Here is a 57,671-nt window from a genome sequence, read left to right as displayed (position 1 = left end):
CCCGCCCCCCGGCGATCGATCCCGGCTTTTCCGCACGGCCCCTGGCGCGGACGCCCGTGGCGACCAGCCCTGCCACCCCCGCGCAGAACGGTGTGCCCCGCGTCGCCATCACGGGCGCGGGCGAGCCGGCGACGAGCACCGCCGAGCCGGTCCGTCGTCCGGTGACGGTCGCCGCGGCCCCGGCGCGGTCGATGGTGACGCCCACCTATTCCAACCTGTCACCTCAGATGTTCCGCCAGGATTCCAATCAGACAGCCGAGTCTGTCCCCGCTTCTCCCACAGCTGCGCCAGAGCCGGTCGCCGATCGGGGCGGACCGTCGGCGGAAGGGCGCGGCGGAGCGCAGGACAGCGTCGAACCGCGCGGCGAGCGCGCCCCCACGATGCGGGAAATGGCCCCGCGCGCCGGCGAACCGTCGTCGGCCGTCATCGCGGCCGCGGAGCGCCAGCGCGAGCTCATTCGGGCCCGCCCGACCCCCACGATGACGCCCAGGCCGCCCGCCGAGTCGCCGACACCCGGAGCGGACAGCGCTGAAAGGGCGAAGACCGAGTCCCGGCGGCCGGAGCCCACCGACGCGCCGGCCGCGGTCGGCGAGCGCCCCCCGGCCCCGGCCGAAGCGTCCCCGGATAGGAAGCCGCTGGAAGTGCGAAGCTTCGCCGCCGCCATTCAGGCAGGCCCGCGCGCGATGCCGGCGCCGTCCCCCGACCGGTCCGCGAAGGCGCCTGCCCCGCCCAGCCCGGTCGAGCCCAACCGCGCGACCGTCATCGCCCCGATCGCTCCGATGGCTCCGATGACGGTGCAGGAACCCGAGAAGGCGGCCGCCCCGGCCGAGGACGCCTTTGCCGGTCTCGACGACTTCCTGTCGGCCGAACTCGATTTCGGCCTCGACGACGTCCACTGGAACGACGAGCCCGCCAACGCGGCCCCGGAAGTGCGGGTCGACGAGCCCAAGGCGGCGGAGCCGGCACCGGCACCGGCACCGGCACCGGACAAGGCGCCCCGTGTCCTGTCTCTGGAGGAAGAGATGGAACGCCTGCTCGGCGACTTTAACTTCGAGACCTCGGACCGCAGTCGGCGCTGAGCACGGCCGCCGGCCGCGCCCCGCCCTAGCGCGGCGTCGCCCGGCCCGTCCGTCGGAATGCCGGCGGACGCGGATAAAGCCGGAGCGGCATAGCCGGGTCATCGCCTGGGCGCCCGCCACTGAGCATCCTGAGCGAGGCCGGCCTGTCTGGTCGATGAACCTGACGTTGGCCGCGGACGGCCGACCGCCGGCCCGGGGGCATCAACGCCCTGAGAAGCCGATCACGATCTGGGAAATTGGGAGAGGGGCGAGGCTGGCCTCGCTTTGAGGATCATGCCCTCGGGTCGATGCCGCGTGAGGGCTGCTGCTGGCCGCGGTCGGGCCTAGCGATGTGCCGTCTCGTGAAAGAGAGGCGGTCTCCGGCGGATCCATCGTCGGCTGCCGTTTGGCAAGACGGCGTCGCCGAGGGTCGAAACGGGCATGGGTATTCACCGGGTGGAACACGCAGGGCACGCGTGTCGGCCCGTCATTCGTCGCGGTAGACTTTCTCGCGGCGCTCGTGGCGCTCCTGCGCTTCCAGCGACATCGTCGCGATCGGGCGGGCATCGAGCCGCTTCAGGCTGATGGGCTCGCCGGTCTCCTCGCAATAGCCGTAGGTACCCTCGTCGAGGCGTTCGAGCGCCGAGTCGATCTTGGAGATCAGCTTGCGCTGGCGGTCGCGGGCCCTCAGTTCGATGGCGCGATCGGTTTCCGAGGAAGCCCTGTCGGCGACGTCGGCAAGGTTGGCGTTTTCGTTGGCGAGGGTTTCCAGCGTCTCGCGCGACTCGCGGAGGATATCGGCCTTCCAGGCCAGCAACTTCTTGCGGAAATAGTCCCGCTGCCGCTCGTTCATGAACGGGCCCTCTTCGGAGAGACCTGCATCGAAAGATAGAGTTTCGCTCATACCGTCTCCTTCAAGCCGCCACGGCGGTGCTTATAACGAGGGTTCAAGCGAGGGACAAGCGCTTTTGCCTAAGTCCTTATGATGATCCCTATGCTTTAACGCGAGGGTTTCATTTGGCTTTTCGATTCGGGCAGAAGCCGCGAACATCGCTGTGAGTTGTCACTCCTACGATAGGCTGAGAAACTGGTGTCGAGCTTGCATAAGCATTGTCCGACCCTGGGTCCCTGGCGGTTTCGTTTGCCTGTCCGCCCGGTTTCGGCCTAGCTGATGGCATGGCGACTGAACTCCTCACCACGCTCCACCTCCTGCGGCATGCGCATGCCGCCGTTGCCCTGCCGGGACAGCGCGATCATCAGCGTCCGCTGGATCCGCGCGGGCTGCGCGATGCGCCGCGGATCGCCGCGGTGATCGCCGCCGAGGCCGCCGCCGTCGACGTCGTTCTCTGCTCCACCTCCGCCCGCACGCGGCAGACGCTCGACGCTCTCCAGCCGCATCTCGGCGCGCATGCCCGGATCGTCTTTTGCGACTCCCTCTACGAACAGGGCGCGGAGGCCTATCGCCAGGAGGTCATAAACTGCGGCGCGGCGCGCGTGGCGCTCGTCATCGGGCACAACCCGTCGATCGAGGAGTTCGCGCTGGACCTTGCCGGCGACGGCGATCCGGCATCCCTGGCGCTTCTGCGCGAAGGCATGCCGACGGCGGCGCTCGCGACGCTGTCCTTCGCGACCGGCCTCGATGCGATCAAGCCCGGTTCCGCTTTCCTGCACCGGCTGCTGCGCCCGCGCGACCTGGAAGCGTAAGCCCGCCTGCCGTACCGGCCTGGCGAGCGCGGCCTGCCCTACCCCCGGCGCCTCGCCCTGCCTATATCGCCGGGACCCGCCTCCAGACCGAGTGCCCCGTCTCCATGACATCCCTGACCGACGAAGCCCGCATCGTTCTCGACAATCTGGGCGACCGGACCGCGTCGCTGTTTCATCCGACCCTGCGCCTCGGCGTCGCCGGCCTGTCGCGCGCCGGCAAGACGGTCTTCATCACCTCGCTCGTCCACAATCTCCTGCACGGCGGCAGGCTGCCGCTGTTCACGGCACAGTCCGGCGGACGCATCGCCCGCAGCTTCCTCGAAGAGCAGCCGGACGCGGCGATCCCGCGCTTCCAGTATGAAGACCACATCCGCACCATCCTGGAAGAGCGGCAATGGCCGCAGTCGACGCGCGCCATCTCCGAGCTGCGGCTGACGATCGAATACGAATCCGCGTCCGGCTGGTCGCGCATGTTCTCGGCCGGAAAACTGTCGCTCGACATCGTCGACTATCCCGGCGAATGGCTGCTCGACCTGCCGCTGCTCGACAAGGATTTTGCCACTTTCTCCACCGAGGCGATCGCGCGGGCGCAGCTGCCGGCGCGGGCCGCCATGGCGGGCGAATACCTGGCGCTGCTGGCCGAGACCGATCTGTCCGCTCCCTCGGATGAGGCCACGGCCTCGCGTCTCGCCGCCGCCTTCACCCGCTATCTGCGGGAATGCCGCGCCGACACGACCGCCCTGTCGACCTTGCCGCCCGGACGTTTCCTGATGCCGGGCGACCTGGAAGGATCGCCGGCGCTCACCTTCGCGCCGCTGCCCGTGGACAGGAGCGTCACCTATCCCAAGGGCTCGATCGCCGCCCTCTTCGCGCGGCGCTACGCCGCCTACAAGTCGGTGGTGGTGAAGCCGTTCTTCCGTGAGCATTTCGCGAGGCTCGACCGGCAGATCCTGCTCATCGACGTGATGCAGGCCATCAATGCCGGGCCGGAGGCGATCCGGGACCTGGAGACGGCGCTGACGGATATCCTCGTCTGCTTCCGGCCGGGCAAGACGAGCTGGCTTTCCTCCTTCATGACGCGGCGCATCGATCGCATCCTGATCGCCGCGACGAAAGCCGACCATCTGCACCGCGAAAGCCATCCGCGGCTCGAATCCATCGTCCGCCGCCTGGTCGACGACGCCATCGCGCGGGCGAAATTTTCGGGCGCGACGACCGAGGTGCTGGCGCTCGCCTCGATCCGCGCCACGCACGAGGCCAACGTCACCCAGGACGGCCAGCGCCTGCCGATGATCGTCGGCACGCCCATGGCCGGCGAGACCATCGACGGCCAGACCTTCGACGGTTCGAGCGAGACCGCGATCTTTCCCGGTGACCTGCCGGCCAATCCGGCGCGCCTCTTCGAGACGGGCGGGCCTTGGAACAATGCCGCCCTCGATCCCGTCACCTTCGTGCGCTTCAAGCCGCCGCGGCTGGAACAGACGGCCGAAGGCTTCACGCTGTCGCTGCCGCATATCCGGCTCGACCGCGCCTTGCAGTATCTCATCGGGGACAAACTGGCATGAGCGACAGGAAGGATCCGCCCGGCCGCCGTCCCACCGCCGTCCGCCTGGACGGGCAGACGCCGGAGCGGCGGCAGACCGTCGAGGCGGAGGCGGTGCGCACGCCGCGCGCGCTGTCCGACCTCAGCCAGCTGACGCTCGAGCCGGACGAGGCGATCGAGCAGGATACGGCGCTCGCAGCGGCCGGGCTGGAGCAAAAGCCGGCGCGGCGCTTCTCCTTCGCCAAGCTGTTCATCGCCGCGCTGGGCGCCCTCCTCTCTCTGGCCGTCGGCCTTGCGGTCGACGCGCTGGTCCGCGACCTCTTCGCGCGCGACGACTGGCTCGGATGGCTCGGCGTGGCGCTGGCCGCGCTGCTGGCCTTGGGCGCCCTCGGCATCGCCGCGCGCGAAACCATCGGCATGCTGCGCCTCGCCGCGGTCGACCGCGAACGCCGCGCGGCGCTCGCCGCCTACGAGGCGGACTCCACCGCCGAGGCGAAGACCGTCGTCACCGGCCTCGTCTCGCTCCTGTCCGGCCGGGCCGAGACCGCCGAGGGACGCCGCCGGCTGGCGGCCCTCGCCGACGACGTGATCGACGGCCGCGACATGATCGCGGTGGCCGAACGCGAACTGCTGGGGCCCCTCGACGTGAAGGCCCGCGCTCTGGTTCTGGACGCCGCCAAGCGTGTCTCGGTGGTTACGGCGGTCAGCCCGAAAGCGATCGTCGACGTCGCCTTCGTGCTTTTCCAGACGGTCCGGCTGATCCGCCAGATGTCGGAACTCTACGGCGCCCGGCCGGGCACGCTCGGCCTGATCAAGCTGACGCGCAACGTCGTCGGGCACCTGGCGGTCACCGGGTCGATCTCGATCGGCGACAACATCCTCGGCCAGGTCGTCGGCCACGGCCTGGCCGCCCGCCTGTCGGCGCGTCTCGGCGAAGGCGTGGTGAACGGCTTGCTGACCGCCCGCATCGGCCTCGCCGCCATGGACCTCTGCCGCCCGCTGCCGTTCCTGCAGGCCAGGCGGCCGAGGATCGGCGATTTCGCCAGCGATCTGGCGACCTTGGGCGGTGATGCAAAACCGGCGCAGCGCCCCGCGACGACGACAACGTTACCGTGAACAAAGCCCCATCGAAACATGTCGTTAACCGTTCCGAGCGATAAAGGGACGGTCAAAGCGACGTCCCGTTTCGCCTGGAAAGATTGTCCATGTCCCCTGCATCCACCATCGGCCTCGCCCTTGCCGCCGCCCTGTCGATGCTGGTCGTCGCGCCCGCCAGCGCCGGCGGCGACACCGCCTTCTTCGACCGGGTCGTCGGCCAGTGGTCGGGTCCGGGCGAGATCGTCGCGGGCAAGTACAAGGGCACGAAGTTCAACTGCACCTTGACCGGCGAGCCCCACGGCAACGAAGTCGGCATGGCGCTCGAAGGCACCTGCCGCGTCGGCATCTTCTCGCAGAAGATGCGCGCCGACGTCACCAAGCAGGGCGTGACCTACAAGGGCGCCTTTCTCGATGGCGCCAAGGGCAAGGGTCTCGACATCATCTCCGGCAATGTCGACGGCAACCAGATGGTCGTCGGCCTCGACCGCAAGCAGCTGAAGGGCGCGATGATCGCCAAGCTCGACGGCCGCGACAAGATGAACATCTCGATCTCGGTGCGCGTCGCCGACGACCTCGTCCCGGTGCTCGGCATGAGGCTCGCCCGCGGCGAAGCGACGATCAAGCAGACGGCGCTGGAGCAGTAGGGGCCGCTTCGTCCGGCTCGCGCCACCAGGCGCCGTCCGCGTTCGCCGGCTCGATGCCGGCGCGGTCGAGCCCGACCAGCCGTTCCGTGACGGTCATGCCGTCGACGACCGTCTCGGGCGCGATGTCGGCGAGCGGCACCAGGACGAAAGCCCGTGCCCCGATCCGCGGATGCGGCAGCGTCAGGGCCTCGTCTTCGTAGGTCTGGCCGGCATAGTCGAGAACATCGAGATCGATGGTGCGCGGCCCCCAGCGCTCGCGCCGCTCGCGCTTCAGCCCGCGCTCCGTCGCCAGGCAGAGCTCCAGAAGGTCGCGCGGCGACAACGTCGTCTCGACGGCGGCGCAGGCGTTGAAGAAAAAGGGCTGGTCGGTGACGCCCCAGGGCGGCGTCCGGTAGAGCCGGGAGACGGCGACGACGCGTGTCCCCGGCGTCCCGTCGATCGTCGTCAGCGCCCGGCGCATATTGGCCTCGACGTCGCCGATATTGCCGCCGATGCCCAAAAGCGCACGCGCGCTCACCAGCGTGCTCCCTGCGCGGCGGCCCGCATGGCATCGGCGATCGCCAGGGCGTCGCGGTTGACCGCAACGTTGTGCACGCGAAAAATGTCGGCGCCGCGCTCGCGCATCAAGACGCTCGTCGCCGCGGTCGCGACGTCCGGCTCGGGATCGTTGCGGCCGATAATGCCGCGCACGAAGCGCTTGCGCGAGGTGCCGACGAGCAGCGGGAAGCCGAGATCCATGATCTCGCCGAAGCGCGCGAGCAGCAGCATGTTTTCCGGTCCGTCCTTCTCGAAGCCGAAACCGGGGTCGAGCACGATCGCCTCCGGCGCGATGCCCGCGGCGGCGGCGATCCTGAGGGACTCCGTCAGAAACAGCCGCTGGTCGTCGATCACGTCCGGCAGCTTGGCGCGCTCGCGGCCGGTATGCATGAGGCAGATGCCGGCGCCGGTTTCCGCCGCGACACGCGCGATGCCCGGCTCCTTCTGGGCGCCCCAGACATCGTTGACGATGTGCGCGCCGGCTTCCACCGCCAGCCGCGCGGTCTCTTCGCGGTAGGTGTCGACTGAGATCAGGCAGTCCGACTGCACTGCCAGCGCCTCAATCACCGGCAGGACGCGGCGCTGCTCCTCCAGCGGGGCGACCGGCGTCGCACCGGGCCTCGTCGACTCGCCGCCGATGTCGATGATCTCGGCCCCTTCGGCGACCATGGCGAGGGCCGCGGCGACCGCCGCCTCCACGCCGGCATAGCGCCCGCCGTCGGAAAAGCTGTCCGGCGTGACGTTGAGGATGCCCATGATGGTTGCCCTCGGCCCGAGGACGAGACGGCGCCCCTGCCCGACGCTCCAGGTTCCGCCGCGCGGTGCTATCGGCTGCATTGTGACCTCTTTGCCATCTGGCGCGAAAACCGCGCGCTCCTGCCATGGTGATCGACGGAGGCGCTTGTATCAGAAGCGCTTTCCGTTAGCGTGGGATTTCGCCCGCTCTGCCCGCCCCGGAGGCCTCGATGCTGCGCCCCCTGCCGATCTTCGTGCTGATCCTGGCGGTCGTCCTTCCGGCGAGCGCCGCCGACATCCGGCAGAAGACGACCTATTTCACCGTCCGCGGCGCGACGCTCGAGGAGCTGGACCGGGATCTCGACCGCAAGGGCCCGTTGATGTCCGCGACCGGATCCCGCCATCCCGGCGCCACCACGGTGAAGTTCGGCGGCAAGGTGACGTACAAGCCCGAGGACGGTTCGTGCCATGTCGACTCGACGGCGCTCACCTTGCACGTGACCGAGACCGTGCCGAAATGGGCGCGGCCGAAGGCGGCCACGGCGACCACGGCGATCATCTGGAAGACGCTGTCGGACGACATCGCCCGGCACGAGGCGCAGCATGCCAATATCGCCCGCGGCTATGTGAAAAAGATGGAATCGGCCCTGCGCAATCTCGCGCCGGAGCCCGACTGCGACGCCATGCAGGCCCGCGTCGATGCCGTCAGCGCGCGCTATCTGGCCTGGCACCAGCAGGCGCAGGCGCAGTTCGACGTCATGGAGGGCCGCGAGATGAACATGCGGTTGCGCCGGCTGTTGAAGGCCAATGTCGCGGACGCCGCGCTGGAACGCTGAGCCGGCACGCGCCGCCGGCAGGCTTCTTCCGATCGGCGCCGGTCTCAGGACTGCCGCTCTGGCACCGTCAGAACCAGACCGTCGAGTTCGTCCCGGACCCTGATCTGGCAGGAAAGCCGCGAGTTGGGCCGCATGTCGACGGCGAAATCGAGCATGTCCTCCTCCATCGACTCGGGCTCGCCGACGACCGCCCGCCAGGCCTCGTCGACATAGACGTGGCAGGTGGCGCAGGCGCAGGCGCCGCCGCATTCCGCGTCGATGCCGGGCACCGAGTTGCGGATCGCGCTTTCCATCGCCGAACTGCCGTTCGCTGCCTCGACGACGTAACGGGCGCCGTCATGGGTGACGAAGGTGATCTGGGTCATGAAGAACGCTCGGCTGTGATGGTTCGCGCGGAATTCCGCGAGGGTCTTTTGGTTAGCGGTTCGCCTTCGGCCAAGTCAACCGGGGCCGGTGCGGCGACCGGTGGTGCCGTCAGCCGCCGAGGGAGCGGATGAACACCGAGGCCCGCCGCATCTCCGCCTTCAGCGCACCACAGGCCGGCAGGCTGCCGGGCACGGTCTCCAGCGCTTCGGCCGCGGCCGACAGGGCGAAGGCGCCGACATTGCGGGCGGTGCCCTTCAGCGCGTGGGCAATCTGGCGCCGCTCGGCCTCCGTCGCCAGATCCAGCCGGTCGGCAACGGCCAGGATCTGCCGTTGCATCAGGCCGAGCACCTCGCGTTCGAGCGCCAGATCGCCGAGCGTCTGGCGCGTCAGATGGACGAGGTCGATCGGGCGACCGCGCGACGGGCATAAGTGAGCGGCGCCCTCTTTCGCGGGGGTGGCGTCGAGGACGTGCGGTGCGATGGCGGCCATGCGCGATTTTTTCCCGGGACAGCTGGATGGCGGGGTCGAACGTCTCCCTAAACTCTGCGCTTTCGGTGTAGGATCGGTTAAGTCAGCCGGCCGCCCGAGCGGCAGCGAAGCTGCCCTCGCGGGCCGGCACGGCGACGGCAATGCCACGGGGCGCGCTCGCCCTCGCGTATCGTCAGGATGACGAACGGAGCGTGTCTCCCGCGCCCGAATTTTTGCAAATCCGCCCGTATCGTTAACCCTATGTTTAAAGTTGTAGGGATCACCCGGATTTACGGTTTCTTTCGAAAAGGGCCATAACTACGATACAGCTGAAGAGACCAACGCCCGAAAGCCGTCCGGCTGACGGGCGATCGTTCCCGAGACATGCCCCGGCTTGCCGGGCGGCTTTTGGGGAAGCGGCCCGCTGTGTTCCACGGGCCCTGCGTAACGAGTAGTGAGGCGCGACGGCACATGGCAAACATCAAGACATCCGACTCGCTCCCCGAAGCAGCCCTCGACGAACTGGAGGCTGCGCTCAACGCCGATATGCTGGAAGAACAGGCGGCTGGCACCGCCGGGTCGGCGGAGGGCCATGTCGAGGCGGAGACGCTGACGCCCAACACGGTCGACATCGACTTCGCCTTCAGCGAATTCGATCGCCAGATCCAGGAGGCGACCGGCGCCCTTGATGAGGAGGTGCCGGCCCTCGTCGCTCAGGCCGGGGTTTCCGCCGCCGCGGCGACGCGCCCCGCAGAGCGGCTGGTCGCCTCGGCGTCGGCCGCTCCCGCCGGCCCCGCATCCGGATGGCCGCGCAGCCTGTCCCCCTCGGCCGGCACCGGTGCCGGCATGGCCGCTGGCGCTGCTGCCGCAAACGCTGCCGCCGCGGCGTCTCCCGTGCCGCGCAGCCCGGAGCCGGCCCCGTCCTTCGGCCCCGAGCCCCAGCGCACCGCCCGCAAGGTCCCTGCCAACGACGAAGAGCGCCGGACGTCGGTGATCGCGCAGGCGCTTCTGAGCCGCCGCGCCTCGACCGCCCCGCTGTGGATCGCCGCCGCCGTCTCCGCGCTATGGGTCGGTGCGACGCTGTTCTTCGGTTACGGCATCTATGGGCCCCAGTTGCTGGCCCTCCCCGATTCCGCCGCCGCGGTCACGCGGGCGACCGGCACTCTGACCGTCGCAGCCGTGGCTTTCGTGCCGGTGCTGCTGATCTTCGCCTTCGCCGTGATGGTGCGCCGCTCGCAGGAACTGCGGATGATGAGCCGCTCGATGGCCGAGGTCGCGCTGAAGCTGTCCGAGCCCGAGAGCGTCGCGACCGAACGCGTGATGAGCGTCGGCCAGGCGATCCGCCGCGAAGTGACGGCGCTTGGTGAGGGCGTCGAGCGGGCGCTGGCGCGCACCTCGGAGCTCGAGACCCTCGTTCACTCCGAAGTCACCGCGCTCGAGCGCTCCTATGCCGACAACGAAGTGCGCATCCGCTCGCTCGTCCAGGACCTGGCGGCCGAGCGCGAAGCCATGCTGTCGCATGCCGAAAAGCTGCGCTCCTCCGTCGTCGGTTCACACCAGCGCCTCGTCGAGGACGTCGACACGGCCTCGCACGAAATGCTGCGCCGGATCGAGCAGGCCTCGACCCGTTTCGAGACGCTTCTCAGCGAGCGCGGCGACGAGCTGTCGAAGAGCTATGCCGATCGCAGCCAGGACCTCGTCGCGCTGTTCGATGACAAGAGCCGCATCGTGAGCGAGCGGCTGACCGCCAGCAGCGACGGCTTCGTCGCGCGTATCAACGAAAGCGCCGAGGCCGCGACCGAGCGGCTGCAGGTCACCGGCGAGACCGTCACCCAGCTGATCGAGGCCCGGTCGACCGAGCTGCAGTCGCGCTCCGCCGAGCTCGTCAGCCGGATCGGCCAGATGGGCGAGGAACTCGGCCTGCGCCTGCAGACCTCGGGCGACGCGGTCGCCGGACTGCTGACCTCCCGCACCGAGCGCCTCGACAGCGACGGCCGCACCTTCATGGATGCGCTGAGCGAGACGCTTGACCAGCGTTCGCGCAGCCTCAACGACGACAGCGCCCGCTTCCTCGACCTCCTGACCCGGGGCCTCGAAGAGCGGGCCGAGCGCGCGGCGCAGCTGATCACCGACAAGAACGGCGAGACCATCGGCGGCATCGACGAGCGGCTGGACCGGCTGGAAGCCACGCTGACCGAGCGCGGCGGGGCGCTGCTCGGCGCCATCGAGACGCGCACGTCGACCATCGTCGACACCAGCGAGCGCATCGCCGAGGCGCTGCAGCACCGCTCGACGGAGTTTGCCCGGGCGCTCGCCGAGCGCAGCCGCGAGATCAGCGCCGCCTTCGCCGCCGGACAGAGCGAACTGGCCGCGACCACCGGCGACGCCCTGGCGCGCGCCGGCACGACGCTCGACGGCCGCACGACCGAGATCCGCGCTTTGCTCGACGACCGCCTGCAGGTGCTCAGCAACGTCATGAGCCAGGGCGCCCATGGCCTCGACGAGTCGATCGGCGCGAAGATCGCCGATCTCCAGGCAGCCCTGCAGGGCCGGGCCGACGACATCGAGACCAGCCTCGCCTTCGCCCACCAGAACCTCGTCGGCAATCTCGAAGAGCGCACCGGCGACATCACCGCCGCCCTCGGCAGCAATGTCGACCGGCTGCAGACCGTCCTGCGCGACGGCGAAGCCGCTCTGGCCGCCGGCGGCGAGGATCGCACCCGCGCCTTGCAGGAAGCCCTGGAGACGCGTCGCCAGGCGATCGAGACGCTGCTGCGCGAGAAGAGCGACATTCTCGTCGGCGCCCTCGACGAACGCCAGAGCCGCTTCATCGGCGAGTTCGACACCCGCGCCGAGACCTTCCGCGACCACCTCGCCGAACGCCTCGACGGCGCGGATGCGGCGCTGCGCAATACCCAGACCGAATTGCTCTCCTCGCTGGACGAGCGCCACAGCAACCTGCGCAACGCCCTGGGCGAACGCAGCGAAGTGTTGCGCGCCATCGGCAGTGACATGCAGGCCGGCCTCGTCGCCGCCCTCGAAGACCGCGTCCAAGTCATTCGCGACTCCTTCGATGCCGTCGTCGACCGTGTCGCCGATGAACTGGCCCGCCGGGTCGAGGTTCTGCGCACGACGGTCGAAGGCTCGGGCAAAGAGATCAATCTGGGCCTCGACGATCGCTCGATGCGCCTGTCGAGCGATCTCGAAGAGCGCACCCGTTTCCTGACCGAAGGTCTCGACGCCCGCGCCGCCAATCTGCGCGACATCGTCGAATCGGCCCGCGGCATGCTGCTCGATGGCCTCGACGAGCGGATGCAGGTCATCCACCAGCTCGTCGACGGCTCGGAGGGCTCCCTGCTCGCCGGCCTCGACGCGCGCGCCGAACGCCTGTCCGGCGAGCTGGAGCGCAGCGGCGAGTCCCTCACCGGCAAGATCGACCTGCACAGCCGCATCCTCACCGAGGCGCTGGCCGAGGCCGGGACCCGCCTCAACAGCGCGCTCGAAGACAAGCGCGAGGGGCTTCGCAGCATCCTCGACGACGTCGCCCAGTCGGCGGCCGCCGTCCTCGGCGAACGGGCCGAGGATGTCCGGCGCGCCATCGACCTCAGCGTCGGCGACATCGCCCGCTCGCTCGAACTGCGCCGCGACGACCTGATCGCCGCCCTCGACAACGGCACCGTCACCATGACGGGCGCCCTGGAGCAGCGCACCGACGCGATCTCCACCGCGCTCGAGCGCGGCCTCGGCAATGTCGAGCGGACGCTGAACAACCGCACGACCCTCATCGCCGATTCGCTGCGGACCGCCATTGCCGGCGCCACGGCCGCCATGACGGACGAGGCCGAGCGCGCCCGCGCCGGGCTGGAAGACGGCACACAGGCGCTGACGGCGACCTTCTCCGGCGTCGAGAACGCCTTCCAGGCCTCCGCCGAGGAAGCCCGCGGCAACATCGCCGCCGAGGCCGACCGGATGGCGCAACGCCTGGCATCGGTTGCCGACGACCTGCGCATCAAGGCCGAGGCGGCCCGCGGCGAGCTCGCCGAGGAAGGCGGACGCATTGCCGAGACCATCGGCGGCGCCGCGGAGATCGTTCGCCGGCTCTCGGAAGAGGCCAGCAAGCGCTTCGCCAGCGAGGCCGAGACGCTGGCCGGCTCCGTTGCCACCGTCTCCGAGCGCATGCGCATCGATGCCATGGACGTGCGCGCCACACTGTCGGACCAGGGCGCCATGTTCGCCGCGCAGATCGGCGGCGCCACGCTCGCCATGCGCGCCGAGGCACAGGCAGCGCGTGAGCGTCTTGCCGCCGTGTCCGAAGAATTCGTCGGCGGCCTGTCCGACATGACCGAGCGGCTGCAGGGCGATGCCGCGGCTGCGCGCCGCGATGTCGCACGCCAGTCCGAGCTCTTGGCCGGCGAGTTCGTCGGCGCCTCACAGCGCCTGCGCCATGCCGGCGACGAGTCGCGCCTTCTCTTCAAGCAGGACGCCGCGCAGATCGCCGACGAGATCGCCGCCGCGGCCGCGATCATTCGCGAGCACAGCGACACGGCCCGGCGCGACATTGCCGAGAACGCCGCCAGCATTGCCGGACAGTTCGGCGGCGCGACCGAGGAACTGCGCGCCGTCGGGGCGCAGACGAGCGAGCAGCTGCGCAGCGACGCGACCTCGATCGCCGAAGCCGTCCGCAGCGGTGCGGCCGTCATCGACGACCGGGCCGAGCAGGTCCGTCAGGACATCGGCGCCCATGCCGCGGCACTGTCGGACGATCTGGCTGGGGCAGCGGAGCGTCTGCGCCAGGTCGGCACCCAGTCGCGCGATCTGCTGCGCCAGGATGCAGCGCTCGTCGCCGAGGACGTCGCCGCGGTTGCGGCCGTGGTCCGCACCGGCAGCGAGGAAGCCCGTCGCGACATCGCCGAGAACGCCGCCAGCTTCGCCCTGCGCTTTGCCGACGCCACCGAGCGCCTGCGCGCCGTCGGCGCGGAGACCGGCCAGATCCTGCGCGGCGATGCCGCCGCGATCGCCGAGGCCGTCGAGAATGCCGCCGCCGTCATCGGGGACCGTGCCGAACAGGCTCGCCGCGATATCGAGATCCAGGCCGGCGCGCTGACGACCGACCTCGGCCAGGCGACCCTGCGGCTGCGCGAGGTCAGTGACCAGTCGCGCGACCAGCTGCGTCAGGACGCGGCGCTGGTCGCCGACGACGTCGCCGCGGTCGCCGCCGCTGTCCGCAGCGGCAGCGAGGAAGCCCGGCGCGAGATCGCCGAGCACGCCGCGCGGTTTGCCGGACAGTTCGCCGATGCCGCCGAGCAGCTGCGCGCTGCCGGCGCCGAGACGGGCCATGTGCTGCGCAGCGATGCCGGCACTATCGCCGAGGCCGTGACGGCGGCCGCCGCCGTCATCGGCGACCGCGCCGAACAGGCGCGCCGCGATATCGAGGCCCATGCGGGTGGCCTGACGGGCGATTTGGCGCTGGCGGCCGAACGCCTGCGCGAGGTCGGCAGCGAGTCGCGCGCCCTGCTGCGCCAGGACGCGGCGATCGTCGCCGAGGACGTCGGATCGGTCGCCACGACAATCCGCTCCAGTGCCGATCAGGCCCGTCGCGAGATCGGCGAGCACGCTACGCGGCTGGCCGGCGAGATGCTGGGCGCCTCGCAGCAGGTGCGGTCCGCGGGCGAAGAAACCCGCGGCTTCTTCCAGCAGGATGCCGCGGCGATCACCGACGCCGTGCATGCCGCAGCGAACCTCATCTACGAGCGGGCGGAAGAGGCCCGTCGCGCTCTGGCCGACAATGCGGAACTGTTCGCCAGCCGGATCGGCGGCGTCTCGCAGAGCATCCGGGCGGAAGCCGACGAGATGGCAGGGTCCCTCGACGAGCGCCGCCGTGCGTTCGTCGCCGACCTCGAGGGCTTCTCGCGCCAGCTGGCCGAGAGCCTCGGCGGGTCGTCCGCTGCCATGCGCGGCGATCTCGATACCGCGACCGGCATGATCCGCAGCGAGATCGAAGGCGCGTCGGGCACGCTCGTGTCCGAGATGCTCTCCATCGCCAACCGCCTGCGCGATAACGTCTCCGGCGTGTCGACCGTGCTGTTGCGCGATGCGGACCAGGCCCGCGAGACGATCATCACCCAGAGCGCGGAGATCGCCGCGCAGCTCGCCGGCGCCTCGATCGCCATCCGCACCGAGGCCGACGGCGCCCGCGAGCAGCTGATCGAAAGCGCCAGCGCCTTCAGCGAAGAGCTGAGCAACCGCCTCGCCACCTCCGAGCGCTCGCTCAGCACCAGGGCCCGGATGATCACCGCGGACCTTGAGGAGAAGACGCGGTCGCTGAGCGAGATGCTTGCCGGACGCGGCACCGAGATCGCCCGTCTGATCGACGAGGAGGCGCGCCCGATGATCGAGCGCTTCGCCGAGAGCGGTGCCGAAACGGTCCGTCTGATCGACGAATCTTCGCAGCAGGCTTCCGATCGGCTGCAGAAGGAAAATGCCGCGCTGATCGGCGCCCTGAGCCGCCGCGCCCGGGAGACGGTCGAGTCGCTCAACCAGTCCTCGTCCGAGATCCTCGCCGGCTTCGACAGCCGAACCAACGAGGCCGTCGCAGCGGTCGCCGACATGCGCGACCAGCTCTCCAACGACATCGGCGCGCTCATCGGCCGCCTGTCGCAGACGAACGGCTCCCTGCGCGGTCTCGTCAACGAGGCGGCCGCCAATCTCGGGGCGATCGACACTGCCCTGCAGGAAGCCGGCGACCGGTTCAGCGACGGTGCCGACAAGGCGGCGGGTCAGATCGCCTCCTCCTCGCAGGTCCTCGACGGCAACATCGCGCGCCTCGACAAGCTGTCGACGTCGACCTACGCCAAGGTCGCCGCCATCGCCGAGCAGTTCGAGGATCACGGCCGGATCCTGCAGGACGCGGCCGGCCTGCTCGACTCCGCGCAGGGGAACCTGCGCACGACCCTCGAGGACCGCCGCGAAGGGCTGGAGGAACTGTCCACCGGTCTGGTCGCCCGGTCGGAAGAGATCGGCCAGCTGATGCGGTCCTTCGAGGAGGTCGTCGACGGCCTGTTCGACCGCACCGAACAGCGGTCGCGCCTTCTGTCGACGCGCCTGACCAGCGAGGTCGGAACGTCGCTGGACGAGGCCGGCCAGAAGATCGACGCGACCGAGAGCCGCTCGCGGGCGGCCGCGGCGGAAATCCGCAATGCGGTCCAGTCGGTCGTCGAGGACGCCACCACCCGCTTTGCCGGCGCGACGGAGGAAATGCGCCGCTCCGCGGCTCAGATCCGCGAGGAACTCGCCGCCGCCCGCGAGGAGATCAAGCGTGGCGTGTTCGAGCTTCCCGAAGAGACGCGGGAAAACGCCGAAGCCATGCGCCGCGCCGTCGCAGACCAGATCCGCGCCCTGCGCGATCTCGGCGAGGTCGTGTCGCAGTCGGGCCGCGCCTTCGACGTCGGCGTCCGCCGTCAGCCGGCTTCGCCCGCGGTGCGCACCGAACTGCGGCCGGCATCGCAGGTGAGTCAGCCGGTGGCCCGCGCCGCCGAGCCCGCGCCCGAGCCGGAGCGCCGCGTCGCGCGGCCCGCCACAGCCGAGCGCATCGTCGAGGAAGCCCCCGTCGAGGCACGGGCGCCCGAGGCGCGGCTGAACGTCATGCCGTCCACCGACGGCAATCTCGCCCGCGTCCTCCGCGGCACGCTCGACGTCGAGCGCTCGGCGCCCGTGACGCCGCCGCCCGCCCCGGTGCTGACGCCGAGCGCCGTGCCGGCGCGGGAAGAGACCGCCAAGGCCGGGGGCTGGGTCTCCGACCTTCTGCGCCGCGCCTCGCGAGAGGAAGAAGAGGACGAGGCCACAGCCGAGTCTGCCGAGCCCGTGGCGGCACGGTCGGCAGAGCATGTCGTGGAATCCTTGAACTCGCTCTCGGTCGATATCGCCCGGGCGATCGACCACAACGCCTCGGTCGATCTGTGGGAGCGCTATCGCAAGGGGGAGCGCAACGTCTTCACGCGCCGCCTCTACACCATGAAGGGTCAGCAGACCTTCGACGAGATCCGACGGAAGTATCAGCGCGATGCGGAATTCCGCTCGGCCGTCGATCGCTACATCGCCGACTTCGAGACGCTGCTCGGCGACGTCACCCGGCCGGACACGGACAATGCCATGACCCGGACCTATCTGATGTCCGACACCGGCAAGGTCTACACCATGCTGGCCCATGCCTCGGGCCGCTTCGACAGCTGACCGGTACAGCCAGACATCGCAAAAAGGCGGCCTTCGGGTCGCCTTTTTTTTAGTAGGCGAAAAGGAGAGTTCGTGGGGGCTGTTGCCGGAAGGGTCCGTGCGTGACAGCTTTCGACGATCGAAACCGGAGCCGAACCGCATGCCCCGTCTATGGCTGATACTGCCGTTTCTCGTGCTGGACCCCTTCCCAGCAGCCGCCGCGGAGCCGGGTTCGGCCGACGTCGCCGCGATCAAGGCCTGCATCGCCAGCGCCGGGTCCGACCCGCAGAGCTGCGTCGGACAGATTTCGGACGAGTGCCAGGGCCAGCCGGAGGGTCAGACCACCCAGGGCGTCGACGAATGCCTCGGCCGCGAAGCGGCCGCCTGGGACACGATCCTCAACGAGAACTACAAGTCGGCCACCGCCGCCGCCAAGGAGCAGGACGCCTCCTATGCCGAACAGGCGATCGAGCCCGGCGCGGCGGCAGGGCTCGTCAAAGCGCAGCGCGCCTGGGTGGCCTTCCGCGATGCCGAGTGCGATCGCCGCTTCGAGCTCTACAAGGACGGCACGATCCGGACCAATATCGCCTCGAGCTGCCTGCTCCAGCTGACGGCAGACCGCGCCCTGGATTTCCAGTCGGCCCCGTAAGCCTGGGGATCAGCGCCGTTCATGCGGGGTCTGCGTGTCGTGGCCTCTTCAGCCAGGCCGCCGCCGCCGAGAGTGCAGCCGCGCCGGACTGCGCCCGGCCGTCGCCCGAAGGCGGCTGCGAAACTGATGCCGGGTGGAGACGCCCGACTACTTCCGCCGGCCAAGACAGGGCTTGGCCGGACTTTGCGAGCCGCCGGCCATAGTGAGTCGCGGAGGCCGGTCTCGGCGACCGGCCCCGGCGGTGTTTGCGCTCAGACCAGGCCGAGCGTCCACTTGACGATGTCGGCGGTCACCCGGTCGAAGGCGACGTTCAGCGCGGCGACATAGCCGGGATTGCCAGCCCCCGTCACGGGGATGGTCTCGGAGAAGACGCGGGTGGCCCGGACCGTGCCGTTGCGGTCGTTCAGCGCCTTCACGGCGATCTCGACGACGGCGGCGTTGCCGCCGCTGGCATCGATCTCGAACTTCCGGATTTCCATCACGACCTGGTAGTCGATGGCGAGGCCCTGCCCCGGCACGCCGACGGCGGCGACGCGGCCGGTGTTCTCGAAGGCCTGGACAAAACGCAGCTGCAGCATGTGCGGCAGGCGGTCGCTCCACTGGCTCTGGGCGAGATATTCGACCGTATAGGGCGTCGGCTTGACGACGATCTGGTTGCTGTCGAGAGTCTTGATCGCCGTCGGCTCCGGGATCAGGAGCTGCGCCCGTGTCGCGCCCGCCATTTTCACGACCTTCGGCGGCGCGATCTCGTAGGTGTCGGGCGGCGTCGCGGCGCCGATCGAGGCGCAGCCGCCGAGACCGACCACCAGGATCGCCATCATGGCCGTGCGGGGGAAGGCGTGCATGGTCGTGGATCCTCTACGCATTACTTTTTGTCCGCTGTGCGGGCCCGTGACGCGGCGGTTCATCGCCGCGTCCGTCCGTCGAATTGCTTGACCTCGTCGCCGCCGAAGATGATCCGGCTCGGATTGGCCTGGAAATCGGTCACCGCGCCCTCGATCCGGTTGACCGAGCGGGTGACGTCGCGCACCAGCGTCCGCACTTCCGACAGGCCATTGCCCGAGAAGGCCTGGATATTGTCGGCGATCGGACCGATCCGGGCGTTGATGCTGGCCGCGGTCTGGCGGATGGCGGCCAGCGTCGCGCTCGCCTCGGCCGCCAGCCCTTCCGTCGAGTCGGCGTTCAGCAGCCGGTCGAGGGAGGCCAGCACCGTGTCGAGGCGCGTCGAGGCCGTGTTGACCTTGGCGCTGGTCTGCTGGGCATTGGTGATGATCGAGTTGATGTCGTCCTTGCGAGCGCCGATGTCGTTGGCGACCCTGGCGATCGAGTCGGCCGCCTTGGCGACGTTGTCGGTCGCCGAGGAGACGTTCGTCATCGCCCGGTTGACGGTCGCCGGGTCGACGCCTTCAAGGATCGCGTCGACGCGCTGACGCGTGCCGTCGAAGCCGGTCAGGGTGGTGTCGACAGTGCGGATGGTCTTGTCGACCCCGTCGATGACGGACTGGATGACCGTCGTCTTGGAACGGATGCCAGCCACGATATCCGCGACATTGTCGACGGTCTCGGTGATCCGCCGCTGGTCGATGCCGGAGATGAGGGAGTCGGCCTTGTTCATCGTGTCGTTGAACGTCGCGCTGGCGGTCGCGGCATTGTCGCCGATCGGGCCGAGATTGGCGATGAAGCGATCGATGGCTTCCTTGTTGGTCCCGAGCGAGTCGGTGACGCCCTTGATGTTGCGGCTGATGCCGGTGACGTTGGCGACAGTCTCCTTGATCGCCTCGCCCTGCTCGCCCACCATCGTGGCGACGCTGGAGATGTTCTTCGCCGCGCCGGAAATGTCGGTGATCGCGCTGGAGACCTGCGCCGGGTCGACGGCCGCCAGAATCTGGTCGGCCGAGCTGAGGGTCGAATCGAGCTTGGTGGCGACGCTCTGTGCCGTGTCCGAGATCGGCCCGAGATTGGTCAGAAGCTTGTCGATGCTGGGCGTGTTGCGCTGCAGCGTCTCGCCGAAGGCACCGACGCTCGCCGCCGCCGACTTCACGGAATCGACGATGCCGCCGATGTTCTCCGACTGGGTGCGCAGCGTGGCCGACATCGCCGCGACATTGTCGACGACCTGCGAGACCGCCTTCGGATCGACCGCCTCGATGACGTCCTGGGCGGACTTGATCGCGCCCGGCAGCGCTTCCGCAACGGTATTGGCAGAACTGGCGAGGCGGCCGACGCTCTTCAGGAAGTCGTCGATCTGGCCTGAATTGGCGGCAAGGCTATCGGTGAAGACCTTGACGTTCTCAGATGTCGCCGCGATGTTGCCCGCCGTCGTGTGCACGGCCGGTCCGACATCCTTCACCATGCCCTCGAACTGCGAGAGGATGTTGTCGGCGCGCTCGGCGATGTCCTTGGCGGTGGCGAGGATGTCCGTCACATCGGACGGGTCGGCCTTGATCACCGGCACGGCACCCTGTTCGCGGGCGTAGGTGATGATGTTGCGTTCCGTCACATCGCCGCCCTTGAGCTCGATGAAGGCCTGGCCAGTCAGGCCGGCGAAGCCGATCGTCGCCCGCGTCGAGGTGGTGATCGGCGTCGTCGCCTCGACCTGGGTGGTCGCGATCACCACGCGCGGATTGTTCGGGTCGATCCGGAGATTGCGCACGTCGCCGACCTTCAGGCCGTTGAACAGCACCTGGCTGCCGACGCTGAGGCCGGTGACCGAGCCTTCGATGCGCACCAGCATGGGCACCTGGGTGTCCTGGCTGGAGACGTTGGCCGACCACCAGACGAAGCCGAAGCCGAGTACCAGGACGAGGACGCTGAAGATGCCGACGAGCACATAATTCGCTCTGGTTTCCATCACTTGGCCTCTTTGCTGGCTGCGGCAGATGCTGCCCGCGGCGTGATCGTGCGGGCGCGCTTGCCGTGGAAATAGGATTTCACCCAGGGCTCATCGGAAGCGAGCATGGTCTCGACGGTCCCCTCGATGAGGACCTTCTTGTTGCCGAGCACGGCGATCCGGTCGCAGGCCTGGTACAGGCTGTCGAGATCGTGGGTGACCATGTAGACGGTCAGGCCCAGCGTATCGCGCAGCGTCATGATGAGTTCGTCGAACTCGGCCGCGCCGATCGGGTCGAGACCCGAGGTCGGCTCGTCGAGGAAGACGATGTCGGGGTCGAGCGCGAGCGCCCGCGCCAGGGCAGCGCGCTTGATCATGCCGCCCGACAGTTCGGAGGGGAACTTGTCGGCCGCGTCCGGCGCCAGGCCGACGAGATCGATCTTCAGCCGGGCGAGCTCGTTCATCAGCCCCGGCGAGAGGTCGAGATATTCGCGCATCGGCACCTGGATGTTCTCCAGGACCGACAGCGAGGAGAACAGCGCGCCGTGCTGGAACAGAACGCCCCAGCGCTGCTCCACCGCGAGGCGCTCCTCGTCATTGGCCTTCTCGTAGTCGGTGCCGAAGATCTCGATCGTGCCGCCCTGCTTCTGGTTGAGGCCGAGCACGGTGCGCAGGAGCACCGACTTCCCCATTCCCGAACCGCCGACGAAGCCGAGGATCTCGCCGCGGCGCACGTCGAGGTCGAGCTTGTCGAGCACGGTCTTGGTGCCGAAGGAGACCGTGACGTCGCGAACCTTGATGATGATGTCGTGCCCGGCGTCGTCCAGGGCAGCGCCGGCCGCAGGCCCGCCCGCCGCGGCGGGGCCGTCGATGTCGCCTGGGAGGATCGTGTCAGAAGTTGATGGAGGCATAGAAAATCGCAAAAAAGCCGTCGACGAGAATGACGAGGAAGATGGATTTGACGACCGAGGCGGTGACGTGCAGGCCGAGGCTCTCGGCGCTGCCGCCGACCTTCATGCCTTCCGCCGAGGCGACGACGCCGATGATGATCGCCATGAAAGGCGCCTTGATCAGGCCGGCGGCGATGGTGCCGAAATCGACGGCCTCGCGCAGGCGCTGCAGGAAGGCGGCCGGCGGGATGCCGGAATAGAGCCAGGTCACGGTGATCGCGCCGGCCAGACCCATGATGTCGGCGATGAAGGCGAGCAGCGGCAGCACCAGGGTCAGCGCCACGAGGCGCGGAAACACCAGGACGCCGATCGGGTTGAGGCCGATCACCTGCAGCGCGTCGACCTCCTCGCGCATCTTCATCGAGCCGATCTCGGCGGTGATGGCGCTGCCGGAGCGGCCGGCGATCATGATGGCGGTGAGCAGCACGCCGATCTCGCGCAGCTGCAGGATGCCGACGAGATCGACGACGAAGATCTCGGCGCCGAAATTGCGCAGCTGGAAAGCGCCCTGCTGGGCGATGATCGCGCCGATCAGGAAACTCATCAGGGCGATGATGGGCACGGCCCGCACGCCCATGCGGTCCATCTGGGTGATGATCGCCGGCAGGCGCACGCGCGTCTTGCCGGTCGCCCGCCGGCTCGCGCCGATGATCGACGCGCCGATGATGTTGAGGCCGATCACGACCTCGTCGCGCATCGCGAAGACACCGGCACCGACCGTGGCCAGAGCCCGGGTGACGGCGGAGCCTTCGGGCCGCGACGGCGCCGGCCGTTCGCGGTCCATCGACGACCGGACCGCGTCGAACAGCGCATTGTCCTTGTCGCTGATGCCGGACACTTCGACCGCGGCGCCTCGGTCACCCAGATGCCGCGACAGCTGCTCGACGAGGAAGGCGCCGGCGGTGTCGATCCGGCCGACGCCGCCGCAATCCAGCGTCACGGCACGCCCGAGGTCAGCCGCGCCGGTTTCGGCGACGGTCTTCTCGATCGATCCGATGGTACGGGCCAGCCAGTCGCCGGACAAGGCAAGGACCACGCCGCCATCGGCCTTGTCGGCGACGAGGGCTGGCGCGATCGTCTTGCGCCCGTCTGCCACGACGCGCGATGCCGCGTCCGAACTCTCCACCATACGCGCCGCTCGACTTTCCCTCGCTGACTTGCAGCGTCGGCGCTCGCGCGCCAAAATTTCCCTGTGCGAGCCTGCCACTTCCCCGATCGGGGGCGGCCGGCCCGCTTCTGCCAGCGTTAACGGTCCTTACACGCTTTGTAACCGCTATCCGCGACGCTTGCGGGCAATGAAAGGGTTTTTTGATGGCGCGTCGTCTTTCAGTAACAGTCGAGTGTTTCGAGCTTGCCGCGGCCTTCACCATCGCCCGCGGGTCGAAGCGCGAAGCGATCGTCGTCGTCGCCACGATCGAGGACGGTTCGGCCGCCGGCCGGGGCGAATGCGTGCCCTATGCGCGCTACGACGAAAGCGTCGACAGCGTCTCTCGGGCGATCGAGACGGCGCGCGCGGCGATCGAGGCTGGCGCTTCACGCGAAGCGCTGCAGGCCCTGCTTCCCGCCGGCGCGGCGCGCAATGCGCTCGATTGCGCGCTGTGGGATCTCGAGGCCAAGCTGTCCGGAACGAGCGTCGCATCGAGGATCGGCATCACGGCGCCACGCCCGCTGGAGACCGCTTACACGATCTCGCTCGGCACGCCGGAGGCGATGGCGGCGGCGACGCGCGCGGCGGCCGGACGGACGCTTCTGAAGATCAAGGTCGGGGGCGGCGACGGCGACGTCGAGCGCATCCGCGCCGTGCATGCGGCCGCCGGCGGGGCCCGGCTGATCCTCGATGCCAACGAGGGCTGGAACGAGACGAACTTTCGCCAGAACATGCTGGCGGCCGCGGCGGCCGGCGCCATTCTCGTCGAGCAGCCGCTGCCGGTCGGCCGGGACGCGCTTCTGGCCGCGGTCCCGCATCCGGTCCCCGTCTGCGCCGACGAATCCCTGCACCAGACCGGCGATCTCGCCGGGCTCGCCGGCCGCTACGACTTCGTCAACGTCAAGCTCGACAAGACCGGCGGCCTGACCGAGGCGCTGGCTCTGGTCGAGGAGGCGCGAAACCTCGGCTTCGGCGTCATGGTCGGCTGCATGGTCGCCTCGTCGCTGGCCATGGCGCCCGCCGTGCTGCTCGGCCAGCACGCCGATATCATCGATCTCGATGGCCCGCTTCTGATGAAGGCCGACCGGCCCGCCGGGCTCGTCTATGCCGGGTCGACGGTTTCCGCGCCGACGGCCGCGCTCTGGGGCGGCTGACCGCTTCCGTCTCTCCGCCTGGGTGTTTTCCGTTCGGGGCGCGGCCCGCCCCCGTGTGAGGCTGGGACCGGCTCAGCTGGCGAAGGCCAGGGCGCCGCTCGGCGCGCGGCTGTCGATGGCGCCGAGAAAGATGTCGGCGCAGGCCGACCAAGAGAAGGCCCTCGACCGCGCGAGCGCCGCCTGCCGGTCGAGCGTCAACGCCGAGAGGCAAGCCGCGCGCAGATCGTCCGCCATGCAGCCCGCCGCGGTACCGGCGATGACGTCGAGGGGACCCGGCTCGCGGTACGACGCGACCGGCGCGCCACAGGCCAGGGCCTCAATGAGCACGATGCCGAACGTGTCGGTCTTGGACGGAAAGACGAAGACGTCGGCGCTGGAATAGTGCCGTGCCAGCGCCTCGCCGCTCTGCGCGCCGGTGAAGTGGACGGCCGGATAGCGCCGCCGCATCTCGGCCAGCCCCGGCCCGTCGCCGACGACCACCTTCGAGCCGGGCAGGTCGAGGTCGAGAAACGCCTCGATGTTCTTTTCCGGCGCGATCCGCGACACGGTGAGGAAGATCGGTCCCGGCAGGCCGAAATCGATCGGCGCCGAGGGCTTGAAGACCGCCCGGTCGACGCCGCGCGTCCAGGTGGCGAGATGACCGAAGCCGCGGCCGGAAAGCTCGCGCCGGACCGCTTCCGTCGGGACGAGGCAGGTCGTGGCGGGCGCGTGGAACCAGCGCAGGAAGGCGTAGCTCAGCCTCTCTGGAACGGGCAGGCGTTGGCGCAGATATTCCGGGAAACGGGTGTGGAAGCTCGTGGTGAAACTGCGCCCGGCCCGCAGTGCCGCGCGACGCGTCGCCATGCCGACGGGACCTTCCGTGGCAATGTGGATCGAGTGCGGATCGAAACCGGCGATGATCCGGCCGAGCTGCCGCGGACCGGCCAGGGCCAGCCGGATTTCCGGATAGGTCGGCATCGGCACTGTGCGAAAATCCTGCGGCGAGACGATCAGCACCTCGTGACCACGCCGGCGCAGTTCCGTCGCCAGGCTCGACAGGGTCCGGACCACGCCGTTGACCTGCGGCATCCAGGCGTCGGTCGCGATGAGGATGCGCATCAGGCGGCCTCCACCGCCGGCGTCTCGGCGCGCTCTTCCGCCGCGGCGGAGCCGGTCGCGCGGCCTTCCTGCGGCAGGGCCGTCCAGTGGATGAGTTCGAGCGAGCCGTCGTGCCGCTCGGCCACGGCCGTGCAGCTCTCCACCCAGTCGCCGGTGTTGACGTATTCGATGCCGGCGCGGTGGGCGATCTGCGCGTGGTGGATATGGCCGCAGATGACGCCGTCGCAGCCATGCCGTGCCGCCTCCTCGGCGAGCGCCGCCTCGAAGGTGCCGATGAAGCTGACGGCGTTCTTGACCTTGAGCTTGGCCCAGGACGAGAGCGACCAGTAGGGAAAGCCGAGAACGCGGCGGACCTTGTTGAACACGACGTTGATCGCGATCGCCGTATCGTAGGCCCAGTCGCCGAGATAGGCGATGAGACGGGCATTGCGCACCACGACGTCGAACTCGTCGCCATGCATGACCAGAAAACGCCGCCCATCGGCCGTGACGTGGACGTCGTTCTGCTTGACCTCGATGCCGCCGAAATGCTGGCCGGGGAAGCTGCGCAGGAACTCGTCGTGATTGCCGGGGATGTAGACGATCTCTGTGCCCTTGCGGGCCTTGCGCAGGAGCTTCTGCACCACGTCGTTATGGCTTTGCGGCCAGTGCCAGCTGCGCTTCAGGCGCCAGCCGTCGACGATGTCGCCGACGAGGTAGATCTTCTCGGCATCGTGCAGCCGCAGGAATTCGATCAAAAGTTCCGCCTGCGCCGCCTTCGAGCCGAGATGCACGTCGGAGATAAAGAGCGTCCGCAAGTGCCGGGTGGTCTTCAGCTGCTGCATCGTCACCGTCCTCATCGCCCCTTTCCACTGGCAATGGCTGATTCTCATTGCACGCGTGTGACGTGTCCGAGGTGAGCCCGCGCAGGGAGGACGGCAAAGACCAGTGCGATCGGCCAATCTTTAGCGGCAAAATATCGACGGTCATTTCCCGATCGCGGCTTTATCGGTTATGCACCGGTCGCGACGGCAAGAGCATGAAAGGGATGTGGCATGTCCGAAGACCACAAGGGACCGGAACGCCCGACGACGGGGGATCTCGACGAGCAGGCGCTGTTCTACCACCGCTACCCCCGGCCGGGTAAGGTCGCGATCCAGCCGACGAAGCCGCTGGGCAACCAGCGCGACCTCGCGCTCGCCTACACGCCGGGCGTCGCGGCCCCCTGCCGCGCCATCGCCGCCGACCCGTCGCTCGCCGCCGTCTACACCAGCCGCGCCAACCTCGTCGCCGTCCTGTCGAACGGCACCGCGGTGCTCGGCCTCGGCGACATCGGCCCCCTCGCCTCCAAGCCGGTGATGGAAGGCAAGGCGGTCCTGTTCAAGAAATTCGCCGACATCGACGTCTTCGACATCGAGATCGAGGCGCGCGAGATCGACCACATCGTCGAGGTCGTCGCGGCGCTCGAGCCGACCTTCGGCGGCATCAACCTCGAAGACATCAAGGCGCCCGAGTGCTTCGAGGTCGAGGAGCGCCTGCGGGCGCGGATGAAGATCCCGGTCTTCCACGACGACCAGCACGGCACCGCCATCATCGTCGCCGCCGCCGTGCGCAATGCGCTGGCGCTGAACGGCAAGAAGATCGAGGACATCCGCATCGTCTCCTCGGGCGCGGGCGCGGCGGCGCTCGCCTGCCTGAACCTCCTCGTCTCGCTCGGCGCCAAGGTCGAGAACATCACCTGCACCGACATCGACGGCGTCGTCTACGAGGGCCGCGAGGCGCGGATGGACCGCTGGATGGCGGTCTATGCCAAGAAGACCGAGCTGCGCACACTGTCGGAGGCGATCGAGGGCGCCGACGTCTTCCTCGGCCTCTCCGCCGGCGGCGTTCTGAAACCGCATCTCCTGGAGAAGATGGCCGAGCGGCCGCTGATCATGGCGCTCGCCAACCCGACGCCGGAGATCATGCCGGACCTCGCCCGCGCCGTTCGCCCGGACGCGATGATCTGCACCGGCCGCTCGGATTTTCCGAATCAGGTCAACAACGTTCTCTGCTTCCCCTACATCTTCCGCGGCGCGCTCGATTGCGGCGCCACCTCGATCAACGAGGAAATGAAGATCGCCGCCGTCGACGCCATCGCGGCGCTCGCGCGGGAGGAAGTCTCCGAGGTCGCCGCCAAGGCCTATGGCGCGGACACGCCGGTGTTCGGGCCGGAATACCTCATCCCCTCGCCCTTCGACCCGCGGCTGATCCTGAAGATCGCCCCGGCCGTCGCCCGCGCGGCGGAAGCCACCGGCGTCGCCTCGCGGCCGATCGAGGATTTCGGCGCCTATCTCGACCTGCTCAACCGCTTCGTGTTCCGCACCGGGCTGATCATGAAGCCGATCTTCCAGATCGCCCGGGATTCAGGCAAGCGCGTGATCTTCGCCGACGGCGAGGACGAGCGCGTGCTGCGCGCCGCGCAGGTCATGCTGGAGGACAAGGTCGGCGTGCCGATCCTCGTCGGCCGTCCGGCCGTCATCGTCTCGCGGCTCGAGCGCTACGGGCTGCGCATTCGGCCCGGCAAGGACTTCGAGGTCGTCAATCCCGAGGACGATCCGCGCTACCGCGATTATGTCGACCACTACTTCGGCAAGGTCGGCCGCAAGGGCGTCAATCCCGACACGGCGCGCACCGTGGTGCGCACCAACACCACCGTCATCGCCGGCGTCGCCGTGTCGCGCGGCGATGCCGACATCCTGATCTGCGGCCTCGAGGGCAATTTCGTCCGGCATCTGCGCGACATCAGGCAGATCATCGGCGTCGCCGAGGGCACGACGAAGATGGCGGCGATGAGCCTCCTCATCGGCCAGCAGGGCACGAAGTTCTTCCTCGACACTTATGTCCAGCGCGATCCGAGCGCCGAGGATCTCGCCGAGATGGTAATGCTGGCGGCGACCGAGATCCGCCGCTTCGGCATCGAGCCGAAGGGCGCCTTCGTCTCGCACTCCAACTTCGGCACCGACGAGACGCCGCAGACCAAGAAGCTGCGCCAGGCGCTGGCCCTCGTGCGGGCGCAGGCGCCCGACTTCGAGATCGACGGCGAGATGCATGGCGACAGCGCGCTGAACGAGGCGATCCGCCGCCGCGTGATGCCGACCTCGACGCTGTCGGGCGAGGCGAACCTTCTGATCTTCCCCAATCTCGACGCCGCCAACATCACCATGAACGTCGTCAAGGCGATGACCGAATCGCTGCATGTCGGCCCCATTCTGCTGGGTGCCGCCGTCCCGGCGCATGTGCTGACCCCGTCTGTGACCTCGCGCGGTGTCGTCAACATCGCCGCCATCGCTGTGGCCGAAGCAGTGCAGCGCGGCTGACGGGAGGCACGCCAGCGACCGCCGACGCCCGGCCCGTCAGGACCGGGCGCCGCCCGCCCACCGGAGAGACGGCGGTCGCCAGAGCGCGTCCCGCGTGTTCGCCGACTACTCGGCGGCGGCCACGGCCGGCAGCGAGCCGCCATCGGCATCGCCCCTCGGCCGCACCGTGACGGTCGCGGTCAGCCCGGCGACGAGGCGGATGCCCTCCGGCACGGCGTCCAGCGCCACGCGCACGGGAATGCGCTGCGCGAGGCGAACCCAGGAAAAGGTCGGCGTGACATTGGCCAAAAGGTTCGAGCCGTCGCTGCGCTCGCGGTCCTCGATGCCCGCGGCAATGCTCTCGACACGCCCGGTGAGTTTGGCCGTGCCGGCCATCAGGTCGATCTCGACGGGATCGCCGACGGCGATCCCGGTCAGCTGGCTCTCCTCGAAATAGCCTTCGACGCGCAGCGTCTCGGTGTCCACCAGCGCCATCACGGCCTTGCCGGCCGTGACGTAGTCGCCGGGATTGAGCGACAGATTGCTGACGATCCCGGCCGAGGGCGCGCGCACCACAGCGCGCTCGAGGTTGAGCTCGGCGACGCCGCGATTGCTCAGCGCCTCCTGATAGGCGGCCTCGGCCTGCACGGCGGCCAGTTGCGCCTCCTCGATCGTCTGCTGCGACACGGCGGCCCCCTTGCCGAGCTTGCGGTAGCGCCCGGCATTGCGTTCGGCCTGCTGCAGCGCCGCTTGCTTGTCGGCCAGCGCCGCCTTGGCGAGGTCGAGGGCGAGCTGGAACCGGGCCCCGTCGATCTCGATCAGGACATCGCCCTTGGCGACCGTCTGATTGTCCCGAACGAGAACCGCGCCGACCGGGCCGGAAACGTCCGGGGTGATGCCGATGACGTCGGCGCGCACATGCCCGTCGCGCGTCCAGGGCGTGTTCATGTAGTCGTGCCAGACGTTCCAGCCGACGCCCGCGGCGATCGCGACGACGACGAGGGTGACGGCAAGACGGAGGGTGCGGAGAAGGAAGGCTTTCATGGCGAGACCTGTTGAGCGGCGATGGCGAGGCCCGACAGGACCAGGACGAAAAGAGCGAGATCGAACAGCGCGGGATGCCAGACGAGGCGGTAGAAGCCGGTGCTGGCGAGGACGCGTTTGAGGACGAGATTGAGGCCATAGGCGACGAGCGCCAGAACCAGGATCTTGGGCACGAACACCCCGAAAAGACTGAAGTCTCCGGTCATCGGCGTCTCCTTATTCGGCGGCGAGAGGAAAGGACGAGGCCGGCAGCGCCAGCGGAGCGGGATCCGGTGCCTCGGCGAACAGGGCCAGGCGCAGGCCGACCAGCGCCTGCAGCACGCCGGTTCTGACGTCGCCGGCGGGGGCGGCAAGGCCTTCCGCCAGCGCCGCGTCGATCCGGGGCAGGAGCTCGGTCGCCGCGGGCTGACGGCGACCGGCGAGCGCCTGCGCGCCGAAATTCTCCGCGACGCCGGCGAGTACCGTGCCCAGCGCCGCCTGCAGGGAACGCGGCGCCTCGGGCAGGAGCCGCCTGAGGTCGACGACATTCAGCCCGACGCGCATTTCCACGAGCACGTCCGCCGCGGTGACCTCGCCGCCGGCGCCTTGCGCCAGGCGCGGCAGCAGCTGGCCCAGCCGGTCGAAGACGCGGCCGGCATAGGCCTCCGGCGCGGCGCCGCGTCGTCCCCCGGCGATCGCCGCGATCTCGGCCCAGCCGGCGCGCACGAGACGCCGCGCGGCATAGGCGGCGCCGAAGGGACGCGTCGCGGTCATCCAGACCAAAGCGAACAGGCCGCCGCCGACAGAGGCGATGGACGAGTTGACGAAGCTGGTGAAGTCGGCCGCGTAGATCTCCTGAAGCGACACCAGCGAGGCCGTGTTCACCGCCAGAAGCATGGCGATGAAGAAGAATTGCGGGCGCGTGATCAGCGTCCCGAGAACGAGGAAGGTCGGGGCGAAGGCCAGGACGAGGCCGAGGTAAGTGTGGACGTTCGGCAGGATCGCGAAGAGGTAGATGCCGGCGACGCCGGCGCTGACCGCGGTGAGGATGGTCAGCATCCGGATCTGGGGCACGGGATTGTCGGAGGTGGCGAAGAAGGAGCAGGACACCGCGGCGATGATGACGAAGCCTGCCCCCTGGTCCCAGGCGGAGGTGATCCACACCACGCAGGCGACGAAGGTCGCGAGCACCGCAGACCCGGCCGAGAACGCCATCAGGCCGAGATCGAAATGCGGCACGGGCGAGGCCACCGTCGACAGCCGCAGGGGCTGGCGACGGCCGGCATCGCGGCCGGCGAGGATCTGGGCGCGCAAGACGTTGGCGTCCTGCCAGAGATCGACGATCTCCCGGAGCCGCGCGCCCGCACTGGCCAGGATCAGCGCCTGCCAGTCGCTCCGCTCCCCCTGGTCACCGAACAGAGGCACGAGCCGGCCGCGCAGCACTTCGGCCAGAGCGGCATCCTCCGAGGCGCGGTTCCCGGCAGGCGTCGCGCCGACCCAGGCGGCGATGTCGGCGAGCAGGGTCTTGCGCTCGTCCGTCATCAGGCCGAGGCGGCGGACGGTGCGGAGCCGGTCGGCCAGCGACGACAACAACGGCGGCAGCACGGCCAGCCGGGCGCGAAGGTCGCGGGCGTGGCGCACCACCGCCCGCATCTCCGGATCGTACTGGAGCTGGCTGATCAGGGCGTCGAGGGCGCGGACGTCGGTGGCGAGGCGGGCGCTTTCCTGCAGCCGCTTCGCATCGTCGGTGGCGGCGAGCACGGCGGCGATCCAGCCGCCGGCATCCTTCTGCCAGCCGCTGACCATGGTGCCGATCAGCGGCCCGATCTTGCCCGGCAAGACGAGCGCGTTGACGAGACTGGCGCAGACGATGCCGAGCCCGATCTCCTGCGACCGGGCGAGAGCGATGTCGAAGACGGTCGCGGGATCGCCGACGGCGGGCAGCGCGATCAGCGGCAGACTGTAGCCCGCCAGCATGAAGGCATAAGCGCGCGGCGTCCGGTCGAGGAAGGAGAGAAACAGCAGCCCGCCGGTCCACATCGCCACGACGGCGCTGAGGACGAGCGGCGCATTGACGAAGAGGGGCACGAAGAACACGGCAGCGGCAGCGCCGGCCAGCGTGCCGGCAAGACGGTAGACTGCCTTCGAGCGGGTGGCGCCCGACAGCGGATGGGCGACGATGAACACGGTCGCCATCGCCCAGTAGGGCCGCGGCAGGCCAGCGGCGAGCGCGATATAGAGGGCGAGCATCGAGGCGGCGAAGGTTTTCGCCGAGAACAGCCATTCGCGTGCGGTCGGCGGAGCGATGCCGAAGATCACGCGCCCGGCTCCCTTTTCCCGGCGACCGGGGTCGCGGCACGGCCGTCGAAGGTTTCGAAGGCGGAGAAGACCCGCAGCGTCGCCTCGAGATCCTCCCGCGAGATCCCGTTCAAGACCTCGGCCCGCAGGCCGATGAGATCCTGGCCGATGCGCTCGACGGCGGCCCTGCCCTTGTCGGTCAGCCACAGCGTTTTCGCCCGCCGGTCGACAGGATCGTCGCGGCGCTCGACCAGGCCGCAGCTGCAGAGCTGGTCGAGAAGGCGCACGAGCGAGGGTCCCTCCATGCCGACCTCCTCGGCCAGCGCGCCCTGACGCAGGCCGTCGCCGAGCCGGCCGATGGTCGCCAGTGGGTGGGCGCAGGCTTCGGAGATCCCGTGCTGCACGGCGATGTCGCGCACCAGTCGGCGCCAGTGGCGCCCGACCCGGTGGATCGCCGTCGTCAGGTTGAAGCGGAGGTCGTCATCCCTTGTCATGACAAACTAGATAGGATGCTACTAGATAGGATGCAATCTTCAAAGAGAATGATCTCGCTTTCGTGAGAGAGCCGGGTGTCCGCCAGGCGCGTCGGTGCCGCCGCGCCGCGTCGGGCGGGAGCCGCCTCCGCGACCCGCCACGGATTTCAATGACAGACCGGCCCACTTAGTTTAGAACTCTTCTAAACTGGTATGAAGGACACGAACGTCATGATCTGGTTCTCCAATGGTCGCAAGCGCTTCTCCGAGCTGACGGAGCAGCAGGTGCTGGCGCTGGCCATCTCCTCCGAGGAGGACGACGCCCGCATCTATGCCAGCTATGCCGAGCGGCTCGGCGAATTCCCGGCCTCGGCCGCGGTCTTCCGGGCGATGGAGGCGGAGGAGAACGAGCACCGGCGGGCGCTGATCGCCGAGCACGAGCGGCGATTTGGCGGCGCGATCCCGCTGATCCGGCGCGAGCATGTGGCCGAGTATTTCTCCCGCAGCCCGGTCTGGCTCGTCGCCAATCTCGGCCTCGACCGCATCCGGGAGGAAGCCGAGCGGATGGAAGAGGCCGCCTGCCGGTTCTACGACGCGGCGGTCAAGCGGGCGACCGACCCGTCGACGCGGCGGCTGTTCGGCGATCTCGCCGAGGCCGAGCGCCAGCACAAGGGCAAGGCGCACGACCTGACCGAGACCCTGCTAGACCCGCAATCGCGCGAGGGCGAGGACAAGACGGCGCGGCGGCAGATGATCTTGACGCTCGTCCAGCCCGGCCTCGCCGGCCTAATGGACGGCTCGGTGTCGACGCTCGCACCGATCTTCGCCACCGCCTTCGCCACGCAGGATCCGTGGACGACGTTTCTCGTCGGCATCGCGGCCTCGGTCGGCGCCGGCATTTCCATGGGGTTCACCGAGGCGGCGCACGACGATGGCGTGCTGTCGGGGCGCGGCTCGCCGGTGAAGCGCGGCTTTGCCTCCGGCATCATGACGGCGGCGGGCGGCCTCGGCCACGCCCTGCCCTATCTCATCCCCGATTTCTGGACGGCGACGATGATCGCCTTCGCCGTGGTCTTCGTCGAGCTCTGGGCGATCGTCTGGATCCAGCACCGCTTCATGGAGACCCCGATCGCCCGGGCCACCGTGCAGGTCGTGGTCGGCGGCGCGCTGGTGCTCGCCGCCGGCATCCTCATCGGCGGCGGCTGAGCGTCAGTCGGCGGGGCGGCGCGCCATGGCCCGCTCACGGCCGATCAGCGGCAGCAGGTCGGCCAGTTCCGGCCCATGCTCGAGGCCGGTGAGGGCCAGCCGCAGCGGCATGAACAGCGCCTTGCCCTTGCGCCCGGTGGCGGCCTTCATCGCGCCGGTCCATTCCTTCCAGGTGTCGCGCGACCAGGGCTCGGGCGGCAGGAGGTCGAAGGCGGTGTCGAGGAAACCGTGATCCTCCTCGGCGAAGACGGCCGGCGCCGGCAGCGCGCCGAAGACGACGTCGCGCCAGGCCGCCGCGTCGCCGACGCGGGCGCAATTGGCCCGGACCGCCAGCCAGAACGCTTCTGCCTGCTCTCCCGGCACGTCCATCGCGGCCAGCCGGTCGGCCACGGCGGCATAGTCGAAGCCGTGCACGAGTTCCGCATTCAGCCGCTCGACCTCGGCCGGATCGAATTTCGAGGCCGACGCCGAGATGTCGGAAAGCTTCACCCGCTCGCCCAGCGCCTCGAGGCTCTCCACCGCCTCGATCGAGCCGGACAGGCCGACGAGGGTCGCCAGCGAGGCGACCGCCATCGGCTCGATGCCGTCGGCGCGCAGCGAGCGCAGCGACAGCGCGCCGGAGCGCTTCGACAGCCCCTCGCCGTCCAGAGTCGTCAGGAGGTTGTGGTGGCCGAAAGCCGGCGCCTGATGGCCGAGCGCCTCGAACAGCGCGATCTGCACGCCGGTATTGGTGACGTGGTCGTCGCCGCGGATGATGTGGGTGACGGCCATCTCGGCGTCGTCGACGACCGAGCAGGGCGTGTAGAGATAGCTGCCGTCCTCGCGCACCAGCACCGGATCCGACAGCGAGGCGAGATCGACGGCTTGCGGGCCGCGCACAAGGTCGTCCCAGGTAACCTCGGTGCGCACCGGCTTCTGCGGATCACCGGCGAAGTTCGGCAGGAGGAAGCGCCAGTGCGGCGTCCGCCCCTCGGCCTCCAGGGCCGCCCGCTCGGCGTCGCCCAGCGTCAGCGCGGTGCGGGCGTAGACCGGCGGCAGGCCGCGCGCCATCAGCCGCTTGCGCTGGCGATCGAGCTCGTCGGAGGTCTCGTAGCAGGGATAGAGCAGCCCCTTCGCCTTCAGCGACGCCATGGCCGCGTCATAGGCGGAAAGACGCTCCGACTGGCGGTGCACCGCGTCCGGCACGATGCCGATCCAGGCAAGATCCTCCAGGATCGACTCGGCATATTCGGCGCGCGAGCGCAGCGTATCGGTATCGTCGAAGCGCAGGATGAAGGTCCCGCCCTCGCTTTGGGCGAACAGCCAGTTCAGCAGCGCGGTGCGCAGATTGCCGATGTGGATGTAGCCCGTGGGCGACGGGGCGAAGCGGACGGTCGGGCTCATCGGAATGCTTTCATGGTCGAGGTGGCAGCTGAGAAGCGTGGCGGATGGCCTGCCCCCCTCTGTCCTGCCGGACATCTCCCCCTCAAGGGGGGAGATCGGTCAGATTTTGAAACGGCATCGAAAAGGCCGGAGAAAACCGTAAGAACGATCGATCTCCCCCCTTGAGGGGGAGATGCCGGCAGGCAGAGGGGGGTGTGCGACCCGCCTCCCGCCGAAAGCCTCGCCGAGAAACTCACCCGGCCATGCCGACCGGCGCGCCCGTCACCAGCAGCCAGATCAACAGCACCGCGCCCGTGCCGAAACAGATCGCCGCCTGGAAATACTGCCGCGCCGCATAGCGCCGGCTCGGCTCCATCTCGCCGCCATAGGCCTCCGCCTTGGGCGCCTTGAGATAGTCGGCGGCGACGAAGCCGGCCGGCTTACCCACTTCCTGAAAGATGCGGCGCATGGCGAGGAGATAGCGGACGGCGAACAGCACGCCGAAGACGAGGAGGATGTAGGCGATCGATCCCGCCGTCATCGTTTCCATCAGCTTCCCTCGCGATAGCGGTTGGTAATGGGATAGCGGCGGTCGCGGCCGAAATTCTTGCTCGTTACCTTCACCCCCGGCGCCGACTGCCGGCGCTTGTATTCGGCGAGATACAGGAGGCGCTCGATGTGCCGCACCGTGTCGCGGTCGAACCCTCGGGCGACGAGATTCTCGACGCCGCCGTCATGCTCGACGAGATGCTCCAGAATGGCGTCGAGAACGGCGTAGGGCGGCAGCGAATCCTCGTCCTTCTGGTCCGGGCGCAGCTCCGCCGAGGGCGGCTTGGTGATGATCCGCTCGGGGATGACCATGCCGCCGGTACCGCGCGAGCCTTCGGGCACATTGGCGTTGCGCCAGTGCGCGAGGCGAAAAACCTCGGTCTTGTAGAGGTCCTTGATCGGGTTGAAGCCGCCGTTCATGTCGCCGTAGAGCGTGGCGTAGCCGACGCTCATCTCGCTCTTGTTGCCGGTGGTGGCGACCATCGCCCCGGTCTTGTTGGAGATCGCCATCAGGATGACGCCGCGCGTGCGGCTCTGGATGTTCTCCTCGGTGACGTCGGGCTTGAGCCCCTCGAACAGCCCGGCCAGCGAGGCCGTGAAGCCTTCCACCGGCTTTTCGATCTCGACGATGTCGTAGCGCACGCCGAGCGCGCGGGCGCAGGCCTCGGCGTCCTCGAGGCTGGTGGCGGCGGTGTAGCGGTAGGGCATCATCACGCAGTGCACCTGCTCGCGCCCCAGCGCGTCGACCGCCATCGCCGCCACGACGGCCGAATCGATGCCGCCGGACAGGCCGAGCACGACGCCCTTGAAGCCGTTCTTCTCGACATAGTCCTTGAAGCCGAGAACGCAGGCGCGCCAGAGCGCCTCATCGGCCTCCGGAATTCTCGCCGTCGGTCCGTTCTCGCAGACCCAGCCCTCCGCGCCGCGCCGCCATTCGATGACGGCGACCACCGCATCGAACTCCGGCAGCTGGAAGGCGAGCGTGCGATCGGCCTGGAAGGCAAAGGAAGCGCCATCGAACAGAAGCTCGTCCTGGCCGCCGATCATGTTGGCATAGACGAGCGGCAGGCCGGTCTCGATCACCTGGCGCAGCGCGACCTGGTGCCGGACGTCGAGCTTCTCCTTGTAGAAGGGCGAGCCGTTCGGCACGAGCAGGATTTCCGCCCCCGATTCGGCCAGCGTCTCGCAAACGCCGAGATCGCCCCAGATGTCCTCGCAGACCGGGATGCCGAGGCGCAGGCCGCGAAAGTTCACCGGGCCCGGCATCTCGCCGGCCTGGAAAACCCGCTTTTCGTCGAACTCGCCATAGTTCGGCAGGTCGACCTTCGAGCGCCAGCCGAGGATCTTGCCGCCGTCGGCGATGGCGACGGCGTTGAACAGGCCGGACTCGCTGCGCAGCGGGCAGCCGATGATGACGCCCGGGCCGCCGTCCGCCGTGTCGGCGGCCAGCTCCTCGACGGCAGCCATGCAGGCGGCGACGAAGGCCGGCTTCAGAACCAGATCTTCCGGCGGGTAGCCGGAGATGAACAGTTCGGTGAACAGCACCAGCTCGGCGCCCTTGCGGGCCGCTTCTTCCCGGCCCTTGCGCGCCAGCGCCAGATTGCCGGCGATGTCGCCCAGCACCGGGTTGAGCTGGGCGATTGCCAGTTTCAGTGAATTCACGCCTGCCGCTCCTTGTCAGATGGCTCGAGAGTGTCGGCCGGAATGCGCGTTCCACAATCCTGCCACCGCCTCATATCAACACCGACCCCGCGGCGCGAGGCCATGCTATCGATCCATCCGCCCCATGGGCGCCCAGCACCGACAGACCGGAGACGACCCGTGACCCATCGCCCTGCCGCCGAGACCGTTTTGCGCTGGCTCGGACGGCCGCACGACATGCTGGAGCCGGGCGAGCAGCGCGTCCTGCACAGCGCGCTGTCCGGCGAAATCCTCGCCCACGACGTGAATGCCGCGGTCTCGGCACAGGCCTCGTTCGGCGACCGGCTGGCCGATGCCATCGCGCGGGTGGGCGGATCCTGGGGCTTCATCATCGGGTTCTTTGCCTTCCTCGCCTTCTGGGTGGTGACGAACACGGTGATCCTCATGGCCCGGCCTTTCGACCCCTATCCCTTCATCTTCCTGAACCTCGTTCTGTCGATGATCGCCGCGGTGCAGGCGCCGATCATCATGATGTCGCAGAACCGGGCGGCGACGCGCGACCGGCTCGATGCCAGCCATGACTACGAGATCAACCTCAAGGCCGAGATCGAGATCCTGGCCTTGCATGAAAAGCTCGACGCGATGCGGCACGAGGACCAGCGGCGGATCGAGGACCTTCTGGTGCGGATCGGCGAACGGCTGGCCGTGGTGGAGTCACGCCTCACCGACGGCGCTTCGCAGCGCGAAAACCACTGACGCCGCCGATCTCGGCACGAGCGGATGGCCAGATCTGCCTCGGCATCGCATGCGTGCCGCTCAAGTCGCATGATCATTCCCGAAAGCCGGAAGGCCACCTTTCGGGATCATGCTCTAGCCACGGCGCGTTGCCCGAAATAGAACGCATCACTGCGCGACACAGGCCCGCGGCGGCCTTGCGGTTCGCCGCGCGGCCGGCCACTTACCGCCGGTGATCGGACGGGTCACCGGCGCGACCTTAGGGCTGTCAGACAGCACCGCCCCGCGGCGATGCGAGTGGAGTTGACGTGTACGAAATCCTCAACCTGATCAGCCATTACGGCCTCGTGATCGTGCTTGTCGGCACCTTCTTCGAAGGCGAGGTCTTCGCGATCATCGGCGGCTTCCTCGCCTATCGCGGCTCCTATCCGCTCGAGCTCATCGCGGCCCTGGCCTTCATCGGCTCGTTCACCGGCGATCTCTCGGTCTTCCTGTTCTCCCGCTTCTGGTCCGGCCACCGCTGGGTGGCGCGCTGGAAGGCGCGGCCGAAATTCGCCAAGGCCTTAAGGCTCGTCGATCGCTACCAGGCCTTCTTCGTCATCGTGAACCGCTACATCTATGGCCTGCGCATGCCGGGCCTGATCGCGCTTGGCCTCTCCTCCATCAGCATTCCGCGGTTTCTCGTCCTCAACTTGATCGGCGCGGCGCTCTGGGCCGGGCTGTTCACGACCATCGGCTATGCCTTCGGCTACTCCATCGGATCGGTCTTTGCGCGGCTGGAAATGATGGAGCGCGGCGTCGGCATCACGCTGGTCGTCATCGCGGTCGCGCTCGCAGCGTGGTTCGCCTGGAGACAGTGGGGCCCGATCCTCGCCGATCGCTGGCGCGAACGCCGCCAGGGGACGAGCGACATCGAGAATGCCGACCTCGCGCCGGTCAGATCCCGATCGCCGCTTCCCCGCGATCGAGGATCAGAGGAATGATCAGGTCCTCCTCGTCCGCAAGGTGCCGGATCAGCCGGCGCAGCAGCCGCTCGCTCGCATCGGCATAGGCGTCCGCCGCCCATCGCACGCCGTCTCTCGGACTGCCCGCCGCATCCTCTTCCGCGGCGAGGAACCGATTGGCGGTCTCGGCCGTGGCGAGAAGGTCGTCGTGGATGACGCCGTGGTCGTTTTCCAGAAGGTCGAAGCCGTGCGCCAGCGACCGCTCCGCCGCCTGGAAGGCCGGAAAGTAGTGCTGGTCCTCGATCTGGTGATGGCCTTCGAGGTTCTGCAGGAAGAAGCCGAGTCGCGGCGCGAACCAGCGGCGGAAGGCGGGAATATCCACCCGCCCCTCGCGGTGGTCGGCAAGGCCCGCCGACAGGGCGCTGCCGAGCTCGCGGAACATGTCGTGCCGCTCCAGCCAGAAGCGCGCGGTCGCACCGAGATTGGCGTGCCCCATCCAGACGTCGCGCGGATAGCGTGTTAGCAGCGCCCTGAGGTCCGGTGGGAGACCGGGGCGGGCGTCGAGATCGACGGTCTGCATCGGAAGAATGCTTTCCATGAGGGCAGGCTCAGGCGAAGGCGAAGGCATCCATGGCCAGAACCCCGAAATCCTGGCTGGTGTGGAGCCGGCGCGCCGTCGCGCCCACGCCCGCGGCCCCGAGCGCGACATACAGCGGCATCAGGTGTTCGTCGGTCGGGTGGTTCTCGGCGGCATACGGTGCCTGGCGGCGGTAGTCGACCAGCGCCGCAGTATCGCCCGCCAGAATCCTGTCGCTCATCCAGGCCGAGAAAGCCGAGACCCATGCCGGCGTCTCCGCCGTGCGATCGCCGACGCGCAAGCGCGCAAAAGCCTCGCGCAGATTGTGGGTGAAGGAGCCCGAGCCGACGACGAGGATATCCTGCGCCCGCAACCCCGCGAGCGCCCGGCCGAGCGCCAGATGATGGCGCGCGTCCAGTGCCGGGTCGATCGACACCTGCACCACGGGAATGTCGGCCTCCGGGTAGATCAGCGACAGCGGCACCCAGGTCCCGTGGTCGTAGCCTCTCCCGGTCGCCACAAAGGCGTCGAATCCGGCCTTGCGCAGATCGCCGGCGATCTCGGCGGCGAGCGAGGGATGGCCGGGCGCGGGATAGCGGATCTGGTAGAGCTTTTCGTCGAAACCGCCGAAATCGTAGACCGTCTCCGGCGCCGCGTCGCCGCTGACGAGCACCTTGTCGCTCTCGAAATGCGCCGAGGCGACGACGATGGCCTTGGGCCTCGGCAGACCGGCCGCCAGTTCGCGCAGGAAGGCGGTAGCCTTCGTCTGCGCGAGCGCAATGTCGGGAGAACCATGGGAGAGAAACAGGGTCGGCAGCATCAACGCGCTCCTTTTCCCTGAGATAGCCGATTGCCGCCGCAGCGATTAGCCGCCGGGGCCAAGACGCAGCGTTCATCGAACCGATGGGCCGTGCCTTGCGCGACGGGCCGGCGGGACAAGTCCCGCCGGCCGATCAATGGCTCAGATGCTGGCGACGCGCTTCGGCGCCATCGCCTCGAGATCCTTCTTCAGGAGCTCGGCGACGAGGAAGGCCAGTTCCAGCGCCTGCGTCGCGTTGAGGCGCGGGTCGCAATGCGTGTGGTAGCGGTCGCTGAGGTCCTCGGCGAGGACCGGGCGCGAGCCGCCGGTGCATTCGGTCACGTCCTTGCCGGTCATCTCGATGTGGATGCCGCCGGCATGCGTGCCCTCGGCGCGGTGCACGTCGAAGAAGCCCTGGACCTCGGACAGGATGCGGTCGAAGGGCCGCGTCTTGTAGTGGTTGAGGGTGATCGTGTTGCCGTGCATCGGATCGCACGACCAGACCACTTTCCGGCCTTCCTTCTCGACCGCCCGGATCAGCCGCGGCAGATGCGCTTCGACCTTGTCGTGGCCGAAGCGCGTGATCAGCGTCAGCCGTCCCGCCTTGTTCTCCGGGTTGAGGACGTCGATCAGCCGGATCAGCCCCTCGGCATCCATCGACGGGCCGCATTTCAGGCCGATCGGGTTCTTGATGCCGCGGCAGAACTCGACATGGGCGTTGCCGAGCTGGCGCGTGCGGTCGCCGATCCAGATCATGTGGCCGGAGGTCGCGTACCAGTCGCCCGAGGTCGAATCGACGCGCGTCATCGCCTGCTCGTAGCCGAGCAGCAGCGCCTCGTGGCTGGTGAAGAAGTCCGTCTCGCGCAGCGCCGGGTGGGTCTCGGCGGTGATGCCGATCGCCCGCATGAAGTTCATCGTCTCCGAGATGCGATCGGCGAGATGCCCATAGCGTTCGGCCTGCGGGCTGCCGGACAGGAAACCCAGCATCCATTGGTGAACATTGTCGAGATTGGCGTAGCCGCCCTGCGCGAAGGCGCGCAACAGGTTCAGCGTCGCCGCCGACTGCCGGTAGGCCTCGATCTGGCGCTCGGGGTTCGGGATGCGCGAGGCCTCGTCGAACTCGATGCCGTTGACGATGTCGCCGCGGTAGGACGGCAGCGATACGCCGTCCACGGTCTCCGTGCCCGAAGAGCGGGGCTTGGCGAACTGGCCGGCGATGCGCCCGACCTTCACCACAGGCGAGGAGGCGCCGAAGGTCAGCACCACGGCCATCTGCAGGAAGGCGCGGAAGAAATCGCGGATGTTGTCGGCGCCGTGCTCGGCGAAGCTCTCGGCGCAGTCGCCGCCCTGAAGCAGGAACGAACGGCCTTCGGCCACCTCACCCAATGCCTTGGTGAGCTTGCGGGCCTCACCCGCAAAAACCAGCGGCGGAAAGCTCGCCAGGCGCTTTTCGGTCTCGGCGAGCGCGACGGCATCCGGAAATTCCGGCATCTGCTCGATCGGCTTGTTGCGCCAGCTCGTCGGCGTCCAGTCCTTGGCCATGTCTCTCTCTTTCGACGTCACGTCACGCTGCCGGTCGCCGGCGCCAGAGGCGCGGGCGATGGTCTGGCGGATCATTGATCGAGGCCGGCTTTCCGATGCGGCCCTCGACACTGCGCATATAGGATGGAAACGGGGCGATTGTCATCCGCGCAGCGTGGCGAAGGAAGGCCTTCAGTCCGCCGGACGGAAGTGCGCGCCGCGGGCGATCACCAAGCGGTCGAAGAACTCCGCCTCGCCGGCACCCAGTTTGACCGAACGCGGATAGCGCGGCGTCATCCGGTCTTGCACGATCCCGGTCTCGAAGCCTTGGGTTTCCGCCACGAAGCGCTCGACACCGGCGCGGCCATAGAGCGACAGGAAACCCTGCAGCACGGCGTCGAGATAGGACTGGAGGATCAGCGCGCCGGTCTCCGCCGCCGTCGCGCCGGGCGAGATCGCCTCGTAGATGTGGACGGGCGCCGCGGCGGGCGCGGCATCGACAACGAGACCGGCGCCGTCGACATCGCGCCGGATATAGCCCGCCTCGCGCTCGTCGACCGCGGCCAGATGATCGGCATGATCGTAGACAACGACGCCCTGCGTCGCATGGCCGGGATCGGGCCGCGCCGACAGGAGCGCGATCCCCGTCTCGCTGCGCGGCAGCCAGAACCGGCGCCAGCCGGAAACCTCGGCGCGGCGGATGGCGAGAAACTTGGTGCGCAGCGTCGCCCGGTTGACCAGCGAGCCGTAGCCGAAATAGGCGACGACCTGCCCCGCCTCGGCCAGCTGGTGAAAGTCCGGATGGTCCTCGTGGATGTCCATGGCGCCGCTCCCGTCGCTTTTTTTCGCACCGGCCCGCCCGCGCCCGGCCCTCCCGGGTCGAGGGCACAAGGGAGACGTGGGGGCGCTAGACCTTTTCGCCGTCCTTCAGCCGGTAGGTCGGCTCGTACATGGTGACGAACTCCTCGGCCATGGTCGGGTGCACGGCCATGGTCCGGTCGAAATCGTCCTTGGTAACGCCCGCCTTTACCGCAATGCCGAGGAGCTGGCTCATCTCGCCGGCATCGGGACCCAGCACATGGGCACCGACGACGCGGCGCGTCGCACCGTCGACGACGAGCTTCATCAGCATCGGCTCGTCGCGGCCGGCGAGCGTGTGGCGCATCGGCCTGAAGCGGGCGCGGTAGATCTCGACCTCGGGAAACGCCTTGCCGGCCTGCGCCTCGGTCAGCCCGACCGTGCCGATCTCCGGCTGCGAGAAGACGGCTGTCGCCACGCTCTCGTAGTCCGGCCTGGTCGGGCGGTCGCGGTAGACGGTCTCGATGAAGCACATAGCCTCGTGGATGGCGACGGGCGTGAGCTGCAGCCGGTGCGTCACATCGCCGATGGCGTAGATGCTGGGAGTGGTGGTGCGGGAATAGTGGTCGACGACCACCGCTCCGACCGCGTCGAGCGCGACGCCGGCGGTCTCGCAGCCGAGATTTTCCGTGTTTGCCTTGCGGCCGATGGCGAGCATGACCTGGTCGACCTCCAGCACCTCGCCGCCGGCCAGATGCGCAGCCAGCCGTCCGCCCTCGCGCTGCTCGACCTCGGTCACGAGCTCCTCGCAGCGCAGGTCGATGCCCTTGCGCACCATCGCCTGGTGCAACTCGTGCCGGATCTCGTCGTCGAAGCCCTGCAGGATCTCCTTGCCGCGGTAGATCAGCGTCGTCGCCACGCCGAGGCCGTGGAAGATATTGGCAAATTCCACCGCGATGTAGCCGCCGCCGACGATGACGATCGCCTTCGGCAGTTCGGCGAGGTGGAAGGCCTCGTTGGAGGTGATGCAGTGTTCGGCGCCGGGCAGGCCCGGATGCGGATTGGCGCGGCCGCCGACGGCGATAAGGATATGCCGGGCGGTAAACCGGCGGTCGTCATCGGTCATGCGGACCGTGTGTGGGCCCTCGAGCACAGCGCGCCCGACCAGAATCTCGGCGCCGGACTTTTCCAGATTGGTCCGGTAGGCCTGCTCCAGCCGGTCGATCTCGCGGTCCTTGTTGGCGATCAGCGTCGGCCAGTCGAAGCGCGTCTCGCCGACCGTCCAGCCATAGCCGCGCGCGTCTTCGAAATCCTCGGAGAACTTCGAGGCATAGACGAAGAGCTTCTTCGGCACGCAGCCGCGGATGACGCAGGTGCCGCCATACCGGTATTCCTCGGTGATGGCGACGCGCTTGCCCAGCGCCGCCGCCCGCCGGGCAGCGCGGACACCGCCGGAACCGCCACCGATGACGAAGAGGTCGTAGTCGTAGGTCTCGCTCAAGGCAGGGTTCCCGGAACCGAGGAATCGGCCGACATGCGGTTCTCGCAGATCCGCCGAGAAAGATCGCCCGGCTCCGCCCGTCGGTCGCGACCGGCGGGATCTCGGTCAGGACGCCGACAGAGGGTGCTTACTGGGCCGTCGTCGTGCCGGCGGCGCCCGCATCGCCGGCAATAGCCGGCACCGTCGGGGTCGCCGGGGCCGCGGGATCGGTCAGCGGCACTGCCGCAGTGTTCATCGACGCGGCGAGCGAGGCCATGCCTTCGGCAGCGCTGGACCTGAGATCGCGCACGATGCCGTTCGACCAGACGTCGGCGGCCGCCATCACCTCGCGCGAAGCGACGGGCCCTTGGGCGATCAGCTTCTTGCCGGCGGCGGACTCGTAGAAGGCCGCGATGTCCTTCAGTTCCTGCTCGGTGAACAGGCGAGCGTAGATGCGGGCCACCTCGTTTTCGAGGTCGGCACGACGCGGCGCCAGGGCCAGGGCCCGGTCGTCGACCATGTCGGAAATCTCCGACTGGATATTGGGATTGTTGCCGATCAGATCGGCCTTGATCTGGGTCGCCGCGTTCATCAGGATATTGTCGAACTGGTCGGTGCTGTCGATCGCCGCAACGGCCGCGCGCGCCGCCGACAGATGCTCGGGCGTCGCGTCCTGGGCCTTCGCCGGCGCGATCGCCATGAGACCGGCAGCTGTCAGGGCCAGCAGACCGCGGCGCATCATCTCGTTGAGAACCATGAAAGTTCCGTCTCCATCCGTTGTCGGTCCCGAAACCGCTGGGTGGTACCTACCCAATCAGCATGCTGTCTAGCAAGCCCTGAAGGTTTCGGGCAGGGCCTGGGCGCCAACCTCCCGACGTGAAGCCCGTCGCCGGCACGGCCGAAACCGCGCCGTTCATGCCCGCTGCAGCACGGTGACGCCCTCGTCGCTGGCGATCACGGCAAAAGTCGCCAGGCCGAGGAAGAGACCGTGCTCGACGACGCCCGGCACCGCGTGAAGCGCCGCCGAGAGCGCTTCTGAATCGGGAATACGGCCAAATGATGCGTCGAGGATGAGGTGGCCGCTGTCGGTGATCGCGGGCCCCTCGCCCGCCTTGCGGAGCACGATATCGCCGGAAAGACCGAGCCCCGCGGCCGCCTTGCGGATGGCGAGATAGGTCGACATCATGCCGAAACCGTTGATCTCGATCGGCAGCGGAAAGGCGCCGAGCGTCTCGACCTGTTTGGTCGCGTCCGCGATCACGATCATCCGTTCGGAGGCGGCCGCGACGATCTTCTCGCGCAGGAGGGCGCCACCGCCGCCCTTGATCAGCCGCAACGCCGGATCGATCTCGTCGGCGCCGTCGATGGTCAGGTCCAGCGCCGGCATGTCCTCCAGCGTCACGATCGGGATGGACAGGGAGGCGCACAGCGCCGCGGTGCGCTCCGAGGTGGCGACGCCGGTGACGCGCAGGCCGCCCGCCACCTTCTCGCCGAGCGCGCGGATGAAGGCTTCGGCCGTCGACCCCGTGCCGATGCCGAGTCGCATGCCGTCCTCGACATGCGCCAGCGCCGCCTGGGCCGCCCTGTCCTTCAGCGCCGCGACATTCGCCATCCCCGTCTCCCCGTCCGCATCGAATTCCTGGCCCTGCTCTAGCGCGAAAGGCCGGGGGTGTCGAATGAAGCGGCGCTTGACGGGCGCCGGGCGAGGCCGCATCACGTCCGGCGTCGGCGCGCCGTTTCCGGCGGGGCCGGAGGGCCAGTCCGGACGGCCGGATCCGGCCATCGCCGGCCGATCCAGCCTGGGAGAAAAACAGTGCAGCCGATTGCCGTCTTCGATCTCGACGGGACCCTCGTCGATACCGCGCCGGATCTGACGGCGAGCCTCAATGTCTGCCTGGAGGCGGAGGGACTGGCGCCCGCGACCCTCGCGGCGATCCGCCCGCATGCCGGTCATGGCGCCCGGGCGATGCTGCGGCATGCCTATGGCCAGGCCGGTGTGGCCCTGTCGGAGGCCGACACCCTTCGGCAACTGGAACGTTTCCTCGGCCACTATGCGGGCCACATCGCCGATCGCTCGCGGCCGTTCCCCGGGGCCGTCGAGGCCCTCGACCGTCTCGCCGCGGCCGGCTACCGCCTTGCCGTCTGCACCAACAAGACCGAGGCGCTGGCCCGGCTGCTTCTGGAAGCGCTCGGTCTCGACCAGCGCTTCGCCGCGATCTGCGGCGCCGATACTTTTCCGGCCCGCAAGCCCGATCCCCGGCATCTTCTCGGCACGATCGACCGCGCCCGCGGCAGGGCGGAACGGGCGCTGATGATCGGCGATACCGCGACAGACACGGACGCCGCCATCGCCGCGACCGTCCCTTGCGTCCTCCTCGACTTCGGCTATGCGCCGGACGCGCGGGCGAAGGCCGACGCCGATGTCGTCATCGCCCACTTCGACCACCTCACGGTGGATCTCGCCGACCGGCTGACCCGCCGCCGCGACTGACCGCGTCACCGATGGCCCCCGGCCCCGGCCCCGCTCTCGGTTGCCTCAGCACCGGTATCCCCGTCTCCGGCCGAACCGCCAAACGGCCGAACGGTGCCACCGGCAGCCGGTGCCGGCCTCTCCCGCGAACGGCCCCCGGCGAGGGTTCTTGCCGCCTTCGGCGACAGTTCCGCCCGGCTCCGGCGATTCCTTCGTCTTCGGCCCATCGCGATATTGACCTGCGCGCCCCGGTGGCTCTATATCCGCGCACCGTGGCGACTGTTCGCAGCCGCCGGCGGGCGCGTAGCTCAGTGGGAGAGCACCTCGTTCACACCGAGGGGGTCACAGGTTCAATCCCTGTCGCGCCCACCACCGTAAGTCCTTAATTTCATTAGCATACTCTCAAGCTTGAAATTTCGGCACCTTTTTCTTTCGATAGATATTCCGACAGAAACGTCTCTTACGGCGTTGTCATTCCGTGAACCGCTCCCGTCGTTTCACGGTTCGATTCGACGTCATGTGATTGCTACAGCCGTAGAGGGTCGCTAGCAGCTCATCATTACCCGCGAAGAGAACCGTGCACCTGTCGGTAGGCGAGCGGCGCGGGCATGAGCTTCCCCTATGGCATCCAAGAAGCCCCGCCCGGCGCCAAAAGCCGACTCCCTTTCTACGCGCCGACAATGTCCAGGTCGCCGACATGTCGTTCTGGCAGCTCTTGCTATCGATCCATCCCCACAGCCGCGACGACCTTGCCAAAGGACTCGTCGGCGAGACGGCTATGCCTCTGCAGACCCTGCTGCACGGCTCACCGCTGGCCTGCCTGCAATTCGGTCAAGGTCGAGATGGTTCTCTCGCAGTCGGCGCTCGACGGGCAGCATCCTGGACATCTTATTGCCGATGGAGGTCTTATCGGCGACCTGGCCTACAACCTTGAACCTAGATCGACTGTCTCTCGTCCGCGGCTCGCTGCCCGAGACGCGTCTGCTGATCACCTCAGCCGCTGCGATTTCTGGTCGGCGATGATAGGCGAGGTGCATGCTGCAAAGCGTCTGAAAGCCGAATTCGGCCCTATGCCCGGCCTCGCCCCTATTTCATCGATGCGCTCGTCGAGCACGGCGAGTTGCTGAAAAATCCGAAAGTCGAACACGCAGAGTATCGCCCTGGCTTCGGCACTCACTTGCTACCACGCGCCGCTGCACGGTCAGTCCGTGGCCTGGAGCGCGTCCTGATCGAACTCAAGGATATCTACGAGTGGGGCAAAGCAAGCCGCGATGCCATCGAAAATACTGTTTGCGCCGCGGACGCATTCCAACCTAATCGAGGTATGCCTCGACGCCCCAGACTATCTGAGCATAACCGCTCGAAAGTCATTGACGTTCGTTCCAGTGGGCCCGGTCGTAAGAAGATCGCCTATCGCCTCAAATGCCGCCCAGCTATCATGGCCAAGCAGCTTTTTCTTCGCATCGATCCCAGCCGCCCGCATTCTCATAACCGATGCACCGTCAGCAAAGGCACCGGCGTTGGCTTGCGAGCCATCGATTCCGTCGGTGTCCGCGGCCAAAGCATGGATCGAATGGAATCCTTGAATGCCGAGTGCAAAAGACAGCAGGAAGGTGCTATTTCGCCCCCCTCGCCCGTAAGGGGCGGATCCAAATGTTACGGTCGTCTCTCCTCCGGACAGTAGCAGGATAGGCTTCGTGAACGGCCGGTCTCTGAGGGCGATCTCGCGCGCGATGGCGGCGTGAACCTGCCCGACGTCGCGGGCCTCTCCCTCGATTGAGTCTGACAGGATGATGGCATCCATGCCGACGCTGAGCGAATGCGCCGCTGCAGCCTCTAGCGACAACGCGGCCGACGCGATGACTGTTTCCAAGCCCAATCCGCGCAGGCGAACACCGACTACGAGCATGTCGCAGCCGGTCTGCGGAGCCTGAACGTTCCAGCCCCTGCCCCGTCACCGACCTACCGGTCGCGCAAAGATTGGGAGCTGCGGTCATGCTGCCGAGCGGACTGCGTCGCAGCAGCCTTGGCCTTTCTGCGACACCGTCAAATTCCTCAGGGCCACGGTACAGAGGTGTGGTGAGACAGAGGGCGGGGTTCCGAGCTGGCCCAGCAGCGGGGTAAAGGCCGCTTCTATTTTCGGCTCCTGGCCACGCTTCTGCCCGCTGGGCGATGGCTCGGCTGCGCCTTACCTCTGGCTGCCGCAAGGCCTCCGGATAGGTCTTAGTTCATGAGAGAGCCGGTATTGCTGATCAGCGCACCGGCCTTGACGAAGGCATTCGCATTGAGGCGCAGGACATAGCCGTCGACGTTGGAGCGGATCTGCAAGCACTCGCCGTCGCCATCAGACACCGGGTGAAGCAGCGCCAGAAGTGCGCCCCTGCGGACAAACTCGCCCAGGGCGACGACATGCTGCACGATGCCGTCACGCGGGGCCGGGTTCTGGTTTTCTTGACCGACACGCACGCGGATCGGCTCAACCGTTGAGGCGGCAATGGTCGAGCGGATGACACCGACTTTGGCGAGACCCCGCATCAGCGCGTCATGCAGTTCATCCAGCTCGGCGGCATCAAGGGCGCCGCCGCTGCCCCCTTCCGTCTCGATAGAGGCCAGGTTCTGCGCGAGGGCGCAGCCGACTGCGGTCGAGGGCACGCTGTCGATGTATTGGATGAACCGGGTGCCCCAGCCCTCCATCAGCCCTTCGAGTTGGTTTTCCGAGACTGCGCAGCGAGGGTTGGTAAAGCCAAAGATCAGGGGCACGACCGTGTACTCGGTTCCGCCGGCATGAAGATCGATGAGGAGATCGCAGAGGGGGAACAGCTCATCGGAAAGAAACTTTGACAACCTCTGCGTTGCGGTGCCGTCCGCATCCCCAGGAAAGGTCCGATTCATATTGGCGTCATCGATGGTGGATAGGCGTGAGCCCTTCTGCGACCCGGGAAAATTGATGGAAGGGATGATGATCAGCCGGCCCGTGACGGTGCCCGGGTCGATCTCCCTGGCCAGGCGGCGAAGGACAACCTGCGGCTCGTACTCATCGCCATGGATGCCGCCACAGACGAGGATGGTCGGACCGTCTCCATTGTCGATGACTGTCATTCTGTCCGGCAAAAAACGGTTGCCCTCGGCGATGACGTCGTTGAGGTCGCGGGTCGAACGACCGGCGGCCGTTGTGAGTATCGGAGTCATGGGTGTGGTCACTTTCGGCTGGGCTCAGGCGGTCAGCGCAAGGCGCGATGGCTGGACGGAAACCCTTGGCGACAGCGTGAAACGGCTGGGAGAGAAGGGCTCGAGATCGGCCGGTTTGTCGCCCGTTTCCGCCCAATCGGCGAACAGTTTGGTGAAGCCGAGCGAAATCGCGAAGCCATGCCCGGACCAGGCATAGCCGTAATAGAGGTTCGGCAGGTGCTGCGGCCGGTCGATGATCGGAATGTCGTCGAGCGCATTGGTATCGACCCGTGTCGCGTCGACCTGGACGAATTCCGACCGGTCCAGGAAGGGGAACGTCATGATCGAGTCGGTCAGGTTGATGGCGGTCGCACTGAGCGAGCCGGTGTCCACCCGCCCGTCCTTGTGGGAAACGCTGACGCCGCCCGACAGCATGATCGTCCCGTCCGGCAACTGCTTGATCGCCAGCCGCCGATGCGCGTGGGAGACGAGGTGCTTGATCACGTGGTTTTCAGGATTGGTCACATACATCATCTGCGGCATCAGGTTCCATGTCGGGGGCAATGCCCCCTGTCCGACATGCTCCGCAAGGAGCTTCGGCGCACCGACATTGCTCAAGACGAAGAGCTTGTCGCCGACACCGATCTCCTCGCCATCGACCAGGCGGACGGCGCGGATCCGGCCACGGTCGGCCAGAAGGGCCGACACTTTGGCCATGGTGCGGATCGTCGCGCCGGCCGCCTCGGCCGCCTTGGCGAACTGGCGTGTGGCGAAGGTGTGGTCGCCGACACCGTCATTAGGACAGTACATGGCGCCGACGATGGATCGGCTCATTTCGGGCTCGAGCGCGAAGACTTCGTCACGCGACAGGATTTTGCTGGGGGTGCCGAGCGCACTCTGGATGGCGGCCTTGGCTTCCATACGCCCGCGGATTTCATGCTCGCGGTGGCCGTAGGGCAGATCGAAGACTTGGAGTCCGCCGACCCGGCGATATCCCACGCCCCCCTCGAACTGCTCCTGAAAGACCTGCCAGCGGTCGATCGACAGCGATACGACCGGCAGTTCACGGATGTCGCGGTTGTTGGCGCGCACGCCGCGCTCGCCAGGCCCGCCTGAGGCGCCCCCCGCGATTTCCCCGCCCTCCAAGAGCAGCACGTCACGTCCGCGGCTGGCGAGTTCGTATGCCAGGCTGGTCCCGTAAATTCCGCCGCCGACAATGACGATCTCGTGGGTGCTCGTGACCTTGCTCATCAAAGACTCCATAGTTCGAATGTTACAGGGGGATGGTCGATGCCACGGTGGCGGGCTGCGGCTCGTGAAGCCGTTCCGCGAAATGGCAGGTGATGGTGCGTCCGGCGAACGGGCGGGGGGCCGGCTTTTCGGTCAGGCAACGGTGGGGCAGCACCCCGCCGTCCGATTCCGCTGCGATGCGCTTTGCCAGGGGACAGCGCGTGTGGAATGTGCAGCCGGCGGGCATGTCGCGCGGGCTGGGGATCTGGCCTTCCAGGATCGTGATGGCCCGCTGCCGCTCGACCTTCGGGTCCGAGGTCGCGACCACCGAGAGAAGGCTCGCCGTGTAGGGATGGCGCGGGTCGGCAACCACCGCCGAGACGGGGCCGTTTTCGACGAAGGCGCCGAGATACATGACGCCCACGGCATCGGCCATGTGTCCGACAAGGGCGAGGTCGTGGGTGATGACCACATAGGTCAGGCCGAGCTGCTCCTGCAGGTCCATCAACAGGTTGACGACCTGCGCCTGAACCGAGACGTCCAGCGCGCTGACCGGCTCGTCGAGGACGAGGATTTCGGGTTCGACGATGATGGCCCGGGCGATCGCAACCCGCTGGCGCTGGCCGCCGGACAATTCATTCGCGAACCGGTCGAGATGCTGGGCATCGAGCCCGACCTGGCGGACGACACGCATGATCCGCTGACGTCGTTCATCGGCCGTGCGGCCGAGGCCGTGAACAATCAGCGCCTCTTCGAGGACGGCCTCGACGCGCATCCGTGGATCGAGCGATGCGCGTGGGTCCTGCAGCACCAGTTGCACCCGGCGCCGCATGCCGCGCATGGCCGACTCACTGACGCCCGACAAGACATGACCGGCAATGGTGACGTCGCCCTCGGTGGGCTTCAAAAGCCCGACCAACAGGCGGGCAAGAGTGCTCTTGCCCGATCCCGACTCGCCGACGATGGCAAAACACTTTCCCTTGGCGACCGAGAACGAGACACCATCCACGGCCCGGACCGGGTTTCCGGTGACCCGACCGAGAAAGCGGCTGCGCTGGGAAAAGTGCATATGCAGCGCGTCGGCCGAGACAACGGCCGCGGTCGTCGGCGCGTCAGGATTTGCCATCGAACTGCTCCTCGGCGAAATGGCAGGCGGCCCATTGTCCGGCAATCTGGCGCCGCTCGGGCGCGACCGTCCGGCAGCGCGTCCTGTCGGTGCCCAGCCCGCAGCGGGGGTGGAAGGCACACCCCTCCGGTAGCCTGCCGAGGAAGGGCGGCTCGCCGGCGATGCTCGGCAGGCGCCTGCGCAGGCCATCGACGGCCTCGGTGGGCGCGGAATCCTTGAGCGCCCGTGTGTAGGGGTGGGCTGGCTGGGTCAGCACGTCGTCGACACTGCCGAACTCGACCACGTCACCCGCATACATGACAGCCACGTCGTCCGCGTAGCGCGCCACCAGGCCGAGATCATGGGTGACGAGGATCAGTGTCATCCGCCGCTGGGTCTGGATCGTGCGCAGCAGGAGCAGAATCTGCTGCTGGATCGTCACGTCGAGCGCGCTGGTCGGTTCGTCGGCCAGCAGGATTTCGGGCTTCTGCGCCAGGGCCATGGCGATGACGATGCGTTGCTTCATGCCGCCCGAGAACTGATGCGGGTACATGTCGAGGCGGCTGTGCGCATCACCGATGCCGACATCGGTCAGAAGCATGGCCGCCTGCTGCCAGGCCTCCTGTTGCGACGGGCCGCCACCCTGCCTAATCGCTTCGACGAGCTGCGCGCCGACGGTGATCACCGGATTGAGCGCGCTCGCCGCGTCCTGGAAGATGATGCCGATGCGCCTGCGGCGCAGCTCCCTGATCTGGCCCGGCGTACAGCGGGTGATCTCGGCGCCGGCAACCTGCACGGTTCCGGAGGTGACCTGCGCCTGTGCGGGCAGGAGCGTTGCGATCACGCGCAGGAAGGTGCTCTTGCCCGAGCCGGATTCGCCGACGATCGCGGTAGTGCGCCCTCGCGCCGCCGTAAAGTCGACGCCGCGCAGAACTTCGACGGCATTGATGCCGGGGAAGAAGGCGACGCGAACTCTCTGTGCCCTGACCGGTTCGTCGGCCGAGCCGCCGGCAGGCTCGGCGCTGGCCGGCTTGTTGCGGTCGACCCGGACGCCCATGAGGGACGCGAAAATCGAGGCGGCAGGCGAACGGCGTGCGGAGGTGGGGTCGAAGATGTTGCGAAGCGCTTCGCCGAGCAGGTTGAAGCCAAGGGCTGCCAAGGCCAGGCACAGGCCGGGGAACGTCGCCAGATGGGGGTGGGACCTGAGGTAGGACCGGCTTTCCCCCAGCATGGTTCCCCATTCGGGCTCCGGCGGCTGCGTGCCAAGTCCCAGAAACGACAGACCTGAGGCCGACAGCAGGGTGGTCGCAAACAGCAGGCTGGACAGCGTCAGGAGGATCCCCGAAATATTGGGCAGGACGTGGCGCAGGACGATGCGGGACGGCGAACAGCCGAGCGAACGGCTTCCCTCGATATAGGGTTCGGACAGGATGCTGCTGGTGACGGCGCGGGCGGTTCGCGCAAAGACCGGGATCGACACGACGCCCACCGCAATGATGACGTTCTGCGTGTTGGCGCCGAGGATGGCGACGATGGCGAGCGCGAAGACGATGTCAGGAAAGCTCATCATGATGTCGACGCAGCGCATGATCAGAAAGTCGATGCGCCCCTGCCGCAGAGCCGCGACCATGCCGACCGGCACGCCGATGAGAAAAGCGATCGCGACGCCACCGATGCCGATGCCCAGCGAAGTGCGAGCCCCGGTCAGAACGCGACTGAATACATCGCGGCCGAGCTGATCGGTGCCGAACCAATGGTCAGCGGACGGGGCCTTGAGGGTGTTGGCAAAGCTTTGCGCATAGGGATCGTACGGCGCGACAGAGGCGCCGAACAGTGCCATTGCGACGAACATAATCACCAGCGACAGGCCGACCAGCCCCTTCGGCTGACGGGCCAGCGCGAGCAGGATGCTCGCCCCGCGGGATGGGCGCTTTGGCCGGGCGTCGTGCGCCGCGGTGTCGGGAAGAGCGGTTGCTGTCGTGACGGTCATCGGCCTGATCCCCTTTCTCATGCGGTGCGTGCCCGTGGGTCGAGCCACTGGGTGAGCAGGTCGGTCATCAGGTTGATGAGCACGAAAAAGAACGCGAACATCAGGATCGAATACTGGATCACCGGGTAGTCGGCCCGCGAGACGGCATCCACCAAGAGGCGGCCGACACCGGGAATGCCGAAGACGGTTTCGGTGATCACCGACCCGCCCAGCATGGCCCCGAACTGCACCCCCGCCACCGAGATCGCCGCGATCAGCGAATTGCGCAGGGCGTGATGCAGGATGACGCTCATCTCGCTCAGACCCTTCGAGCGGGCGGTGTCGAGATAGTCCTTGCCCATGACCTCGAGCAGGCTGGCCGTCACCAGCCGGCTGAACATGGCGGCGGGCCGGGTCGCAACCGCCAGGATCGGCAGGACGAAATGCGACGGTGTCGATGCCCCTGCCGCCGGCAGCCAGCCGAGCCGAACCGCAAACAACCAGATGCACAGCAGGCCGAGCCAGTAGATCGGCATAGAGATGCCGGCCAGGGTGAACAATGATATCGCCGTATCTGCCCAGCCGCCCTGCTTCAGCGCACTGGCGACGCCGCCGATCGCACCCAGGATCAGTCCGACGACGAGCCCGCCGATCGCCACGATCAGCGTGTTGGGCAACCGCTCGCCGATCTCCGTCGAAATCGGCCGCCCGGTCCGCAGCGACACCGCCACGTCGGGGTTGACGACGCCGATAAGGAACTGCTGATAGCGTTCCCAAGCGGGCTCGTTCAGCCCCATCTTGTCCCGGATCACCTCGACCTCCTCGGCCGTGGCCATCGGCCCCGCCTGGATTCGGGCGGGGTCGCCAGGGATCAGGTCGACGAACCAGAACACCAGGAACGAAACGATCAGAAGCGTGGGAACGGCAGCGAGGATACGCTTCAGCACGAACATGGCGTTCTGCCCCTCTCAAGACTTCGACAATGAAACCTGGTCGAAGTGCATGGTCTCGTTCGGCTGGACTTCCAGCCCCTGGACCCGATCGGACACGCCAATGGCCTGCGTTTGATACCAGAGGAAGATGAAGGGGCGATCCTCCCAGATCTTCTTCTGGATCTTGGCGTATATGTCCTTCTGTTTGGCGAGGTCGGTTTCGGCGCGCCCCTCTGCCAGCATCGCGTCGACCTCGGGGCTGGAATAGCCGGTCGTGTTGGCGCCGACGCCGGACTTGAACAGCCGGTAGAGCGTGAAATCCATGCCGGCGGTCGCGCGGCCGAGCATGCCCATGTTGTCCTGGCGCTGCGCGGGCGGCTGGCTGACGATCTCCGTCCAGGTCCCCCGGTCGACGACCTGTGCCGTCGCATTGATGCCGATCGCCTGGAAGGAGCCCTGCAGCGCCTGGCAGATCTGCGCGTCCTTGATGTACCGCCCATTCGGGCAGACCATCGTCAGGGACAGTTCGCCCGGCGCATAACCTGCCTCCTGCATCAGCGCCTTGGCCCGTTCGACGTCGAAGGGGATCGGGTCGAAGGTGACGCGCAGCTCGTTCTGCGTGCCCGGTCCGGGCATGGTGACGGACGATGTGCCGAGTCCGCCCAGGATGCCCTGGATCATCCCCTCACGGTCCACCGACAGATTCAGCGCCTCCCGGACCCTGGGGTCTTCCAGCGGTCCCTTCAGCACCATTTCCATGTTGATCGAGAACATGCTCGGCGGCGTGATCACGTCGACCCCGTCGACAGCGCGAATCGTCTCGATCGACTCCGGCGGAACCCGCTCGGCAATGTCGACCTCGGCCGTTTCCATCATCGCCATCCGGGAGCCGTCCTCGGGAACGACCAGAAAGTCGATGGCTTCCAGTTTAGCCGGATAGGCTCCCTTGTAGGTCGGGCTGGGCACCAGGCGGTAGCGCTCGCCGCCCACGAAGCTATCGACCACGTAGGGGCCGCTCCCGACGGGTCGGCGGCTGTATTCCGCCCCCATCTCGGCCAATGCCTTCACATCGATAATCGTCGCGGTCGTCGACGCCAGAAGCAGGAGAATGTGGCCGTTCGGCTCTGCCAGATGGAACTCCACCGTCTTCGCGTCCGGCGCGCTGACCCGCTCGATCGACGCATAGAGGCCGCGGTAGATCGAGCCGACCGCCGGATCGAGCAGACGGTTGAAGGATGCGGCGACGGCCTCGGCATTCACTGGATTGCCGTTCGAGAAGACATGTCCCTCGTCGATCTTGACGGTGAAGACCTTCCCATCGGCGGAAAAGGCGTGCTCGGTCGCCAATTCGTTGACGACGTTGTTTTCGCTGTCCAGACGGAAGAGCCCTTCGAGGACGTGCATATCGACGGTGTTGCCGGTCGGCAGGTCGTTGAAATGCGGATCGAACGTCTCGGGATCGGCGCCGACCGCAATTCTCAGCACGCCCGCGGGCGCCGACTCGGCCATCGCCGTCGTCGATACGAGAGAAGCGAACAGTACAGCCATTACGCCGCGGGCCATTATTTTCATGGCGAGAGCTCCGAGATGTTTGAAACAGGGGTGATATTGGTTATGAATTATGCATTATTGATCGATTTTTACTGCTACCTGGGTCAGTATTGACCAGGATTCATCTTTGCTTGAGTGGGTTGAGCTTGTACGCGTAACAGAACCGTGTCAAATTCATAATGTTCGGAGCGTCATAACGAGGGGTTATGGATGAAGCTGACACACAGGCAGGTCGAGTTCTTCAAGGCCGTGATGGAGCAAGGCACGATCACCGGGGCCGCAGCCTCGCTGCGAATATCTCAGCCGGCCGTCAGCAAGGCGCTGAGCGCGCTGGAGGGCGAGATCGGGTTTCCCCTGTTCCAGCGGACGCAGAACGGGCTTGTTCCCACGGTCGAGGCCCGCGCCTTCTATACAGAGGTCGAGCGCAGCTTCAGCGGGCTCCGCTATCTCTCCAGCGTTGCCGGGGATCTCATGGCGCTGAAGCACGGGCGGCTTGTCGTCGGCGTGATTCCGGCCCTCTCGGTGCGCTGGCTGCCCTCTGTCGTCGTGCGCTTCATCGACCGGTTCCCCGAGGCGAATCTGACGTTCGAGGCCTTTTCCTCACCACACATGGCGCAACTCGTGGGCCAGGGGAGGATCGACATCGGCCTGTGCCAGACGTCGACGAACGACCCGGCCGTCGTCAGAACTCCCCTGTTCGATATCGAGGTCGGCGCCGTGCTGCCGGTAGGCAACAGGCTTGCGGCCAAGACACAGATCGGGCTGGAGGATCTTGCGTCGCAGACGCTCATCAGCCTTTCCCGGGCGGACGTGATCAGCCGGCAGGTGGACGGACTGTCGGCCGATGCGGGGATCAATCTGCTCCGGCGCATCGAGGTGTCGCTCGGCAGCACGCTCTGCAATCTCGTGGCCGAGGGAGCGGGCATCGGGCTGGTCGACGCCGAAACCTATCATTGCTGCCAGGGCCCGGCCGTCGTCTGGCGTCCCTTCCGCCCCTTCGTGTCGATGCCCATTTCACTCCTGCAGTCGCAGCGCAGACCTCCCTCGCGCATGGAGCGGGAATTCATCAAACACCTGTGCAGCATCATGCCCGTCATGCAGATCGAGCAGCCCGATTGATGGAGGCGGCGTCCCTGCGGGATGAAGGCGGCCGCGACATTCCGAAAAGCCGGGGCTTATTTTGCCAGGAACCCGAGCGGATGTTCGGTGCCATCGAGGCGCCTCGAGGCGCATAGATGGATATGGCCGGTATCGTGTATTCGCGAAGCGCCCGGTGCTTCGCCGGCGGCTTCCAAACCGGGCTTGCCGAAGGCGCGGTCAGGGAAAGGCCGACCTGTTCGGCGACGTCCTGCTTCTTCATGTTTCGGCGCCCAGACCCTCCGCCTTGGCTGTTGCCATCGCAGGAAACCGGTGCGGACGGTTCAACCTCCCGTCCACAAGTCTTGCAGCAGGCCGGCTGACCCAGTCTTAGAAATGCTGTCCGCGATTGACGATCATC

47 protein-coding genes, 1 tRNA gene and 1 pseudogene (2 of these 49 cut by a window edge) are annotated in these 57,671 nt (G+C 67.9%); 16 read left to right on the top strand and 33 right to left on the bottom strand.

Features of this window, described 5'->3' with window-relative positions; genetic code table 11:
• Nucleotides 1-1,079 carry the 3' portion of a flagellar biosynthetic protein FliO gene (locus IEX88_RS10590; RefSeq protein WP_188850576.1) on the top strand. Its footprint begins 997 nt before the window's first position, so the window shows 1,079 of its 2,076 coding nt (coding positions 998-2,076); its start codon lies beyond the left edge, outside the window; it ends in the stop codon at nt 1,077-1,079.
• Between the two features lie 466 nt (nt 1,080-1,545).
• Here IEX88_RS10590 and dksA read toward each other — a convergent pair whose 3' ends face one another.
• Nucleotides 1,546-1,962: an RNA polymerase-binding protein DksA gene (dksA, locus tag IEX88_RS10585; RefSeq protein ID WP_188850575.1), complete on the bottom strand. Its 417-nt coding sequence runs from the start codon at nt 1,960-1,962 to the stop codon at nt 1,546-1,548.
• 272 nt (nt 1,963-2,234) lie between these two features.
• Between dksA and IEX88_RS10580 the strand changes: the two genes are divergently transcribed.
• The 4 genes from IEX88_RS10580 to IEX88_RS10565 all read left to right on the top strand — a co-directional run bounded on the left by IEX88_RS10580 (nt 2,235) and on the right by IEX88_RS10565 (nt 6,047).
• Complete coding sequence (locus tag IEX88_RS10580; RefSeq protein WP_188850574.1) at nt 2,235-2,762, top strand: SixA phosphatase family protein; 528 nt, start codon at nt 2,235-2,237, stop codon at nt 2,760-2,762.
• Between the two features lie 104 nt (nt 2,763-2,866).
• Nucleotides 2,867-4,327, top strand: coding sequence for a YcjX family GTP-binding protein (locus tag IEX88_RS10575; protein ID WP_188850573.1), 1,461 nt, complete (start codon nt 2,867-2,869; stop codon nt 4,325-4,327).
• Complete coding sequence (locus tag IEX88_RS10570; protein WP_188850572.1) at nt 4,324-5,421, top strand: YcjF family protein; 1,098 nt, start codon at nt 4,324-4,326, stop codon at nt 5,419-5,421. The genes IEX88_RS10575 and IEX88_RS10570 overlap by 4 nt, the downstream gene beginning before the upstream one ends.
• Nucleotides 5,422-5,510: 89 nt before the next feature.
• Entirely contained in the window at nt 5,511-6,047 is a 537-nt protein-coding gene (locus IEX88_RS10565; protein WP_188850571.1) for a hypothetical protein, read from the top strand.
• Here IEX88_RS10565 and folK read toward each other — a convergent pair.
• Together folK and folP are read right to left on the bottom strand one after the other, a co-directional pair.
• A complete protein-coding gene (gene folK, locus IEX88_RS10560) occupies nt 6,022-6,564 on the bottom strand; it encodes a 2-amino-4-hydroxy-6-hydroxymethyldihydropteridine diphosphokinase (RefSeq protein WP_188850570.1) in 543 nt (180 codons plus the stop codon). The two genes, IEX88_RS10565 and folK, sit on opposite strands and share 26 nt — an antisense overlap.
• Nucleotides 6,561-7,421, bottom strand: coding sequence for a dihydropteroate synthase (gene folP, locus IEX88_RS10555; protein ID WP_188850569.1), 861 nt, complete (start codon nt 7,419-7,421; stop codon nt 6,561-6,563). Before folP ends, folK begins: the two co-directional genes overlap by 4 nt.
• A 128-nt stretch (nt 7,422-7,549) precedes the next feature.
• Here folP and IEX88_RS10550 point away from each other — a divergent pair, with 128 nt between their 5' ends.
• Nucleotides 7,550-8,155, top strand: coding sequence for a DUF922 domain-containing Zn-dependent protease (locus IEX88_RS10550; protein WP_188850568.1), 606 nt, complete (start codon nt 7,550-7,552; stop codon nt 8,153-8,155).
• 44 nt (nt 8,156-8,199) lie between these two features.
• On the opposite strand, the gene IEX88_RS10545 is transcribed toward IEX88_RS10550, so the two are convergent.
• Nucleotides 8,200-8,520: a 2Fe-2S iron-sulfur cluster-binding protein gene (locus tag IEX88_RS10545; RefSeq protein ID WP_188850567.1), complete on the bottom strand. Its 321-nt coding sequence runs from the start codon at nt 8,518-8,520 to the stop codon at nt 8,200-8,202.
• 109 nt (nt 8,521-8,629) lie between these two features.
• Nucleotides 8,630-9,010, bottom strand: coding sequence for an Hpt domain-containing protein (locus IEX88_RS10540; protein WP_188850566.1), 381 nt, complete (start codon nt 9,008-9,010; stop codon nt 8,630-8,632).
• 450 nt (nt 9,011-9,460) lie between these two features.
• Between IEX88_RS10540 and IEX88_RS10535 the strand changes: the two genes are divergently transcribed.
• The gene (locus IEX88_RS10535; RefSeq protein WP_188850565.1) at nt 9,461-17,218 is read left to right on the top strand and encodes an apolipoprotein A-IV repeat region-like domain-containing protein; all 7,758 of its coding nucleotides are present in this window, start codon (nt 9,461-9,463) and stop codon (nt 17,216-17,218) included.
• Nucleotides 17,219-17,357: 139 nt separating this feature from the next.
• Nucleotides 17,358-17,846: a lysozyme inhibitor LprI family protein gene (locus tag IEX88_RS10530; protein ID WP_188850564.1), complete on the top strand. Its 489-nt coding sequence runs from the start codon at nt 17,358-17,360 to the stop codon at nt 17,844-17,846.
• 251 nt (nt 17,847-18,097) lie between these two features.
• Here IEX88_RS10530 and IEX88_RS10525 read toward each other — a convergent pair whose 3' ends face one another.
• The 4 genes from IEX88_RS10525 to IEX88_RS10510 are packed head-to-tail and all read right to left on the bottom strand — an operon-like array spanning nt 18,098 to nt 22,755.
• Nucleotides 18,098-18,691: an ABC-type transport auxiliary lipoprotein family protein gene (locus tag IEX88_RS10525; protein ID WP_188850563.1), complete on the bottom strand. Its 594-nt coding sequence runs from the start codon at nt 18,689-18,691 to the stop codon at nt 18,098-18,100.
• Between the two features lie 59 nt (nt 18,692-18,750).
• Complete coding sequence (locus IEX88_RS10520) at nt 18,751-20,697, bottom strand: MCE family protein (protein WP_188850562.1); 1,947 nt, start codon at nt 20,695-20,697, stop codon at nt 18,751-18,753.
• On the bottom strand, nt 20,697-21,587 hold the full coding sequence (locus IEX88_RS10515; protein WP_188850561.1) for an ABC transporter ATP-binding protein: 891 nt from the start codon (nt 21,585-21,587) through the stop codon (nt 20,697-20,699). Before IEX88_RS10515 ends, IEX88_RS10520 begins: the two co-directional genes overlap by 1 nt.
• Entirely contained in the window at nt 21,568-22,755 is a 1,188-nt protein-coding gene (locus tag IEX88_RS10510; protein WP_188850560.1) for an ABC transporter permease, read from the bottom strand. The genes IEX88_RS10515 and IEX88_RS10510 overlap by 20 nt, the downstream gene beginning before the upstream one ends.
• Nucleotides 22,756-22,937: 182 nt before the next feature.
• On the opposite strand from IEX88_RS10510, the gene dgcA reads away from it, so the two are divergent.
• Nucleotides 22,938-23,927, top strand: coding sequence for an N-acetyl-D-Glu racemase DgcA (dgcA, locus tag IEX88_RS10505; protein ID WP_188850559.1), 990 nt, complete (start codon nt 22,938-22,940; stop codon nt 23,925-23,927).
• Between the two features lie 72 nt (nt 23,928-23,999).
• On the opposite strand, the gene IEX88_RS10500 is transcribed toward dgcA, so the two are convergent.
• Nucleotides 24,000-25,025 carry a glycosyltransferase family 4 protein gene (locus IEX88_RS10500; RefSeq protein ID WP_188850558.1) on the bottom strand — a complete coding sequence of 342 codons (1,026 nt, stop codon included), beginning with the start codon at nt 25,023-25,025 and terminating at the stop codon, nt 24,000-24,002.
• Nucleotides 25,025-25,864: a UDP-2,3-diacylglucosamine diphosphatase gene (locus tag IEX88_RS10495; RefSeq protein WP_244640035.1), complete on the bottom strand. Its 840-nt coding sequence runs from the start codon at nt 25,862-25,864 to the stop codon at nt 25,025-25,027. Before IEX88_RS10495 ends, IEX88_RS10500 begins: the two co-directional genes overlap by 1 nt.
• 195 nt (nt 25,865-26,059) lie before the next feature.
• Here IEX88_RS10495 and IEX88_RS10490 point away from each other — a divergent pair, with 195 nt between their 5' ends.
• Nucleotides 26,060-28,363, top strand: coding sequence for an NADP-dependent malic enzyme (locus IEX88_RS10490; RefSeq protein ID WP_188850557.1), 2,304 nt, complete (start codon nt 26,060-26,062; stop codon nt 28,361-28,363).
• 105 nt (nt 28,364-28,468) lie between these two features.
• Here the strand turns inward: IEX88_RS10490 and IEX88_RS10485 are convergent, their stop codons facing one another.
• From IEX88_RS10485 to IEX88_RS10470, 4 genes are read right to left on the bottom strand one after another with little or no spacing between them, the layout of a single operon-like run.
• A complete protein-coding gene (locus tag IEX88_RS10485; RefSeq protein WP_188850556.1) occupies nt 28,469-29,386 on the bottom strand; it encodes an efflux RND transporter periplasmic adaptor subunit in 918 nt (305 codons plus the stop codon).
• Nucleotides 29,383-29,592: a DUF1656 domain-containing protein gene (locus tag IEX88_RS10480; RefSeq protein WP_188850555.1), complete on the bottom strand. Its 210-nt coding sequence runs from the start codon at nt 29,590-29,592 to the stop codon at nt 29,383-29,385. Before IEX88_RS10480 ends, IEX88_RS10485 begins: the two co-directional genes overlap by 4 nt.
• Nucleotides 29,593-29,602: 10 nt before the next feature.
• Nucleotides 29,603-31,684 (bottom strand): FUSC family protein, encoded by a 2,082-nt coding sequence (locus IEX88_RS10475; protein WP_244640033.1) that lies wholly within the window; start codon nt 31,682-31,684, stop codon nt 29,603-29,605.
• Nucleotides 31,681-32,157, bottom strand: a complete 477-nt coding sequence (locus tag IEX88_RS10470; protein WP_188850554.1) for a MarR family winged helix-turn-helix transcriptional regulator — start codon at nt 32,155-32,157, stop codon at nt 31,681-31,683. Before IEX88_RS10470 ends, IEX88_RS10475 begins: the two co-directional genes overlap by 4 nt.
• Before the next feature lie 210 nt (nt 32,158-32,367).
• Between IEX88_RS10470 and mbfA the strand changes: the two genes are divergently transcribed.
• Nucleotides 32,368-33,342 carry an iron exporter MbfA gene (gene mbfA, locus IEX88_RS10465; protein ID WP_188850553.1) on the top strand — a complete coding sequence of 325 codons (975 nt, stop codon included), beginning with the start codon at nt 32,368-32,370 and terminating at the stop codon, nt 33,340-33,342.
• A 3-nt stretch (nt 33,343-33,345) separates the two neighbouring features.
• Here the strand turns inward: mbfA and gltX are convergent, their stop codons facing one another.
• From gltX to IEX88_RS10450, 3 genes are all read right to left on the bottom strand, one after another.
• A complete protein-coding gene (gene gltX, locus IEX88_RS10460) occupies nt 33,346-34,725 on the bottom strand; it encodes a glutamate--tRNA ligase (RefSeq protein ID WP_188850552.1) in 1,380 nt (459 codons plus the stop codon).
• A 232-nt stretch (nt 34,726-34,957) separates the two neighbouring features.
• Nucleotides 34,958-35,254, bottom strand: a complete 297-nt coding sequence (locus tag IEX88_RS10455; protein WP_188850551.1) for a hypothetical protein — start codon at nt 35,252-35,254, stop codon at nt 34,958-34,960.
• Entirely contained in the window at nt 35,254-36,915 is a 1,662-nt protein-coding gene (locus IEX88_RS10450) for an NAD+ synthase (protein WP_188850550.1), read from the bottom strand. The genes IEX88_RS10455 and IEX88_RS10450 overlap by 1 nt, the downstream gene beginning before the upstream one ends.
• A gap of 216 nt (nt 36,916-37,131) precedes the next feature.
• Here IEX88_RS10450 and IEX88_RS10445 point away from each other — a divergent pair, with 216 nt between their 5' ends.
• Nucleotides 37,132-37,650, top strand: a complete 519-nt coding sequence (locus IEX88_RS10445) for a DUF1003 domain-containing protein (RefSeq protein WP_188850775.1) — start codon at nt 37,132-37,134, stop codon at nt 37,648-37,650.
• A 287-nt stretch (nt 37,651-37,937) separates the two neighbouring features.
• Nucleotides 37,938-38,612, top strand: a complete 675-nt coding sequence (locus IEX88_RS10440) for a DedA family protein (protein ID WP_188850549.1) — start codon at nt 37,938-37,940, stop codon at nt 38,610-38,612.
• On the opposite strand, the gene IEX88_RS10435 is transcribed toward IEX88_RS10440, so the two are convergent.
• The 7 genes from IEX88_RS10435 to rpiA form a co-directional block, all read right to left on the bottom strand.
• Complete coding sequence (locus tag IEX88_RS10435) at nt 38,566-39,171, bottom strand: hemerythrin domain-containing protein (RefSeq protein ID WP_244640031.1); 606 nt, start codon at nt 39,169-39,171, stop codon at nt 38,566-38,568. The genes IEX88_RS10440 and IEX88_RS10435 overlap by 47 nt on opposite strands.
• A 10-nt stretch (nt 39,172-39,181) precedes the next feature.
• A complete protein-coding gene (locus IEX88_RS10430; protein ID WP_505625251.1) occupies nt 39,182-39,973 on the bottom strand; it encodes a DODA-type extradiol aromatic ring-opening family dioxygenase in 792 nt (263 codons plus the stop codon).
• Between the two features lie 138 nt (nt 39,974-40,111).
• The gene (locus tag IEX88_RS10425; protein ID WP_188850546.1) at nt 40,112-41,491 is read right to left on the bottom strand and encodes a class II 3-deoxy-7-phosphoheptulonate synthase; all 1,380 of its coding nucleotides are present in this window, start codon (nt 41,489-41,491) and stop codon (nt 40,112-40,114) included.
• Nucleotides 41,492-41,662: 171 nt separating this feature from the next.
• Nucleotides 41,663-42,292 (bottom strand): gamma-glutamylcyclotransferase family protein, encoded by a 630-nt coding sequence (locus IEX88_RS10420; RefSeq protein ID WP_188850545.1) that lies wholly within the window; start codon nt 42,290-42,292, stop codon nt 41,663-41,665.
• A gap of 85 nt (nt 42,293-42,377) precedes the next feature.
• A complete protein-coding gene (gene gor, locus IEX88_RS10415) occupies nt 42,378-43,769 on the bottom strand; it encodes a glutathione-disulfide reductase (RefSeq protein WP_188850544.1) in 1,392 nt (463 codons plus the stop codon).
• Between the two features lie 127 nt (nt 43,770-43,896).
• Nucleotides 43,897-44,505, bottom strand: coding sequence for a DUF2059 domain-containing protein (locus IEX88_RS10410; protein WP_188850543.1), 609 nt, complete (start codon nt 44,503-44,505; stop codon nt 43,897-43,899).
• A 156-nt stretch (nt 44,506-44,661) separates the two neighbouring features.
• A complete protein-coding gene (gene rpiA, locus IEX88_RS10405; protein WP_188850542.1) occupies nt 44,662-45,360 on the bottom strand; it encodes a ribose-5-phosphate isomerase RpiA in 699 nt (232 codons plus the stop codon).
• A gap of 201 nt (nt 45,361-45,561) precedes the next feature.
• On the opposite strand from rpiA, the gene IEX88_RS10400 reads away from it, so the two are divergent.
• Both IEX88_RS10400 and IEX88_RS10395 read left to right on the top strand, forming a co-directional pair.
• Entirely contained in the window at nt 45,562-46,239 is a 678-nt protein-coding gene (locus tag IEX88_RS10400; protein ID WP_188850541.1) for an HAD-IA family hydrolase, read from the top strand.
• Nucleotides 46,240-46,515: 276 nt separating this feature from the next.
• Nucleotides 46,516-46,590 (top strand) — tRNA-Val (locus tag IEX88_RS10395).
• 970 nt (nt 46,591-47,560) lie between these two features.
• Here the strand turns inward: IEX88_RS10395 and IEX88_RS10390 are convergent.
• The 7 genes and pseudogenes from IEX88_RS10390 to IEX88_RS10360 form a co-directional block, all read right to left on the bottom strand.
• Nucleotides 47,561-48,082 (bottom strand): annotated as a pseudogene (locus tag IEX88_RS10390) (MOFRL family protein); the annotation flags it as partial.
• A 359-nt stretch (nt 48,083-48,441) separates the two neighbouring features.
• The gene (locus tag IEX88_RS10385; protein WP_188850539.1) at nt 48,442-49,407 is read right to left on the bottom strand and encodes a M14 family metallopeptidase; all 966 of its coding nucleotides are present in this window, start codon (nt 49,405-49,407) and stop codon (nt 48,442-48,444) included.
• A gap of 24 nt (nt 49,408-49,431) precedes the next feature.
• Nucleotides 49,432-50,637: an NAD(P)/FAD-dependent oxidoreductase gene (locus IEX88_RS10380; RefSeq protein ID WP_188850538.1), complete on the bottom strand. Its 1,206-nt coding sequence runs from the start codon at nt 50,635-50,637 to the stop codon at nt 49,432-49,434.
• 22 nt (nt 50,638-50,659) lie between these two features.
• Complete coding sequence (locus IEX88_RS10375; protein WP_188850537.1) at nt 50,660-51,742, bottom strand: ABC transporter ATP-binding protein; 1,083 nt, start codon at nt 51,740-51,742, stop codon at nt 50,660-50,662.
• The gene (locus tag IEX88_RS10370) at nt 51,729-53,711 is read right to left on the bottom strand and encodes a dipeptide/oligopeptide/nickel ABC transporter permease/ATP-binding protein (protein ID WP_188850536.1); all 1,983 of its coding nucleotides are present in this window, start codon (nt 53,709-53,711) and stop codon (nt 51,729-51,731) included. The genes IEX88_RS10375 and IEX88_RS10370 overlap by 14 nt, the downstream gene beginning before the upstream one ends.
• Before the next feature lie 17 nt (nt 53,712-53,728).
• Complete coding sequence (locus IEX88_RS10365; protein WP_188850535.1) at nt 53,729-54,643, bottom strand: ABC transporter permease; 915 nt, start codon at nt 54,641-54,643, stop codon at nt 53,729-53,731.
• A 15-nt stretch (nt 54,644-54,658) separates the two neighbouring features.
• A complete protein-coding gene (locus tag IEX88_RS10360; RefSeq protein ID WP_188850534.1) occupies nt 54,659-56,194 on the bottom strand; it encodes an ABC transporter substrate-binding protein in 1,536 nt (511 codons plus the stop codon).
• A gap of 189 nt (nt 56,195-56,383) precedes the next feature.
• Between IEX88_RS10360 and IEX88_RS10355 the strand changes: the two genes are divergently transcribed.
• The gene (locus IEX88_RS10355; protein ID WP_188850533.1) at nt 56,384-57,292 is read left to right on the top strand and encodes a LysR substrate-binding domain-containing protein; all 909 of its coding nucleotides are present in this window, start codon (nt 56,384-56,386) and stop codon (nt 57,290-57,292) included.
• Nucleotides 57,293-57,640: 348 nt separating this feature from the next.
• Here the strand turns inward: IEX88_RS10355 and IEX88_RS10350 are convergent, their stop codons facing one another.
• A protein-coding gene (locus IEX88_RS10350; RefSeq protein WP_188850532.1) for a GntR family transcriptional regulator crosses the window boundary here: on the bottom strand, nt 57,641-57,671 show its end. 638 nt of this gene lie beyond the right edge of the window; only the last 31 of its 669 coding nucleotides appear in the window; its start codon lies beyond the right edge, outside the window — the gene reads right to left on this strand; the stop codon is at nt 57,641-57,643.

It is taken from the genome of Aureimonas glaciei (assembly GCF_014643375.1).
Lineage (GTDB): Bacteria > Pseudomonadota > Alphaproteobacteria > Rhizobiales > Rhizobiaceae > Plantimonas > Plantimonas glaciei.
The sequence above is the reverse complement of the archived record's forward strand: the minus strand, read 5'-3'. Positions and strand labels throughout refer to the sequence as shown.

Bases quoted from the DNA above. Each gene is read 5' to 3' on its own strand.
- dksA (WP_188850575.1), bottom strand. From the start codon at position 1,962: ATGAGCGAAACTCTATCTTTCGATGCAGGTCTCTCCGAAGAGGGCCCG.
- IEX88_RS10580 (WP_188850574.1), top strand. From the start codon at position 2,235: ATGGCGACTGAACTCCTCACCACGCTCCACCTCCTGCGGCATGCGCAT.
- IEX88_RS10575 (WP_188850573.1), top strand. From the start codon at position 2,867: ATGACATCCCTGACCGACGAAGCCCGCATCGTTCTCGACAATCTGGGC.
- IEX88_RS10570 (WP_188850572.1), top strand. From the start codon at position 4,324: ATGAGCGACAGGAAGGATCCGCCCGGCCGCCGTCCCACCGCCGTCCGC.
- IEX88_RS10565 (WP_188850571.1), top strand. From the start codon at position 5,511: ATGTCCCCTGCATCCACCATCGGCCTCGCCCTTGCCGCCGCCCTGTCG.
- folP (WP_188850569.1), bottom strand. From the start codon at position 7,421: ATGCAGCCGATAGCACCGCGCGGCGGAACCTGGAGCGTCGGGCAGGGG.
- IEX88_RS10550 (WP_188850568.1), top strand. From the start codon at position 7,550: ATGCTGCGCCCCCTGCCGATCTTCGTGCTGATCCTGGCGGTCGTCCTT.
- IEX88_RS10545 (WP_188850567.1), bottom strand. From the start codon at position 8,520: ATGACCCAGATCACCTTCGTCACCCATGACGGCGCCCGTTACGTCGTC.
- IEX88_RS10540 (WP_188850566.1), bottom strand. From the start codon at position 9,010: ATGGCCGCCATCGCACCGCACGTCCTCGACGCCACCCCCGCGAAAGAG.
- IEX88_RS10535 (WP_188850565.1), top strand. From the start codon at position 9,461: ATGGCAAACATCAAGACATCCGACTCGCTCCCCGAAGCAGCCCTCGAC.
- IEX88_RS10530 (WP_188850564.1), top strand. From the start codon at position 17,358: ATGCCCCGTCTATGGCTGATACTGCCGTTTCTCGTGCTGGACCCCTTC.
- IEX88_RS10525 (WP_188850563.1), bottom strand. From the start codon at position 18,691: ATGCACGCCTTCCCCCGCACGGCCATGATGGCGATCCTGGTGGTCGGT.
- IEX88_RS10520 (WP_188850562.1), bottom strand. From the start codon at position 20,697: ATGGAAACCAGAGCGAATTATGTGCTCGTCGGCATCTTCAGCGTCCTC.
- IEX88_RS10515 (WP_188850561.1), bottom strand. From the start codon at position 21,587: ATGCCTCCATCAACTTCTGACACGATCCTCCCAGGCGACATCGACGGC.
- IEX88_RS10510 (WP_188850560.1), bottom strand. From the start codon at position 22,755: ATGGTGGAGAGTTCGGACGCGGCATCGCGCGTCGTGGCAGACGGGCGC.
- dgcA (WP_188850559.1), top strand. From the start codon at position 22,938: ATGGCGCGTCGTCTTTCAGTAACAGTCGAGTGTTTCGAGCTTGCCGCG.
- IEX88_RS10500 (WP_188850558.1), bottom strand. From the start codon at position 25,025: ATGCGCATCCTCATCGCGACCGACGCCTGGATGCCGCAGGTCAACGGC.
- IEX88_RS10495 (WP_244640035.1), bottom strand. From the start codon at position 25,864: ATGAGGACGGTGACGATGCAGCAGCTGAAGACCACCCGGCACTTGCGG.
- IEX88_RS10490 (WP_188850557.1), top strand. From the start codon at position 26,060: ATGTCCGAAGACCACAAGGGACCGGAACGCCCGACGACGGGGGATCTC.
- IEX88_RS10485 (WP_188850556.1), bottom strand. From the start codon at position 29,386: ATGAAAGCCTTCCTTCTCCGCACCCTCCGTCTTGCCGTCACCCTCGTC.
- IEX88_RS10480 (WP_188850555.1), bottom strand. From the start codon at position 29,592: ATGACCGGAGACTTCAGTCTTTTCGGGGTGTTCGTGCCCAAGATCCTG.
- IEX88_RS10470 (WP_188850554.1), bottom strand. From the start codon at position 32,157: ATGACAAGGGATGACGACCTCCGCTTCAACCTGACGACGGCGATCCAC.
- mbfA (WP_188850553.1), top strand. From the start codon at position 32,368: ATGATCTGGTTCTCCAATGGTCGCAAGCGCTTCTCCGAGCTGACGGAG.
- gltX (WP_188850552.1), bottom strand. From the start codon at position 34,725: ATGAGCCCGACCGTCCGCTTCGCCCCGTCGCCCACGGGCTACATCCAC.
- IEX88_RS10455 (WP_188850551.1), bottom strand. From the start codon at position 35,254: ATGGAAACGATGACGGCGGGATCGATCGCCTACATCCTCCTCGTCTTC.
- IEX88_RS10445 (WP_188850775.1), top strand. From the start codon at position 37,132: ATGCTGGAGCCGGGCGAGCAGCGCGTCCTGCACAGCGCGCTGTCCGGC.
- IEX88_RS10435 (WP_244640031.1), bottom strand. From the start codon at position 39,171: ATGGAAAGCATTCTTCCGATGCAGACCGTCGATCTCGACGCCCGCCCC.
- IEX88_RS10425 (WP_188850546.1), bottom strand. From the start codon at position 41,491: ATGGCCAAGGACTGGACGCCGACGAGCTGGCGCAACAAGCCGATCGAG.
- IEX88_RS10420 (WP_188850545.1), bottom strand. From the start codon at position 42,292: ATGGACATCCACGAGGACCATCCGGACTTTCACCAGCTGGCCGAGGCG.
- IEX88_RS10410 (WP_188850543.1), bottom strand. From the start codon at position 44,505: ATGGTTCTCAACGAGATGATGCGCCGCGGTCTGCTGGCCCTGACAGCT.
- rpiA (WP_188850542.1), bottom strand. From the start codon at position 45,360: ATGGCGAATGTCGCGGCGCTGAAGGACAGGGCGGCCCAGGCGGCGCTG.
- IEX88_RS10385 (WP_188850539.1), bottom strand. From the start codon at position 49,407: ATGACTCCGATACTCACAACGGCCGCCGGTCGTTCGACCCGCGACCTC.
- IEX88_RS10380 (WP_188850538.1), bottom strand. From the start codon at position 50,637: ATGAGCAAGGTCACGAGCACCCACGAGATCGTCATTGTCGGCGGCGGA.
- IEX88_RS10375 (WP_188850537.1), bottom strand. From the start codon at position 51,742: ATGGCAAATCCTGACGCGCCGACGACCGCGGCCGTTGTCTCGGCCGAC.
- IEX88_RS10370 (WP_188850536.1), bottom strand. From the start codon at position 53,711: ATGACCGTCACGACAGCAACCGCTCTTCCCGACACCGCGGCGCACGAC.
- IEX88_RS10365 (WP_188850535.1), bottom strand. From the start codon at position 54,643: ATGTTCGTGCTGAAGCGTATCCTCGCTGCCGTTCCCACGCTTCTGATC.
- IEX88_RS10360 (WP_188850534.1), bottom strand. From the start codon at position 56,194: ATGAAAATAATGGCCCGCGGCGTAATGGCTGTACTGTTCGCTTCTCTC.
- IEX88_RS10355 (WP_188850533.1), top strand. From the start codon at position 56,384: ATGAAGCTGACACACAGGCAGGTCGAGTTCTTCAAGGCCGTGATGGAG.